Source organism: Photorhabdus sp. RM323S (assembly GCF_042879375.1).
GTDB lineage: Bacteria > Pseudomonadota > Gammaproteobacteria > Enterobacterales > Enterobacteriaceae > Photorhabdus > Photorhabdus tasmaniensis.
On record NZ_JBHFKZ010000009.1, the window covers coordinates 1 to 57,671 of the forward strand.

The 57,671-nt window shown below is 41.3% G+C and carries 46 protein-coding genes, 1 pseudogene and 1 other annotated feature (1 of these 48 running past the window's edge); of the genes and pseudogenes, 22 read left to right on the forward strand and 25 right to left on the reverse strand.

The window, feature by feature from the left end; genetic code table 11:
• Window positions 1-868, forward strand: an 868-nt coding sequence (locus ACGF7G_RS06285; RefSeq protein ID WP_387464235.1) for a carbon-nitrogen hydrolase family protein, incomplete at its 5' end; no start/stop codon positions are given.
• A 624-nt stretch (window positions 869-1,492) separates the two neighbouring features.
• On the forward strand, window positions 1,493-6,490 hold the full coding sequence (locus tag ACGF7G_RS06290) for a putative adhesin (protein WP_387464236.1): 4,998 nt from the start codon (window positions 1,493-1,495) through the stop codon (window positions 6,488-6,490).
• An 82-nt stretch (window positions 6,491-6,572) separates the two neighbouring features.
• Here the strand turns inward: ACGF7G_RS06290 and ACGF7G_RS06295 are convergent, their stop codons facing one another.
• The gene (locus tag ACGF7G_RS06295) at window positions 6,573-6,872 is read right to left on the reverse strand and encodes a hypothetical protein (protein ID WP_387464238.1); all 300 of its coding nucleotides are present in this window, start codon (window positions 6,870-6,872) and stop codon (window positions 6,573-6,575) included.
• A 100-nt stretch (window positions 6,873-6,972) separates the two neighbouring features.
• Here ACGF7G_RS06295 and ACGF7G_RS06300 point away from each other — a divergent pair, with 100 nt between their 5' ends.
• The 4 genes and pseudogenes from ACGF7G_RS06300 to ACGF7G_RS06315 all read left to right on the forward strand — a co-directional run bounded on the left by ACGF7G_RS06300 (window position 6,973) and on the right by ACGF7G_RS06315 (window position 9,474).
• Window positions 6,973-7,185 (forward strand): DNA-binding protein, encoded by a 213-nt coding sequence (locus tag ACGF7G_RS06300; protein WP_387464239.1) that lies wholly within the window; start codon window positions 6,973-6,975, stop codon window positions 7,183-7,185.
• Between the two features lie 30 nt (window positions 7,186-7,215).
• Window positions 7,216-7,383: pseudogene (locus ACGF7G_RS06305) on the forward strand (IS1 family transposase); the annotation flags it as partial.
• Window positions 7,384-7,521: 138 nt separating this feature from the next.
• The gene (ati1, locus tag ACGF7G_RS06310) at window positions 7,522-7,971 is read left to right on the forward strand and encodes an Ati1 family type III secretion system chaperone (RefSeq protein WP_387464241.1); all 450 of its coding nucleotides are present in this window, start codon (window positions 7,522-7,524) and stop codon (window positions 7,969-7,971) included.
• Between the two features lie 42 nt (window positions 7,972-8,013).
• Window positions 8,014-9,474: a VPA0450 family T3SS effector inositol phosphatase gene (locus ACGF7G_RS06315; RefSeq protein ID WP_387464242.1), complete on the forward strand. Its 1,461-nt coding sequence runs from the start codon at window positions 8,014-8,016 to the stop codon at window positions 9,472-9,474.
• 209 nt (window positions 9,475-9,683) lie between these two features.
• Here ACGF7G_RS06315 and ACGF7G_RS06320 read toward each other — a convergent pair whose 3' ends face one another.
• The 6 genes from ACGF7G_RS06320 to ACGF7G_RS06345 all read right to left on the reverse strand — a co-directional run bounded on the left by ACGF7G_RS06320 (window position 9,684) and on the right by ACGF7G_RS06345 (window position 13,724).
• Window positions 9,684-10,163, reverse strand: a complete 480-nt coding sequence (locus ACGF7G_RS06320) for a DUF1348 family protein (RefSeq protein ID WP_387464244.1) — start codon at window positions 10,161-10,163, stop codon at window positions 9,684-9,686.
• A 36-nt stretch (window positions 10,164-10,199) separates the two neighbouring features.
• A complete protein-coding gene (locus ACGF7G_RS06325) occupies window positions 10,200-10,805 on the reverse strand; it encodes a TetR/AcrR family transcriptional regulator (RefSeq protein ID WP_387464245.1) in 606 nt (201 codons plus the stop codon).
• 324 nt (window positions 10,806-11,129) lie between these two features.
• A complete protein-coding gene (yciH, locus tag ACGF7G_RS06330) occupies window positions 11,130-11,456 on the reverse strand; it encodes a stress response translation initiation inhibitor YciH (RefSeq protein WP_152961976.1) in 327 nt (108 codons plus the stop codon).
• On the reverse strand, window positions 11,446-12,192 hold the full coding sequence (pyrF, locus tag ACGF7G_RS06335; RefSeq protein WP_387464248.1) for an orotidine-5'-phosphate decarboxylase: 747 nt from the start codon (window positions 12,190-12,192) through the stop codon (window positions 11,446-11,448). Before pyrF ends, yciH begins: the two co-directional genes overlap by 11 nt.
• A 44-nt stretch (window positions 12,193-12,236) precedes the next feature.
• Window positions 12,237-13,406, reverse strand: coding sequence for a lipopolysaccharide assembly protein LapB (gene lapB, locus ACGF7G_RS06340; RefSeq protein WP_387464250.1), 1,170 nt, complete (start codon window positions 13,404-13,406; stop codon window positions 12,237-12,239).
• 6 nt (window positions 13,407-13,412) lie between these two features.
• On the reverse strand, window positions 13,413-13,724 hold the full coding sequence (locus ACGF7G_RS06345; protein ID WP_133812965.1) for a LapA family protein: 312 nt from the start codon (window positions 13,722-13,724) through the stop codon (window positions 13,413-13,415).
• Between the two features lie 456 nt (window positions 13,725-14,180).
• Between ACGF7G_RS06345 and ribA the strand changes: the two genes are divergently transcribed.
• Entirely contained in the window at window positions 14,181-14,777 is a 597-nt protein-coding gene (ribA, locus tag ACGF7G_RS06350; protein ID WP_387464252.1) for a GTP cyclohydrolase II, read from the forward strand.
• Window positions 14,778-14,842: 65 nt separating this feature from the next.
• Here ribA and acnA read toward each other — a convergent pair whose 3' ends face one another.
• Window positions 14,843-17,518: an aconitate hydratase AcnA gene (acnA, locus tag ACGF7G_RS06355; protein WP_387464253.1), complete on the reverse strand. Its 2,676-nt coding sequence runs from the start codon at window positions 17,516-17,518 to the stop codon at window positions 14,843-14,845.
• Between the two features lie 252 nt (window positions 17,519-17,770).
• On the opposite strand from acnA, the gene ACGF7G_RS06360 reads away from it, so the two are divergent.
• The gene (locus ACGF7G_RS06360; RefSeq protein ID WP_387464255.1) at window positions 17,771-18,598 is read left to right on the forward strand and encodes a hypothetical protein; all 828 of its coding nucleotides are present in this window, start codon (window positions 17,771-17,773) and stop codon (window positions 18,596-18,598) included.
• Window positions 18,599-18,648: 50 nt separating this feature from the next.
• Here the strand turns inward: ACGF7G_RS06360 and cysB are convergent, their stop codons facing one another.
• A complete protein-coding gene (gene cysB, locus ACGF7G_RS06365; protein WP_387464257.1) occupies window positions 18,649-19,623 on the reverse strand; it encodes an HTH-type transcriptional regulator CysB in 975 nt (324 codons plus the stop codon).
• 304 nt (window positions 19,624-19,927) lie between these two features.
• Entirely contained in the window at window positions 19,928-22,528 is a 2,601-nt protein-coding gene (gene topA, locus ACGF7G_RS06370) for a type I DNA topoisomerase (protein WP_387464258.1), read from the reverse strand.
• Between the two features lie 298 nt (window positions 22,529-22,826).
• On the opposite strand from topA, the gene ACGF7G_RS06375 reads away from it, so the two are divergent.
• A complete protein-coding gene (locus ACGF7G_RS06375; protein WP_387464259.1) occupies window positions 22,827-23,045 on the forward strand; it encodes a DUF2498 family protein in 219 nt (72 codons plus the stop codon).
• Window positions 23,046-23,072: 27 nt separating this feature from the next.
• Here ACGF7G_RS06375 and ACGF7G_RS06380 read toward each other — a convergent pair whose 3' ends face one another.
• Window positions 23,073-23,906, reverse strand: coding sequence for an alpha/beta fold hydrolase (locus tag ACGF7G_RS06380; RefSeq protein ID WP_387464261.1), 834 nt, complete (start codon window positions 23,904-23,906; stop codon window positions 23,073-23,075).
• A gap of 432 nt (window positions 23,907-24,338) precedes the next feature.
• Window positions 24,339-25,385 (reverse strand): protease SohB, encoded by a 1,047-nt coding sequence (gene sohB, locus ACGF7G_RS06385; protein ID WP_133812959.1) that lies wholly within the window; start codon window positions 25,383-25,385, stop codon window positions 24,339-24,341.
• Between the two features lie 198 nt (window positions 25,386-25,583).
• On the opposite strand from sohB, the gene ACGF7G_RS06390 reads away from it, so the two are divergent.
• Together ACGF7G_RS06390 and cobO are read left to right on the forward strand one after the other, a co-directional pair.
• Window positions 25,584-26,348 (forward strand): YciK family oxidoreductase, encoded by a 765-nt coding sequence (locus ACGF7G_RS06390; RefSeq protein WP_387464263.1) that lies wholly within the window; start codon window positions 25,584-25,586, stop codon window positions 26,346-26,348.
• Complete coding sequence (cobO, locus tag ACGF7G_RS06395) at window positions 26,348-26,944, forward strand: cob(I)yrinic acid a,c-diamide adenosyltransferase (protein WP_387464265.1); 597 nt, start codon at window positions 26,348-26,350, stop codon at window positions 26,942-26,944. Before ACGF7G_RS06390 ends, cobO begins: the two co-directional genes overlap by 1 nt.
• 69 nt (window positions 26,945-27,013) lie before the next feature.
• Here cobO and rluB read toward each other — a convergent pair whose 3' ends face one another.
• From rluB to ACGF7G_RS06430, 7 genes are all read right to left on the reverse strand, one after another.
• Complete coding sequence (gene rluB, locus ACGF7G_RS06400; RefSeq protein ID WP_387464266.1) at window positions 27,014-27,946, reverse strand: 23S rRNA pseudouridine(2605) synthase RluB; 933 nt, start codon at window positions 27,944-27,946, stop codon at window positions 27,014-27,016.
• 243 nt (window positions 27,947-28,189) lie between these two features.
• Window positions 28,190-28,810 carry an L-threonylcarbamoyladenylate synthase gene (locus tag ACGF7G_RS06405; protein ID WP_133812956.1) on the reverse strand — a complete coding sequence of 207 codons (621 nt, stop codon included), beginning with the start codon at window positions 28,808-28,810 and terminating at the stop codon, window positions 28,190-28,192.
• A 27-nt stretch (window positions 28,811-28,837) separates the two neighbouring features.
• Window positions 28,838-29,698: a PHP domain-containing protein gene (locus tag ACGF7G_RS06410; RefSeq protein ID WP_387464268.1), complete on the reverse strand. Its 861-nt coding sequence runs from the start codon at window positions 29,696-29,698 to the stop codon at window positions 28,838-28,840.
• Window positions 29,699-29,863: 165 nt separating this feature from the next.
• Window positions 29,864-31,753, reverse strand: a complete 1,890-nt coding sequence (locus ACGF7G_RS06415; protein WP_387464270.1) for a glycoside hydrolase family 18 protein — start codon at window positions 31,751-31,753, stop codon at window positions 29,864-29,866.
• A 127-nt stretch (window positions 31,754-31,880) separates the two neighbouring features.
• Window positions 31,881-35,963 (reverse strand): neuraminidase-like domain-containing protein, encoded by a 4,083-nt coding sequence (locus ACGF7G_RS06420; RefSeq protein ID WP_387464271.1) that lies wholly within the window; start codon window positions 35,961-35,963, stop codon window positions 31,881-31,883.
• Window positions 35,956-39,483, reverse strand: a complete 3,528-nt coding sequence (locus tag ACGF7G_RS06425) for a Tc toxin subunit A (RefSeq protein WP_387464273.1) — start codon at window positions 39,481-39,483, stop codon at window positions 35,956-35,958. The genes ACGF7G_RS06420 and ACGF7G_RS06425 overlap by 8 nt, the downstream gene beginning before the upstream one ends.
• Before the next feature lie 100 nt (window positions 39,484-39,583).
• On the reverse strand, window positions 39,584-41,209 hold the full coding sequence (locus tag ACGF7G_RS06430; RefSeq protein WP_387464275.1) for a glycoside hydrolase family 18 protein: 1,626 nt from the start codon (window positions 41,207-41,209) through the stop codon (window positions 39,584-39,586).
• A gap of 623 nt (window positions 41,210-41,832) precedes the next feature.
• Window positions 41,833-41,933: a sequence feature (Trp leader region), on the forward strand.
• A gap of 28 nt (window positions 41,934-41,961) precedes the next feature.
• On the opposite strand from ACGF7G_RS06430, the gene ACGF7G_RS06435 reads away from it, so the two are divergent.
• Genes ACGF7G_RS06435 through trpA form a run of 6 tightly spaced genes read left to right on the forward strand, consistent with a single transcriptional unit; the run spans window position 41,962 to window position 48,538 of the window.
• Entirely contained in the window at window positions 41,962-43,548 is a 1,587-nt protein-coding gene (locus ACGF7G_RS06435) for an anthranilate synthase component 1 (RefSeq protein ID WP_387464277.1), read from the forward strand.
• Window positions 43,548-44,126, forward strand: coding sequence for a gamma-glutamyl-gamma-aminobutyrate hydrolase family protein (locus ACGF7G_RS06440; RefSeq protein ID WP_387464278.1), 579 nt, complete (start codon window positions 43,548-43,550; stop codon window positions 44,124-44,126). The genes ACGF7G_RS06435 and ACGF7G_RS06440 overlap by 1 nt, the downstream gene beginning before the upstream one ends.
• Window positions 44,127-44,141: 15 nt before the next feature.
• A complete protein-coding gene (gene trpD, locus ACGF7G_RS06445; RefSeq protein ID WP_387464280.1) occupies window positions 44,142-45,140 on the forward strand; it encodes an anthranilate phosphoribosyltransferase in 999 nt (332 codons plus the stop codon).
• Between the two features lie 2 nt (window positions 45,141-45,142).
• Window positions 45,143-46,507 carry a bifunctional indole-3-glycerol-phosphate synthase TrpC/phosphoribosylanthranilate isomerase TrpF gene (gene trpCF / locus ACGF7G_RS06450; protein ID WP_387464282.1) on the forward strand — a complete coding sequence of 455 codons (1,365 nt, stop codon included), beginning with the start codon at window positions 45,143-45,145 and terminating at the stop codon, window positions 46,505-46,507.
• Window positions 46,508-46,541: 34 nt separating this feature from the next.
• The gene (trpB, locus tag ACGF7G_RS06455; protein WP_133812947.1) at window positions 46,542-47,732 is read left to right on the forward strand and encodes a tryptophan synthase subunit beta; all 1,191 of its coding nucleotides are present in this window, start codon (window positions 46,542-46,544) and stop codon (window positions 47,730-47,732) included.
• Complete coding sequence (gene trpA / locus ACGF7G_RS06460) at window positions 47,732-48,538, forward strand: tryptophan synthase subunit alpha (protein ID WP_387464284.1); 807 nt, start codon at window positions 47,732-47,734, stop codon at window positions 48,536-48,538. Before trpB ends, trpA begins: the two co-directional genes overlap by 1 nt.
• Window positions 48,539-48,611: 73 nt before the next feature.
• On the opposite strand, the gene ompW is transcribed toward trpA, so the two are convergent.
• Entirely contained in the window at window positions 48,612-49,253 is a 642-nt protein-coding gene (ompW, locus tag ACGF7G_RS06465; RefSeq protein WP_133812945.1) for an outer membrane protein OmpW, read from the reverse strand.
• A 430-nt stretch (window positions 49,254-49,683) separates the two neighbouring features.
• Here ompW and ACGF7G_RS06470 point away from each other — a divergent pair, with 430 nt between their 5' ends.
• Complete coding sequence (locus tag ACGF7G_RS06470; RefSeq protein WP_133812944.1) at window positions 49,684-50,448, forward strand: YciC family protein; 765 nt, start codon at window positions 49,684-49,686, stop codon at window positions 50,446-50,448.
• Between the two features lie 211 nt (window positions 50,449-50,659).
• On the opposite strand, the gene ACGF7G_RS06475 is transcribed toward ACGF7G_RS06470, so the two are convergent.
• Together ACGF7G_RS06475 and ACGF7G_RS06480 are read right to left on the reverse strand one after the other, a co-directional pair.
• On the reverse strand, window positions 50,660-51,202 hold the full coding sequence (locus ACGF7G_RS06475) for an Ail/Lom family outer membrane beta-barrel protein (RefSeq protein WP_387464287.1): 543 nt from the start codon (window positions 51,200-51,202) through the stop codon (window positions 50,660-50,662).
• A 153-nt stretch (window positions 51,203-51,355) separates the two neighbouring features.
• Window positions 51,356-53,068 (reverse strand): SulP family inorganic anion transporter, encoded by a 1,713-nt coding sequence (locus ACGF7G_RS06480; RefSeq protein ID WP_387464289.1) that lies wholly within the window; start codon window positions 53,066-53,068, stop codon window positions 51,356-51,358.
• Between the two features lie 225 nt (window positions 53,069-53,293).
• Between ACGF7G_RS06480 and ACGF7G_RS06485 the strand changes: the two genes are divergently transcribed.
• Both ACGF7G_RS06485 and yciA read left to right on the forward strand, forming a co-directional pair.
• Window positions 53,294-53,830 carry a septation protein A gene (locus ACGF7G_RS06485; RefSeq protein ID WP_132351447.1) on the forward strand — a complete coding sequence of 179 codons (537 nt, stop codon included), beginning with the start codon at window positions 53,294-53,296 and terminating at the stop codon, window positions 53,828-53,830.
• A 77-nt stretch (window positions 53,831-53,907) separates the two neighbouring features.
• Window positions 53,908-54,339: an acyl-CoA thioester hydrolase YciA gene (gene yciA / locus ACGF7G_RS06490; RefSeq protein ID WP_132351449.1), complete on the forward strand. Its 432-nt coding sequence runs from the start codon at window positions 53,908-53,910 to the stop codon at window positions 54,337-54,339.
• A gap of 68 nt (window positions 54,340-54,407) precedes the next feature.
• Here the strand turns inward: yciA and tonB are convergent, their stop codons facing one another.
• Entirely contained in the window at window positions 54,408-55,088 is a 681-nt protein-coding gene (gene tonB, locus ACGF7G_RS06495) for a TonB system transport protein TonB (RefSeq protein ID WP_387464292.1), read from the reverse strand.
• A 102-nt stretch (window positions 55,089-55,190) separates the two neighbouring features.
• A complete protein-coding gene (locus ACGF7G_RS06500; protein WP_387464294.1) occupies window positions 55,191-55,373 on the reverse strand; it encodes a YciY family protein in 183 nt (60 codons plus the stop codon).
• A 249-nt stretch (window positions 55,374-55,622) separates the two neighbouring features.
• Between ACGF7G_RS06500 and cls the strand changes: the two genes are divergently transcribed.
• Both cls and ACGF7G_RS06510 read left to right on the forward strand, forming a co-directional pair.
• The gene (cls, locus tag ACGF7G_RS06505; protein WP_387464295.1) at window positions 55,623-57,083 is read left to right on the forward strand and encodes a cardiolipin synthase; all 1,461 of its coding nucleotides are present in this window, start codon (window positions 55,623-55,625) and stop codon (window positions 57,081-57,083) included.
• Window positions 57,084-57,195: 112 nt separating this feature from the next.
• Window positions 57,196-57,525, forward strand: coding sequence for an HI1450 family dsDNA-mimic protein (locus tag ACGF7G_RS06510; RefSeq protein WP_387464381.1), 330 nt, complete (start codon window positions 57,196-57,198; stop codon window positions 57,523-57,525).
• A 77-nt stretch (window positions 57,526-57,602) separates the two neighbouring features.
• Here ACGF7G_RS06510 and ACGF7G_RS06515 read toward each other — a convergent pair whose 3' ends face one another.
• Window positions 57,603-57,671, reverse strand: the 3' portion of a protein-coding gene (locus ACGF7G_RS06515; protein WP_387464297.1) for an MFS transporter. The gene runs 1,146 nt beyond the window's last position; the window shows 69 of its 1,215 coding nt (coding positions 1,147-1,215); its start codon lies beyond the right edge, outside the window; the stop codon is at window positions 57,603-57,605.

The following is a 57,671-nucleotide window of genomic DNA, read 5'->3' on the forward strand; positions in this document are numbered from 1 at the left end:
CTGGGGTATGCAATTCTTCAAGCAATATCACAACAATTCATTAGTTCTCGATAGTCAGCAATATCAGAGAATTGAGCAGGCCGCCGCCGATAATAATATTATGGTGGTGCTCGGTTTCAGTGAAAAAGATAAAGGCAGTCTTTACATTTCTCAATCTATTATCGACCAGACAGGTAAGACGTTACTGGTACGCAGAAAATTAAAACCCACTCATGTGGAAAGAACGGTTTTTGGTGAAGGTGATGGCAGCGGTTTAAGTATTACTGAGACTACTCTTGGTAAAGTTGGCGCCTTAAACTGCTGGGAACATATTCAACCTTTATCAAAATACGCCATGTTTGCTCAGGATGAACAAATCCATGTTGGTTCATGGCCAAGTTTTTCTGTCTATAAAGGGCGCGTTCATGGCCTGTCAGGTGAAATGAATACCGCCGTCAGTAGTGTATATGCACTGGAAGGCCAATGTTTCTTCATTGGCGCCTGTGCCCTGGTTTCACCAGAAATGATTGATATGCTCTGCAAGACTGAAACACATAAATCCCTGCTTGAAACCGGTGGAGGCTATGCCTGTATTTACGGACCAGACGGCAAACAATTAGCTAAACCACTAGCTCCTAACGAAGAAGGGTTACTGTACGCAGATATCGATCTGAGTGAGATTACCTTAGCAAAATCGGTTGCAGACCCCGCCGGACACTATTCACGACCCGATGTAACCTGTCTTCTCTTAGATAAGACCCGACGTCTGCCTGCTATCATCAAAGAAGCCGAATGGTGTGACAGCGAAGTTTGCACTGAGAAGGAAACGATCAATAAACAGTCAGAAGAAAGATCTGATGACATCAATACAAATACCAAGCAGAAATAAACAAAATAATTTTATAGTTTTATTTTCAGCCGCGCAGTAGTCGTTCAGTTGACCCCGTCCCTGAATACGCGGCTGAAATGCGTCTGATCATGCCACATCAAATATCTTTTTTCTGAATACTGTCTTCTTTAACGCCTGTTTTTTCATTCCTTGTCCCCTACCCCATCTGTATCTGGTATCTGATTCATTACAAAGGATTTGTTAATTCCTCTTATCATCTCAGTCATCAGTTAAATCGCTACAATCAACCTGTAACCTCCTTGTCGTTCACCTGATACGGGAGGTTCACTAAGACACTTATCATAAAAAATAATAAGTAAATACTTATATATAATTAAATAAATTAATAATTTCTACTTACATTAATTAGTATTTTAAATTAATTGACTTTGATTATAATTGACCAACTTGATTAATGTGATTTTAAGATTATGGGTAATATTTAATTATCAATAGTAATCAATATAAATCAGATCAATGTGGTAGTGATTCAGTTAATGCTGATAATCATCCCCATTCATCCTCCCATTAATTTAGTAAATGCAGTGAAAAAATTGTAAAAAAATATAACAACATTGAAGTTCTTATTTTTCATCTATAAATATAATCAACTAGGAGGATTATATGTCACATTCCGATTATGATATTGAAAATACCAATAGCAATGTACCCTATGTAAAAGAAGAAAATAACAGCATTTTATCGCCAATAGCAGAATCTTCGTCCTGGAATCAACGTTATCCTGATCAAGAAGAAACAGAACATACTGTAATCCAGGGAAAATATTGGGAATACCAGAGTAATAGTCATAACGATTGCAAAAATAATAAATGTAATAAGAATAGCGATGAGGTATTTGTCTCTCTGTTGAAGGGTAATCAGAATTACCCAACCTGGATCACATCCGATATTAAATCAACGAGCCTATACATAGTTGAAAATCTATTTTCTTATCGTCAATATTCACCTGAATTCCAAAACTCTTTAAAAGAAAAGTTGAGCATAATTTTTGAAAACTATTCCGAAATAAAATATTCCGACTTACTGCATACAATAAATAACGTCCTTAACCTTATTTTTATAAAAGATTATAAGAAAACAGATAGTGATGCAGCAATAAATACTCTACTGGCAAAGATGGAGATTCTTAACAAACTGGAAAATCTGCATAAAGATGAAACCGCCATAGATAAAAGCAAAATAGATATATGGGACGAATTAGGTATCAATCCCGAAGAACCTCTACTGAAAATATATCGTGAAGCATTTTCTACAGGAGATATCGATGATGAAATCTATTCAGATGCACTGCTAACTTTTATGTCAGATGGCAATATAAAGTTAAGTGATAAAGAAAAGTCAGATTATAACCAACGAATTAAAGATAAAGAAGATCTTTTTAATTCGTATAAACAAGGAATTGAAAAAGTAGCGAAGCTAATTACCTCAACTAATATTAACCCAGGCATACCCATTATTCACACGGAAACAAATCAAAGTATTAATATTGGTGATGATATATTATTAGCCCAATTAGCCAAAGAGGAGATAGCACTAAAAAACCAAAATCGCACCGAATATAGCCAGAAAGACATTTTTGAATTGCAAACACTACAAGCAGCTAAATATCATTTATTAGTTTTATCTTCGTTAGGTGCCCTGCTTTATCAAATTGCGCCTAAAGTAGGAAAAATGACTAAAGGTCATGGTGATTATCGCGATGTTATTTTCTCCCAAGATCAGGCTGAGTTATTATTTAAAAAACATAATATTCAATATGATACTGATCATGTTCTTACCCAGGAATCAAAACATATTGATATGGAAGGCTGTATTATTTTAACAGCGGCAATCATTTATCGAATGAGAAAAGAGAATGCTAATGTGGAACAGGCATTTAATTACTCCACATTAAAAACAATAAAATTATTTGAAAATGACAAGATAAAACTTAACCCTTTCAATAAAAAAAATGTAAAGCCGGCAGGATACTTTTCTTTTATCGATTTCAAAAAGAGAGATAAATTTGATTCACAATACAACTTTAATGAGCAATTTAATGTTTACAAAAACCAATACAGTCATTATGAATCCATTTCACTCAGTAAATTAATATTTTCATCTCCTGCTGCGCAATTAACTGTCGAAGAAATTATTAACCCACCAGAAGAAGCTTTTCTCTATTCAGTCGAACAGGGTATGGGAAATGTCGCCATGATAAAAATGTATCAAGGTAATTGGTTGGTTGTCTCAACAATACAAGGCGGAATAAAAGCAAAAAAATATACCCAACAGCAGGTTGATAGTCATCCCACCTTACGTGCCATGTCTAGACCCAATGCCTTATTTTTAATTGAGCTAAAAATGGAGATAGGCATCGGAATATTAATGCCAAATATGATGGTCACTACTGGGAAAAGGCTTTTTCCGATTGGCTATGAGCGTTCTAACACTCTAATTGGTTTGTCAGAAACAAGCAGATATAAACATTCTTACGATGCATTTTGGAATGATTATTATAGTATAACTTCAGGAATGAATGTAGGAATTAGTTTCACCGGTTCGCCTAAGTTTAATTTTTATAAAGAAGAAAACTTACTTTCTGTTACCGCAACAATAATACAGCAAGGCCTAAATGATATCGCAATAAAAAGCAAACAGGCGCTGGATATTACCTCGGGTTGGCATATAGCAGCAACCATTCTTATTCCTTTCTATAATGTTATCTATAAATCAACAACCGATAGTGAATATAAATTAACGGGAGAAGATATTGGTTCAATTATCTTTGATACAGCAAATGTGCTGTTAGTTGTTGCCACCTTAGGCATGTCACTGACTGAATCAATGGCGGCAAAAGTAACACAAACTACATTACGCCTCAGACAAGCAGGTCTGTCCGGAAGAGCGTTAATTCAAGCTGTCATCAGAACATTGCCAGAGCATGGCATAATCACCTTACGCCAATCTTCCAGTATTATACTCGGCGGATTAATTGATTTAATCGAACCTTTACCTATCAGATCGACTCTGACCTTAACTTACCGAGGAGTCATAAGCGCAGTTGGTGCAATGAGAAATAGTATTAAACTTGAGAAAAGTTTCGCTGATATTTTTGGCAAAAGCGCTAAAGGATTAGGTAAACTTAAAGGTGAATGGAAAGTCAGTCATCTTCCATTCGACGGAATAGTGCCTCATTCAAATGAAGGAATATATAAAGGGATTTATTCAATACGCCCTGCTAATGTAGAAGCAGCCGTAAAACCGAACTACTATATAAAGGAATCTGGCGCTAATTATCAAGTCAAATGGGATGAAGCAAATCATACTTGGCGTGTCGTTAACCCGGCTTACCCCAAACAACTTAGTTACTGGCCTGCGGTTAAATTAAATAAAAATGGGCATTGGGTTACTCATGCCGATGTATCTAATAAATTTCTTATCCTGGAGCAAAGTAAAAAAATAGATCAGGAACTTGAAGCAGCACACAGTAATATTAATCATGATAAGATATTGGATGCATTCATTCATATCAATACTGCATTTAAAAATTGTGAAAGATATGATATCGATAAACTATCAGATATTACTGAAACATTAACACATTTTTTCGAAAAATCGCTAAAACTTGGAGATAAGACCGCTCTACTCAGCACAGAGGTAGCAGATATCCAGCAGGCTTGGATCCGTGAAGTTATTCTACCATTACAAAACAATCCGAGTATTTCAATTGAAAAAATTAATGCTATCAAAACCGAACTTCCTGATTTACTGAAAGAAACATTTTCCTTTGAAAATCAATTACCCAATCAATCAGAGATAAATAAAATTGCCCTTGCCATTGAGGAAATACCATTCACACCAATACCAAAATATACTTCAGGTAATATCTCAAGAACGGCTCAATATACATCGATAGAGAGTAACCGTGTTGATATTCCGCCTATCGGGATCACAATAACAGGTAATGAATTATTTATTAATCAAGTCACTCATGCACTAAACGAAATAGACCAAATACCATCTGGAAATATCGTTATTCAGGAACTTGAAAAACAGGGTTTTAATATACAGCCTCCGACGATGAGTGCCATTGTCCGTGAAAAAAATGGGCAATTTTACGCCAAAAACAGCGCCGGCAGCAGTATCGCCTTTGATCCAGAGAATCACCTGATTGGCATGGAAGAAAAAATTGCCGAGGAACCTTGGCGTTCTCGTGAACCTGCAATTGCCTTATATCATGAGATGCTGCATATCTATTATAATCGTTACCCAACATGGTTTACTTCTATCGATAATAAAATGATTGATAAGAAAGTCAGTGGTGGTTTTTCTGCGCTGGAAGAATCACGTATTGTAGGAACAAAATATTACGTCAATGATGAAAATACGTTATTTGATTTCAGTAATTCTGATTATTTACTGGAGAATAATTCAGCCCTGTTAACGGAAAATAGATTCAGAGCGGAATATGCCATATTTAAAGGTAGAAATGAGTATATTATCCGGCCTTATTCTGGCAAGGGCAATAGTCAAATTCCACTAACAAATATCAAAATAAACATAAATGAATCACACCGAAATGTCATGGGCGTGGGTGATGGAAAACCTGAAAAAATGCCTAATGAGTCGGCAACTGATTACCGAAACAGAGTGAGAGAATGGAGGAAAGCCAATAAGAAACCAGAAACAGAGATTGGAACAGGTGATATTAGAAAAACAAAAGCGGAAGCCAGGATTAAACATTTACATGAAAGCTATCCTCAGTTAGAACCACAAAAAATTGAGTTAGGTGGTGCATTCCAATTATGGACGGTACCGAATGAACCGGCTAATAAATTAGTATTAAGCTCACACGGATACTTTTTCTCTGACAGTGCAGGGACACAAGTACCGGCGGGTAAGACAATTCAATTTCTCGGCCCTCATAGTAAAACATTGCTGGAAGCACCAGAAGATCCACTTAACTCGCCTTTTGATGTCACATTGGGTAATAGTGGTCTGAATATACAACCTTATGCAACAATTAAAGCAGGTAACACAGCAAGTCTGGCTAATGTAAAAATAGGTGATAAAACTTTTACCATAAACGATATTCAAAATATGACTGCTAATGATGTTGAAAACTATCTGCTTGCTACCGGAGTAGAAGCTAATAGATCGAATCATGGCAGGGTAAGAAATTACGGTATCAAGTATTATGAAAAAATGCCTGATGAAGAAGTTAAAGCAGCAATATGGAAAAACAGAGCGGACGACACGACTATCAGTAAATTTGATGCACTGGTAATTAGCCCAGAAGCAGGAAACCGTAAAAAACTGTCTGATATTTTTGCCCTGATGAAATCAGACAAGAGAATGGCAAAGTATGACGAAATTACCTTTGTTGCCTGCCGTGAAGAACTTAACAGAATAAACATGAAATCAGTACATGATACCGGCCTTGGCGGCGGTTATGAACCCAAGTTGGAACCAACAGTTATTTCTTCACGCCGGCGGCGGGAGGCGACATTCACGGCTGATGGCGCAATAATTTATTCTGTTATTACGGTAAATTTGCACCATAATCTCACAACAGCAAAAATCGTCGGTATAGCACCTTTCTCATTTATAGATAATTAAAACGTACCTTTGCATCATCTGAAATACCAAACTAAGGCGGGGAGCCCCTCCCCACCTTGTCCGCGCGCATCAATCAGGAGGATCAAAAAAATGACGGTACGAAAGCCACGGGGAGAGCATCAAGTTCGAAGTCGATTTTTTCAATCAACCCCGTGCGGGTATCCACAGAGAACGGGACCACCTGCTGGCCGTGGTTAGACCACAACCAATGGGTGATATAGATCGGATTAACGCCAACTTCCGTTGGCACCAAAACGCTGCCGCAAGACCGCAACAGCCAGACCAGACGTAAACCATCGAATCGCACCAGAGACTCTACATCGGTAGTGATGTCATCCTGGTAGATTTCCGGCAGCTTATGTTCGGCGGCGAGAGAGATCATTACGGATTTGAGGTAGACCCCATGATCTCCAACCAATATCTGTCAAAAACTAGTTGATATTTCACTGTTTCTGATTAATTGAAATTTCAGTGTTTAGAGGATGGAGAGACAAGACATGGAAGAAAAGTTTAGCAGATATGACCCCACTGAATACTTGACCAGTGAGGCTGAAATCAATGCCTATCTGAATGAAGCTATCGATATCGGGGTACCTATTCTACTTTCTGTAGCCCTTGCTGACATCGCTGAAGCCAGAACCACAGGAAATGAACAAGAGTGTGATGAAATTGATTGGACAGTTAAGTCAAAATAAGCAGCATGTAGATTCTTAAGAGTCCTGCGCGAGATACATCTGATCGGGAAAATCTTCACACAGCGTATCGAGCGTAACAATCTGAGGCTCAGAACGCGCATCAAACGATTGGCTCGTAAAACCATCTGCTTCTCTCGCTCTGTTGAAATCCACGAGAAAGTCATCGGCGCTTTTATCGAAAAGCACCACTTCAACTGATTGGAGGCGTCACCCAATAAAAGTTATTAAAAAAATAAAAAAATCCGCCTGTACTTAATATCATACAGTTCCCTCGTCTTTATAATCCTTCTTACTAAGAAGAATAACCATCAAAAAATAATATATAGAAGGAACACAATGGATATCTATCAGGAAAGTATCAGCTTTTTAGGTAACGGTGCCGATTTCGATGAAAATGGATTATTTCAATGTGAGTTATCATTCGATACTAATGATCATGGTGAGGCGCTTTTCTTAACCATATTTAAGAATGAAACAACCATTAATTTACACATATCTCTGACCAGTCCAGTTGAATTACCAACGCCTCTTCCAGAAGCGATTGCAGTCGCGATCGGTGAACACGCGCTAGAACCTTTTAGAGGTGGTTTTGGTATTGGCTTAATGCCTGATAGCCGTAGATTAACGATTTATAAGATTATTTCTCTATCAAATAAGCCTCAAAGTTATGTGCAAAACATCTTTCAGCAACTGTTAGAAAAAATGGAGCAATGGCACCGTTTTATTGAACAAACGAATAACGCAGAAACGATCCCAGAAAAACTACCTGTCGGGATTTTTATTTAATCCCTGCAGCGAACACCCCTATTTATAATATGAGGTTAATTTATGTCAACAATTCAAATTAATAGTCAGTACAGAGGTAGTTTAGACTTCGCGGATATTCAAAATATCAAAACCAATGCGAAAGAAGGTGATACGGTTAAGTTTGGCTCTGTATTTGGTAAAGAATACAGCGTTACTAAAAACAGTGATGGTGAAGTTAGCCTAAAACAAAAAGAGAATCGCAGCTTTTTTAACCGCTTCTTTAGCAATACAGATTCATCGAAAAACAGTGATTTAAAACTGAATCTGATGAACCAACAGCTGCACAAAAAAGAGAACAGCGGCAACGTTAAGGTCTTAACATTAACCTACAACCAGGCTAACCAAAAGATGCCGGAAGAGACTAAGAACTACTTCCAGAATCTGATCCAAAAAGGTGATTATGATGTGGTCTTGTTTGCTGAACAAGAGTCTAAATTGCTTGCTAACGACCTAGAACTCGATGGCATGAACCTCCTTAGCCAAAACAAAATGAAAGTAATGACCAAAGGTCTTGGTGAAGGTGTTAGTTATACTTCTATGTCTGTTTTTGCTAAAGATGGCGTCGATATTAACGTGAAAAAAGAGTCTGAGTATCGTCACGGTATCATTGGTAACAAAGGCGGGGTGAAAACCGCTTTAGAGATCAATGGCCAAGCTTTAAACGTGATTTCCGCGCACTTGGATTCTAACAAAGAAGTAAAGCGTGAATTCGAAGGAAACAAGTTGATGGAGGGGATCAAACCGAATGAAGAGGTTCTGATCACCGGCGATCTCAATGAACGTGAGAAGCGTGTTGCTGAAGGCTCTGATGTGCTGTACGACCCAATTGCACACGATGATACGCATTTAGCAAAACATGGCTTTAAGTTCAAACCACTCGATAGCCATACCTACATGCAGCTTGATAAGCACACTGGCAATATTAAACAGAAAGAAGGTCGAGATCGCCCTGATTTCGGTGAGCTCGATAATACTGGTTTAACCAACAAAACGGGTAACTTACAGAACCATGAAACCAGTGTGATCACTGATGGATTTGTGAATGTCAGTGACCACAAACCAGTACAGTCTACGTTTGAGGTAAGAAGTTTCTCTCAAAAACTCATAGAAAGCGCGATGACTCAAAATGCTGGTGACTTCAAAAATGACGCGGCATACCTAAAGCCTGGTACTGATCCAGCTAACGCGACGTTTGACGATGTCACATCCGCTAACCAGGCACGTCTAGGTTTAGAAAGCTTAAGTCCCAATGAACAAGAGTTCGTAAAAGAGAACTTTTCGAGTTTTATTATCGGTAAAGATGCACTCTTCAGTCAGTTAACTAGCGGCTTTATGGAAGAGATGGGTCAACTTCACGCATCTGATCTTGCTAAAAACCCATCTCAACTACAAACGCAGCAAATTGCATTGAGTGAAAAGTACGAACTTCTCAGTGATAAAGTGAATGCTGAATTTAATAAACAATTCGTTGCTAACCTCTAATAGCAATCTAACAATTGCTCTCTGTTAGATATTAAAAGCAAAGAGTGGTCAGTTTTTGAAGGGGCGTTTATCCCGAAAAAAGTATGCCAAATTGAAAAATTGGCATACTAATCAGCTCGAACATAACGAAGGCGATTCTACCTTAATCGGGTGATGCCTCCGACCGCGTATAAACCAGCCATATCTACAATTTTCTATTTACTATTAAATTACAATCCTAAATCAGATAATCCAGGATGATCATCAGGGCGACGACCTAAAGGCCAATGAAATTTTCGTTCAGACTCTTTTATCGGCAGATCATTAATACAAGCATAGCGGTTGTACATTAAGCCATCTTGGTTAAATTCCCAGTTCTCATTACCATATGAACGAAACCAGCTACCTGAATCATCGCACCACTCATAAGCATAACGAACCGCTATTCTATTATCAGTAAAAGCCCACAATTCTTTAATAAGCCGATATTCGTGCTCTTTCTCCCATTTTCTGGCCAAGAAATCCTGAGCCTCTTTACGGCTATGCACGAATTCAGCGCGATTACGCCAATGAGTACCCAATGAATAAGCCAATGAAACCTTTGCCGGGTCACGGCTGTTCCATCCATCTTCGGCCAAGCGAATTTTTTGAATAGCCGTTTCCCGGGTAAATGGCGGTACTGGCTGGCGAATTTCTTTTGTATCAGACATATTTTGTCTCCTAATTAATTATAATTAAATTTTCCATTAACTCACATTGTATTTATTCAATAATGCCTTAGCGATATTCATTGCTTCCAAAGCATAATTTCTATCATTCATTATATGGGCAGTTGTAATAGCGCCTTCTATCAGAATCAAAAATTTCCTGGCTAAATCCACCGATGAATCCGGTGATATTTCTTCACAAATAGAAAGAACGTAAGTAAAAACTTTCTCTTTATGCTCCTTAGCAATAATTCTTACCGGATCAACAGGATCAAGCCGTTCACCAGATGTATTGATAAACGCACATCCTCTGAAATCATCACTTTCAAACCATGTTTGTAATACCAGAAAAATATTCAACAATTTTTCTTCTGGCGTCTTATATTCAGCTATTGATGAAGTAAACCACCCCATCCATCGTTCATCCCGCCGGCGAAGAACTTCTTCAACCAACCCATCTTTGGTACCGAAATAACGATAAATTGTCTTACGTGAAGAACCGGTTGTACGCGTTATCAGATCGATACCTGTCGCCGCAATCCCCCTGGTGTAAATTAATTCATCTACAGCATCCAACATGTTTTCCCTGATGTTTGCCGCCTTCTCACCTTCCATGTTTTTCATGGTAGAATGATCGTTCTCCATAGTCAACCTCTTAACTAAAAAAACAGAATAAATTTGTTATCTTTATGATTTAAAAAATAATTTTAATAATAATCACATTTATCATAAAGAGACCCATTTTCACAAAAGAACTATCTTAAATAGTCTACAGTGCATTATGATAGCAAAATCATAGCGTAAAATAATTTACGAAACAGACTGGATGTTTTTAACTTTTCAGAAGGGGGTGTTAATTGTATTTAATCGAAAAATCATCAACCATTAATAGAGAATTAAAAAAAATCCGCATGTAAAAGAATATTGTCCGAACAGATAGGTATTAAAGGGCGAATATCCGCCCTTTTATCAGCCACCAGCCAATTTAACTGTCATACCTTTGGCTTCAAGCAATTGTTTCAATAAATCTCTTTTATCGCCCTGAATTTCTATTTCACCATCTTTTACTGAACCACCGCAGCCACATTTTTTCTTCAATTCAGCCGCCAACTTGACCAGTGTCTGATCATCAGCGTCAATTCCGGTAATAACGCAAACGCCCTTTCCTTTACGACCACTGGTTTGGCGCTGGATACGAACAATACCATCCCCTTTCGGACGCTGAGGTTTAGCGGTTTCTTCCTGAATACGGCCCCCATCGGTGGAATAGACCAGACGCGAATTATTATCTTGCATTAATAACTCCTGCAATAGATTGGTTAATCTGACGCAATGCCGCCGCCGGATCTGCTGCACGGGTAATCGGACGCCCAATAACCATATAATCAACACCAGCCAATACCGCCTGTTCCGGCGTCATGATACGACGCTGATCACCGGCTTCACTGCCTGCCGGACGGATCCCCGGCGTTACCAGTCGGAAATCCTGACCACAAGCGTTTTTCAGTTGCGTAGCTTCATGCGCAGAACAAACCACACCATCCAATCCACATTCCTGCGTGAGTTTTGCCAACCTTTCAGCCTGTTGCGCTGGCGTAATATCAATACCGATACCTTGCAGATCCGATTGTTCCATGCTGGTTAATACCGTGACAGCAATTAACAACGGCGCAGCATGACCATAAGGCAGTAGCGCTTCTTTCGCCGCCGCCATCATTCTGGCACCACCGCTAGCATGAACGTTTACCATCCAAACCCCCATCTCAGCCGCAGCCGCTACCGCTCTGGCGGTGGTATTGGGAATATCATGAAATTTCAAATCCAGGAATACGTCAAAGCCACGCTGGTGCAACGACTTAACAAACTGAGGACCATTGAGGGTAAACATCTCTTTACCCACTTTCAGGCGGCAATCCTGTGGATCAATTTTGTCAGCAAAAGCCAAGGCAGCATCCTGATTGTCATAATCTAAAGCAACAATTACAGGCGAGCTAATCTGTTTACCGAATGATGTTAAGGTATGCGATGTCATTTTTTAACCTTTTTGACCAACAAAGAAATATTACTGTGATATTGTCACTGACCATCCAACCCACGGATAGGTTTAATCGAATCCCATGAACGGCATGATGGGCAGTGCCAATAAAGTGAATGAGAAGTAAAGCCGCATTTATGGCAGCGATAATTAGGTTTAGTACGAATTTGTTCACCCACCATGTCCCGCAACAAAATAATACTTTCTTTCGCCCGGCCTTCTTCCGCTTCTGCCAAATGGTAATCCATCAGGCGATAAAACAAGCGCATCGTCGGATGACGTTCTAATTGATGATTGATATAGATCTGCGCGACTTCATGGCCCTCTTTCTGCTCGATAATATCAGCCAGTAAAAGTTCGGCAGTTGCCCCACTATTCTCTTCGACACAACGTTTGAGGAAATTTTCCCATTCATCAATCTGATTCAGATGCTGGTAACATTCCTGGAGAATAGGTAACACCTCACTGACTAACTCTTTATCTTGCTCAAGTACAGATTTCAAAGAACCCGCCGCTTTAGTGTATTCCTGTTGGACCATAAACAGACGTCCCAACATGATAGAAACCCTGGCGCAATTTTTATCTGCCTGGACAGCTTTATTGAGATAGCCAATAGCTTCATCAAGATCATCACCGCTCATTTCCTGCAAAGCCAGTTCGCAATAAAAATGCGCAATTTTTTCCCGTATATCGTGTTTACCGGATTTAACTAATTTTTCAGCGATATCAATGGCTTTTTTCCAATCACTAGTTGCCTGGTAAAGCGTAAGCAGTGATTGAAAGGCATTTTGCCGAAAATCTTTTTCATTCATCAGCTGAACAAACATATTTTCGGCACGATCGTACAAACCCGCAGACATATAATCGCGGCCTAATTGTTGCGTCGCCAGTAAGCGCTGCTCAAATGTCAAAGAAGCGCTTTCCATGAGAGATTGGTGAATACGGATAGCCCGTTCCACTTCTCCCCTGGAACGGAACAGATTCCCCAAAGTCAGATGCGCTTCAAAAGCGGAACTGTCCTCTTTAAGCATCTCAAGAAACAGATCCACCGCTTTATCTTGCTGGTTCGAAAGGAGAAAGTTAACCCCAGCAACATATTCCCGCGACAAGCGATCAGCATTTTGTTGTTTATCCTGTTGAGCACTTCTGCGCCCCATATACCAGCCATAAGCAGCGGCCACAGGAAGCAACAGAAACAACAGCTCTAACATGGGGATTTATTCCTTGCTAAATACAGGCGATGAATGAGTAACCGGAGGTTCAGCCGGTTGCTCCAGTTGTGCTTCGAGTCGCTTAATCTTGCGTTCAGCTCTTCCCAATGACAAACGAGTACGAAGATAGAATAATCCACAGATAACCCAGCCTAACACGAAACCGCTGGCGAACAAGATAGCCAAAAGTGTAGATACGGAATAATTCCCTTTAGCAATCAGATAGTTAAAAGTAACAATTTGATCGTTATTTGCGCCAAGGGTCACAGAGATGACAAAGATCACCAACACCAGTAATAAAATCAGAAAATATTTCACATTTTTTCCTGTTATCTATTGTTGCTTGGATATTATGCCAAATAACAGACATAACGGCCTATTAAATTAGCATTTCCAGTCTGGGCAAAGGAAGCAATTTATCATGATAAATGCTTCTTTCCGCTTTTTTGCGATATCTTCCGACTAACCAAGTGTAAATAAGAAGCAATTACCTATCTAAACCCACCAACTAAAAGCAGCCACCAATATTATCCCCTGCCAGACTGGTATACATTTTAAAAACCCGTCCACAGCTTAACATATTGATGTTATGCCAATTACTTATATACGATTATTTGAGGATTTTTCACAGATAATTGGCTGTAGATATGGCAGAATAGATGTACGTTATAATCAGAGAAAATTTCTTGTACAGTTTCAGCTGATTTCCCAGACCGGTATTATTTTCTTAAATCTATTCTTGTAACGAGTCTGAATCGACATATGAACAATAAGATGCAATTAAAACAGGTAGCTGAGGCTAAATTACCTACCCCGTGGGGCGATTTTCTAATGATCGGCTTTGAAGAAATCGCCACAGGTCAAGATCATGTCGCATTGGTATATGGCACTATTTCTGATAATGAACCGGTTCTCTCCAGGATCCATTCAGAATGTCTGACGGGTGATGCCTTGTTCAGTCTGCGTTGTGACTGCGGCTTTCAACTTGAAGCGGCTCTGGCTCAAATTGCCAAGGAAGGACGAGGGATATTACTTTACCACCGGCAGGAAGGTCGTAATATCGGCCTGCTAAACAAAATTCGTGCTTATTCGTTACAGGATAAGGGCGCTGACACGGTAGAAGCTAATCATCAGTTGGGTTTTGCCGCCGATGAACGTGATTTCACCTTATGTGCAGACATGTATAAATTGCTGGGCGTTCATGCTATTCGTCTACTGACAAACAATCCTAAAAAAGTAGAAATTATGACCGAAGCAGGTATTAATATTGTGGAGCGGGTTCCGTTAATTACCGGCCGCAATGCTAACAATGCTCATTATCTGGATACCAAGGCCAGAAAAATGGGACATTTTCTACCTGATGAGCTTTAATTTCTACTTATTTTAGCTGGCAAAGACGGCACCGATATTGGTGCCATCTTTATGTGATGTAAAAATTATTTCAACATATGGCGGATGACATAATGCAAAATACCGCCGTGGTAGAAATAATCCAGTTCAGTTCCAGTATCAATACGACACCGAGCCTCAATGACCACCTTACGCCCACCAACATAAGTCATTTTTACCGGTACAATCTGACCAGGCTTGAGGTTATTCATCCCGGCAATATCAATCGTCTCATCACCTTTCAGATTTAGCGTTTTACGGTTTACGCCCTGAGGGAATTCCAGTGGTAATACCCCCATACCAATCAGGTTAGAACGGTGAATACGTTCAAATGATTCCGCAATCACCACCCGAACCCCCAATAACCGGGTTCCTTTCGCTGCCCAATCGCGGCTCGAACCAGAACCATATTCTTTGCCGGCAATGACTGCCAATGGTGTTTTTTCTTCCTGATAACGCATGGCCGCATCATAAATCGCTAATGGTGTTTGTAATGGAATATGGCGGGTATATCCGCCTTCTACACCCGCAATCATCTCATTACGAATACGAATATTGGCGAACGTTCCGCGCATCATCACTTCATGGTTACCACGCCTTGAGCCATAGGAGTTAAAATCTTTAGGATCAACGCCATGCTCTTGAAGATAACGCCCTGCCGGACTATCAGCTTTGATATTCCCCGCCGGGGAAATGTGATCTGTGGTGACAGAATCACCCAGAATCGCCAGGATATTCGCACCATGAATATCCGTGATAGCCTCCGGCTCTGCTGTCATCTCACTAAAGAATGGCGGGTGACGGATGTAAGTAGAATCAGGCTGAAAGTCATAAGTTGCAGAACTGATGACTTTCAGCGACTGCCATGTCTCATCACCATCAAAGACTTCGGCGTACTCTTTGTGGAACATGCCAACTTTAACTTTATCAACCGCTTCAGCAATTTCTTTGCGGTCAGGCCATATGTCTTTCAAATAGACATCATTGCCTTGCTGATCCTGACCAATAGGATCGTTAGTCAGATCCTTTTTCATGCTGCCGGATAAAGCATATGCCACAACCAATGGGGGTGATGCCAGCCAGTTGGTCTTTATCAAAGGATGGATCCGGCCTTCAAAGTTCCGGTTACCAGACAGGACCGCACCGACAGTAAGATCGGCTTGCTTAATCGCAGTTTCAATAGGTTCAGGCAATGGCCCGGAGTTACCAATGCAAGTTGTGCAGCCATAACCCACCAGATTGAAGCCAAGTTTCTCCAGATAGGGCATAAAGCCAGCAAGTTTAAGGTAATCCGTCACCACTTTCGAGCCGGGTGCCAGTGAGGTTTTTACCCATGACTGGCATTTAAGCCCTTTCTCAACCGCTTTTTTCGCCAGTAAACCCGCAGCCATCATCACACTGGGGTTGGATGTGTTGGTACAGGAAGTTATCGCAGCAATAACCACCGCCCCCTCTTCTAACTCATAGCTCTGGTTATCCAGATTAACGGGAGCTGAAGCGACTTTTCCTTGTGCTTTATTCATCTCCAGATCAATGGCTGACTGAAATGCCTGCGGTACCCGCTCTAAAGCAACCCGGTCTTGGGGACGTTTCGGCCCGGCGATACTGACTTCCACCGTAGACATATCCAGTTCCAGACTGTTGGTAAATACCGGCTCATCACCCGGATTTCGCCATAATCCCTGGATCTTACAATAGGTTTCAACCAGAGCAATCTGCTGTTCTGTGCGCCCGGTTAACCGCATATAACTCAGCGTAATCTCATCCACCGGGAAGAAACCACACGTTGCACCATATTCCGGTGACATATTGGCAATGGTTGCCCTGTCTGCCAGCGGCAAGTCAGCTAACCCATCACCATAAAATTCAACAAATTTGCCAACCACACCCTGTTTACGCAGCATCTGTGTCACTGTCAGCACAAGATCTGTCGCAGTAATCCCTTCGCGTAACTTTCCGCTGAGTTTAAAACCCACCACATCAGGGATAAGCATGGAAACAGGTTGTCCTAACATAGCCGCTTCCGCTTCGATACCACCAACTCCCCATCCCAGAACACCAAGGCCATTGATCATTGTGGTGTGAGAATCAGTACCAACCAGGGTATCAGGATAAGCTAACTCTCGCCCGTTATGCGTTTCATGCCAAACCGTTTTACCCAGGTATTCCAGGTTTACCTGATGGCAAATCCCGGTTCCTGGCGGTACGACACGAAAACGGTTAAATGCTTGTTGTCCCCAACGCAGAAACAGGTAACGTTCATAGTTACGTTCCATTTCTAATTGAACATTTTGTTCAAAAGCGTTTTCCGTGCCAAATTTATCCACCATAACGGAATGGTCAATAACCAAATCAACCGGAGACAATGGATTAACCTGCTCAACATCGCCGCCAAGGCGCTGAACGGCGTCCCTCATCGCCGCTAAATCAACGACGGCAGGCACACCCGTAAAATCCTGCATCAATACACGTGCTGGCCGGTAAGCAATTTCCCGATCTGCATGACCGGTATTTTGCCAATCAATAATCGCTTTTAAATCGTCATCAACAACAGAGTTGCCATCAATATTGCGCAGAAGATTTTCCAGAAGAACTTTCATTGATTTGGGCAAGCGGGAAATATCACCTAAATGTTTAGCAACCAGTGGCAAGCTGTAATAATCATACTCTTTACTTGCAGCGGAAAGTGTTGAAACACAAACCTTTTTTAAATCAAACGACATAACTCCTCCTTCTTATTATGCTGGCATCATTCAAAGCCATCTTATAAGCATGGCACAAGTTAAACATAACATATAAGCAAGTAATTGTTTTTTATTACCACACAATTTGTCAATTCAAAGTATCCATCAGAATTTAAGTAATAAATTTTGATGATTTAGTTGGGTAAACAATCGAATGACAATCAGATAGAATTCGTTTTCCAACAGATCAATTGGATTCGAATTATCAATTAAAAGAATAAGGACAAAATTATGGATATAAGAAACTCAATTATAAATCACCAGGAACATATCGAGAAAATCAATGAAGCCAATAAGTTCTTCCACATTGATGGAGCTTATTTTAATATAGAAAATACAAATACATACAAAGAAAAAGATGGTTTAGTTCAATTCATTATAGCAACACAATTATCTGATCAAAAAGATGTTCAGGAAAAAACGAATAGTTTAAGTCAAACATTAATTGCACTTTCCTCCATCGCAACTAATTATGTCAATAAACATGCAGAAAAGCATGGAGAGAAATACAAGACAGATATGGCATTCTGGACTCAAGTGGTCAACAAACTCCCTTTAATGGGGACCAGCAAAGTTGAATCCAAAAGCTACACAGACTCATTAACGGGTCTAAGTATCTCAAAAAGTTTTCTTCATTTTATCATGAATGTTGTTGTATTCGAAAATACAGATATGCTGGCAAACTTCGCTGACTTTCTTACCAAACAAGGAGAAACGATTCGTTTAGGCATACGGAAAAATAAAGGTTTTTATTCTACTGTCACACTGACAGTTGCCATAGATACCTTGGTTGTCGGAGAAAAGACGGTATATATTCCAAAACTGAAACTCTATCGAATTAATTTCGATAGTAATAATTCAAACTTTTTATCAAGTTGTGCTTCTAATGAGAATGTTAATATTGATTTTGAATACTCATCCTTAATATCGGTCTTAGACTACGAAGCGCTCGAACATCCTGATCTTAAGGCCAGTTTTGATAATTTCATTAATAAACACAGAAAAATGTCAATAGAAGATTCTGATGATTTTTTCAGTGGTGAGTTTAATCCAACCTGATAAGTAAAATCCGGGAGATAATGGAAGTCATTATCTCCCTTACTATTTTATTATATGATTGGCAATTTGATCTCTTTGAACATGATTTCGATATCTTCATTTGAGCGCAAAGCAACCGCCTGATCAATAACATCACGCGTCAGGTGAGGTGCGAAACGCCACATAAAATCATACATATAGCTGCGCAAGAAACTACTGCGCCGAAAACCTATCTTAGTTGTGCTGTAGCTGAATTTATCTCGCATATCAATGCAAATAAGGTCTTTATCCTGCACCGGATCAACCGCCATGCTGGCAATAACCCCAACCCCCAAACCCAACCGGACATAAGTTTTAATGACATCAGCATCAGTAGCAGTGAAAACAATTTTAGGTTTTAGGCCCACTTTATCAAATGCAACATCTAATTCAGAACGACCGGTAAAACCAAAGGTATAAGTGACCAGTTGATATTCTGCCAATTCTTCAATTGAAACATTCTCTTTACCCGCCAGCGGATGATCCTGTGTCACCACTAACGTTCTGTTCCAATGGTAGCAAGGCAACATTATCAGATCTTCGTATAAATGCAGCGCTTCAGTGGCAATAGCAAAATCAGCATTACCTTTACTCACCGCTTCCGCAATTTGTGTTGGCGACCCCTGGTGCATATGCAAAGAGACCTGCGGATAACGCTCAATAAATCCTTTAATCACCGGAGGTAATGCATAACGGGCCTGTGTATGGGTAGTGGCGATATATAACGAACCACGATTCGGATAAGTATGTTCACTGGCAACTGACCGGATTGCATCAATTTTAGACAATACTTCACGAGAAATTCGGACAACCTCTTCACCTGCGGGAGTAACATGCGTCAGGTGTTTACCACTGCGGGAAAAAATCTGAATACCTAATTCATCTTCAAGCATTCTGACTTGTTTACTGATCCCTGGCTGAGATGTATACAATCCTTCCGCCGTAGATGAAACATTAAGGTTGTGGTTTACCACCTCCACGATATAACGAAGTTGTTGCAATTTCATATAAGCACCATCCCAAAATAAACGCTGTGAACGATTATGACTTAAAACTTGACCTGATATTGCCGTTTGCTATTTATTATAACTAATAGAAATAATACTGTTATCGCATATAACCACTATAACACGGTTATATATTTATATAACGAATAATTAAAAAATCATAACGAAAGTTATAGCCACATTTTTATGCCGATATTTTAAAATTCTGTTGATAGATGAAAAAAGCCAACCTATAAGGTTGGCTTAATAGAAAAAAATAACTTCATTTTTGAGAAAAAGAGCGTATTGACTCTCTTAAAAATTATTACTGTTTATCTTTCTCAACCCATTTTCCATCAACATAAAACACACTCCACCCCGTTGCCTTGCCATTTTTCTCTGAAGAAGCATATTGCTGTTTAGTTTTGCGACTAAAACGGATAACAGTTTTATGACCTTCAACATCAGCTACAGGCGCATCAGCCAGATAGCGTAGTTTTTCCGGCAGGCGGTCTTTAAAACGAGCCAGCTCTTCTACCAACGGAGCTCTGGTTTCCTTCGATTTAGGAAAAGTATTCGCGGCTAAAAAGACGCCAGCGGCACCATCACGCAATACAAAATACGCATCAGACTTTGCACAAGGCAGTTCAGGTAACGGAACCGGATCTTCTTTTGGTGGAGCGACTTCTCCGCTACGCAAGATCTTACGGGTATTTTTACAAGTTTCACTGGTACAGCCCATGTATTTACCAAAACGCCCCATTTTCAGGTGCATTTCAGCGCCACATTTATCACACTCAATGACAGGGCCATCATATCCCTTAATACGAAACTCGCCCTCTTCCACTTCATAGCCATCACAAGCAGGATTATTACCACAAACATGTAATTTACGCTGGTTATCGATAAGATAACTGTCCATCGCTGTACCACATTTTTTACAACGACGACGAGCACGTAATGCGTTTGTTTCCGCATCATCCCCTTCCAAAATATTGAGAATTTCATTTTCAGGGATAAGGTTGATCGTCTGCTTACAACGCTCTTTAGGTGATAACGCATAACCGGAACAACCCAGGAAAACGCCAGTGGTTGCCGTGCGGATACCCATAGGACGATGGCATGTCGGACACTCAATGGAGGTAATCACCATCGGGTTGGGTCGCATCCCGCCATCTTCCGGGTCTTTATTGGCAACATCAAGCTGTTCACTGAAATCAGTGAAAAACTCATCTAAAACCCCTTTCCATTCAGCTTTATTACTTGCAACTTGATCGAGCTGATCTTCCATTTGCGCGGTAAAATCATAACTCATCAGCCCGTTGAAATTCTCTTCCAGCCGATCAGTGACAATTTCCCCCATTTTCTCTGAATAGAAACGACGGCTCTCCACCCGAACATAACCACGATCCTGAATCGTGGAAATAATGGAAGCGTAGGTAGACGGGCGACCAATACTGCGTTTTTCCAGTTCTTTAACCAAGGATGCCTCGCTGTAACGTGCTGGCGGTTTGGTAAAGTGCTGGCTTGGGAGCAGTTGTTGCAAATCAAGTTCAGTACCAATGTCAACAACAGGCAAAGTGTGGTCTTCATCACCCTTGCGCAATACAGGCATCACTTTCGTCCAGCCATCAAAACGTAATGTACGGCCCTTGGCGCGCAATTCAAAATCACCCGCCTGTACCGTAAGAGTTGTGGAATCGTATTGTGCCGGTGTCATTTGGCAAGCAACAAACTGACGCCAGATAAGCTGATACAGTTTTTGCGCATCCGCATCCATGTCTTTCAGCTGTTCAGCCATGACATCAACACTGGAAGGACGAATAGCTTCATGCGCTTCCTGTGAATTCTCTTTGCTGCTGTAAGTATTCGCGGTTTTTGGCAGGTATTTATCACCAAAATTATCACCGATATAACCACGAACCATATCCAACGCATCCTGACTCAGGTTGGTTGAGTCAGTACGCATATAGGTAATATACCCAGCCTCATACAAACGCTGGGCCATCATCATGGTCTTTTTAACACCAAAACTTAAACGCGTGCTGGCGGCCTGCTGCAATGTGGAGGTGATAAATGGCGCACCCGGTTTACTGGATGTTGGACGATCTTCACGATCAATAACCTTGTAACGGGCTTTTTCCAGTAACGATATGGCGGCCTGAGTTTGCTCACCATTAACCGGCTTAAACGGCTTACCCTGCTTATGAGTCACTTCCATATGCAGTGAAATTTCACCTTTCGCCAGTAAATCAGCATGTAACTGCCAATATTCTACCGGTACAAACGCTTTAATTTCGCGCTCTCTTTCTACAACAAGGCGTACCGCCACAGATTGCACGCGCCCGGCAGAAAGCCCTCTGGCAACCTTTTTCCACAGTAGCGGAGAAACCATATAACCCACAACCCGATCCATAAAACGACGGGCTTGTTGCGCATTTATCCGGTCAATATTCAATTCACCCGGATTATCAAATGCCTGTTTGATGGCATTTTTAGTAATTTCATTAAAAACAACCCGGCTAAAACGATCACTGTCACCACCAATCACCTCCCGCAAGTGCCATGCAATGGCTTCTCCTTCACGGTCAAGATCCGTTGCAAGATAAACATGATCTACTTTTTCAGCCAGTGATTTGAGCTCTGCCACGACCTTCTCTTTGCCTGGCAAAATCTGATAATCAGCTTCCCAGCCGCGGTATGGGTCAACCCCCATACGGCTGACTAATGCGGCTTTCTCATCTTTTTTGACCTTCTTCTTAGACTTATCGGTAGATGAGCTCGAGCTCTTTTTACTGGCTGAACCGCTGGTCGGCAAATCACGGATATGACCTACGCTGGATTTCACCACGTAGTCACTCCCCAAATATTTATTGATTGTTTTGGCCTTTGCCGGGGACTCCACTATTACAAGAGCTTTACCCATAATTATCTTTACCTAGTTATCTTTTCAGATGGCGAAATTCACAGCGTCCATATCACGGTATTTAAAACCTCTTTTTATATTGCGATAGATTCGCAATATATCAACTTATTTTTATTCAGATGATCTGTCCGAAGCCAAAACATGTTGAATTACTTAAGGTATTTTAGATACCGCCCATGAGTTATGCAAATGAATGAAGCAAATCGTAAACAAAATTTTCCATCTGCATGACGAAAAGTTCACACTTTACCTGATAAAAAATGATGCGCAACAAATTATTTTTGATAGGGGTTGAGAAATGCAAAAGGGAACAACACCGATTAAACGTGAACAATTATTGGAAAAAGCCAACCGTGTTATCCGCCAACATGAGGATTTTATTCAGGGTATGCACGTAGGCGATGTAGCACAAAAAGGAAATATATTGGTATTCCGTAGTGAATTTTTTCTGGATGAAGAAAAAACGAATAGGCAGATATACAAAAATCATTTAAAACCATATCTGCCGGGTATATAAAACACTTTGTACTATAAACTTTAAATATTATTTAATCTTCAGGGGAAGATCGGAGAAAAAACCTGCCATCATGACATTAAACCTCTCCGGCGCTTCCCAGAATGGTCCATGCCCAAGATTGGTTAAATTATAAACACGACCAGTCCAGAGATTTTTGTAGGTTATTCCATTGATATAATCAATATTGACAAATAAATCTTCCGCTCCATTGACAATCGCCAGAGGAGTTGGGTTTGTTTCAACCAACAATCGTTGATCCATGACATCTGGTGAAACAGACGCTTCGGACATATATTGCCGGGCTAAACCATCAGTCCGTGCAACTGCGGCTCTAAGAAAGGGTTCACTAAGCGCGTTTTTGCCATACAGCGCCAGAGTATAATCTGTCATTTCCTCTTCAGTCAGCGAAGCCTTACCCGATATTGCCATGAACCGGCTTGGCTTAAATCCAAGGCTGACATTTTCTGCGCCTGGACTAACCGGAGGCGTGCCACAAATCATCAATCCAACAATTCCAGGGAATCGCGAGATCATTTCCAACCCGATATGACCACCCAGCGACCATCCGAAAACAGCCACTTTATTGATGCCTAATTTTTCCAGCACTTCGATAATGCAGAGAGCATAACCCGATATTGAATAAGTCCGGCGAGGATCCACTGCGTTTGATGAAGCACCATGCCCTGGCAAATCAATAGTCAAAATGCGGTATTCATCGCCAAAACATCTCACTTGATGGCGAAAAACGTCTTTACTGCTTGAATTACCATGTATAAAAAGTACAGGTAACCCATTACCGCCAGTATCAGCAACAGAGATGACAGCATGACTGGTATGAATATCGTACTGCGAAATAGCCATAATACTTTATTTCCTTAGGAATATTATTAATAAGTTGCCATTTTTTGGGGATATGTATAGTGCGTTTAAATGCGCCGGCGGTGCAGTGCAAAAGTGACTTATACTTGCTTAGAAATCAGCCAGATAGAACACATAAACGCGAAGCCAGAGTACCAATTATCAGTGTGGAAAATCCTGACTCTCATCACACAGGTGAAGTGGTATGTAAAGCAAATTATGTAACACCTGTAATGTTTTAACAGGGACAAAATATCTGGTTTTTCAGGGGAATAGCATCTTAACGATAAATGGGAAATGAGCGAGACATGGTTCAATCAGCGTATCCGCCGGGCTGTTAACAGACACGATTATCAAGGCGCCCCTGAGCGTTAAGAAAAAACGCCGTTTTTTGGGTACGCCAAGATTTATTCATTCAAAGCCGGGGTATTTTAATCAAAGCAAAGGCTTTTCTCCTCTCTGCCACCAGCGTAATAGCAGTTTATCAACACTTTCCATTGCGCTGCCGGTGAAACGCTCTACCATGCGTTTACGGTGGATATAACTGACACCAATAACTTCACAATGATCTACTTGAGCAATTAGCAGATCATCACTGACACCCATTTCGTCAATCAATCCCTTTTCTTTCGCCTGTGTGCCATACCAGTATTCACCTGTAGCGACGCTTTCCACATCAAGCAATGGACGATGTGTGTGAATAAATTCTTTGAACAATTCGTGAGTCTGATTGAGATCTTCCTGAAATTTTTTCCGGCCCTGCTCTGTATTTTCCCCTAAAAAAGTCAAGGTGCGTTTATATTCACCAGCCGTATGCAGTTCTACATCAATATCATTTTTCTTCAATAATTTATGAATATTTGGGATCTGAGCGACCACCCCAATAGAACCAATAATGGCAAATGGCGCGGCAACAATACGATCAGCAACACAAGCCATCATATAACCACCACTGGCCGCCACTTTATCTACGACGACAGTCAGGCGGACACCTTTCTGACGCAGACGGGCAAGCTGGGAAGCGGCAAGTCCGTAACCATGAACCATTCCACCGGGGCTTTCAAGACGCAGCAAAACTTCATCTTTTGCATCTGCCACTGCCAAAACTGCGCTAATCTCTTCACGTAATGAATCCACTTCATGTGCATCCATACTGCCTTTAAAATCGAGCACATAGAGGCAAGGTTTCTGTAATCCTTTCTGCCCTGTCTTAGCTTCACTCTTCTTCTGCTTGGATTCGAGCTTTTGCTGTTTATTAAACTCTTTGTACCAGATTTTTCTTTCGGCTTCGGTCATGCGGGCCCGCTGCATTTGACGCTGTTTATCCCGGTATGACCCACCGAGATCTATCAGTTTTAGCTCGCCTTTCAGCGAAGATTTCCGCATTCCTACACCAATACCAAATATTGCCAGGCCGATAACAGCTAATACCAGCGTTATCACTTTGGCTAAAAACAACCCGTAAAGAGATAAATACTCCACAAAACCCACCTTTGTCTTCTGATAATTAATAGTTTTCATTCTAACTAAAAATCGATATTAACGCCTGTAATGTTTCACCATCTACTTCCTGAGCAGTCAGCCTTTACAAATTTGACTCAATATATCAATTTCTGTTCTGATAGCCTGAACTGCCTCCAACGGTAACAAATCGCTCTATCAATAACAGGAAATCTGCAAATGTTACATTACCAACCTAAACATGACCTCCTACAGCAACGTATTATTCTGGTTACAGGCGCTGGAGATGGGATTGGCCGTGAAGTGGCGTTGACTTATGCCCGTTATGGAGCGCAAATGATCTTACTTGGCAGAACCACACACAAACTGGAAGCCGTCAAAAAAGAGATAGAACAAGCAGGTGGCACCCCTGTAGCGATTTACACCCTGGATCTACTCACTATCACAGCCGAAGGGTGTAAAACATTTGCTGACGATTTAACGAAACATTATCCGCATCTGGATGGTGTATTGCATAACGCCGGATTGCTGGGTGCCGTCGCACCAATGGCAGAACAACCGGTTCAGTTATGGCACGATGTTATGCAAGTCAACGTCAATGCGACCTTTATGTTAACTCAAGCATTGCTTCCGTTATTATTGAAATCACCCCACGGATCATTAATCTTTACCAGTTCAAGCGTTGGCCGTGAAGGTCGCAGCGGTTGGGGGGCTTATTCCGCCTCTAAATTTGCAACCGAAGGTATGATGCAGGTTTTAGCAGCAGAATATAAACACAGTTCTCTGCGCGTTAATTGCATCAACCCTGGTGGTACACGCACAAATATGCGTGCCAACGCATTCCCTAACGAAAATTCTGCTAAACTTAAAACACCAGCGGATATTATGCCGCTGTATCTTTATCTCATGGGCAGCGACAGTCTGCGTAAAACAGGCATCAGTTTTGATGCACAACCCGGACGCAAAGCAGGACCAGCCGAATAATGACAATCAATGATAACCAGCACCAAAAAAGGCAACAACGCCTGAAAGAAAAAGTGGATTCCCGTATTGAAGCCGCCCAGTTAGAGCGGGGAATTTTCATCGTTTTTACCGGCAATGGTAAAGGCAAAACCACGGCAGCTTTTGGCACAGTGACCCGTGCGGTAGGTCATGGGTTACGTGCCGGTGTTATCCAGTTTATAAAAGGTAAATGGGCAAACGGTGAGAAAAATCTGCTGGAACAACATGGGGTGAATTTCCATGTTATGGCGACAGGTTTTACCTGGGAAACCCAAAGCCGGGAAACAGATACCGTAGCCTGCCATCAGGTATGGCGCCACGCGTTGGAGATGCTGGCTGATCCTGATTTGGATCTGGTCGTACTGGATGAACTGACTTATATGGTAAGTTACGGCTATCTTCCTCTTGAAGATGTGATTACCGCTCTGAAACACCGGCCAGAACACCAATCCGTTATTATTACCGGCCGCGGTTGCCACCGTGAATTATTGGAAATGGCAGATACCGTCACAGAGATGCGCCCGGTAAAACATGCCTTTGATGCCGGCATTAAAGCACAAAAAGGAATCGACTGGTAAAAAAAGGCCCCGTGATGACACGAGGCCCGCAGAACCCATTAAGGCCCATAAGACCCATAAGAATAGAAATTAGCGGCCTTTTGGTGCAGTTGGACGCCCCGCATTCTGGCGGGAGCTACCCGGACGCTTTCCTGCCGATGGCCGTGATGTCCCCTGAGTATGGCGTTTAACTGCACGGCGGATTTGGTTAGCTTTAAGACGGCGTTGATCACGCTCAACCGCCACTTTGGAAACCATCTCTTCATTCAAACCTACTAATTGGCGCAAATAGTTAGTCTGCTCCAGGCCAAGTTCTGTCCAGCCACCGCGTGGTAAACCTTTTGGCAAGCTAATATCACCATAACGCACACGAATAAGACGGCTCACCTGAACACCCACCGCTTCCCAAAGACGACGAACTTCACGATTGCGTCCTTCTGTCAGCGTGACGTTATACCATTGGTTCATCCCCTCACCGCCTTTAAACGCAACAGTACAGAATGATGCCGGACCATCTTCCAGTTGAATCCCTTTGGTCAGTTGTTTCAGTTTGGCCTCATCAGCTTCGCCAAAAACACGAACCGCATATTCGCGCTCAACTTCGCGGCTTGGATGCATCAAACGGTTAGCCAACTCACCATCCGTGGTAAACAGCAATAAACCACAGGTATTCACATCCAGACGCCCAACCGCTATCCAGCGGGAACCCAATAGTTTAGGCAGACGATCAAAAACGGTTGGCCGCCCTTCTGGGTCATGGCGGGTACACAGTTCACCTTCTGGTTTGTAATAAGCCAGAACACGGCAAACCGCTTTTTGCGATTCTTTGATATTTAATATCCGGCCATCAAGGCGGATTTTTGTGGCGGGCTGAACTTCAATACGATCACCTAAAGTAGCAATCTTACCGTCAACACTGACGCGCCCCTGTTGAATATAACCTTCTACTTCGCGGCGGGAACCGTGGCCGGAACGCGCGAGAATTTTCTGTAACTTTTCAGATTTCTGTGTCTTACCGCTCATTGAGCAACCTCTGCTGTCGCCTTCACAGGCGTCGTGTTATATATCAATCAATACGTCATAATAGAAAAATATTATAACAAACTGATTTTAATAAATTTTTAACGAGAGTGTTAGAGTACAAGTCATACATTCCCGTCCGTAGCCGGGCATTCTACACTAACTTTCTTTAAGAACAATGATTCCATAAATATATCCGTAAGCCTCCCCCAAGAAAATTGAGAGGAGGTATTTGTCCTGCCTGGATTATAAAAACGGCGTCACATTCCCGGCACCTGCACGTATTACAACAGGTGTATCTTCAGTCAAATCAATTACCGTTGTCGGTTGCTGCCCTAAATAACCACCATGAATAATCAGATCAACCAGTTTACCCAAATTATCTTTAATTTCTTCCGGATCAGATTCAGCAAAATCATTCCCCGGTAAAATAAGACTGGTGGACATGAGTGGTTCACCCACTTGTTCCAGAAGCGCCAACGCAATTGGATTGGATGGAACACGTAATCCTATTGTTTTCCGCTTATCATTCATCAAACGACGAGGGACTTCTTTCGTCGCACGCAAAATAAATGTGTAGCTGCCTGGTGTATTATTCTTAATCAGACGAAAAGCCGAATTATCAACATAAGCATAGGTCGATATCTCTGATAAATCCCGGCACATTAAGGTGAAATTATGATTACTATCCAACTGGCGGATACGGCATATTCGGGTCATCGAATCTTTATCTTCCAGATGGCAACCAATCGCATAGCCGGAATCAGTTGGGTAAACCACTACCCCACCTTTTTTGAACACATCCACACTTTGCCCTATTAAGCGTGGTTGCGGATTATCAGGATGAATATAAAAAAACTGGCTCATAAATTGCCTCTTAATTTTATGCAGCCCCTACAGTGACCAGTTGCACCATATTGGTACTACATCACCGGGTAACCACAATTTACGCCCTAACTCTATCCATGAACAAGGCTGGTGAAAATCAGAACCTAACGATGCCATCAAATCATACTCCCGTGACAATTGACCGAGATGTTTCCGCTCGTTAGGTGCCTGCCGGCACTGTGCAACCTCCATTGCATCACCACCATGTTGCTTAAACCAGATAATCAAACGTTTCAACCATTTGGCAGATAAATCATATCGCCCCGGATGCGCAATCACTGCCTGTCCGCCGGATTGATGAATAGCATCAATAGCTTGTTCAATTGTACACCATTGCGGTGGAACGTATCCGGTTTTTCCCCTTGCCAGATACTTCTTAAATACTTTCGCAATGGTCGGCTCTTTACCGATTTCTATTAAGTAACGAGCAAAATGGCTCCGCGTCACCTGACCACCACCCGCTAACTGACTTGCTCCTGCCCAAGCATCAGGAATACCTGCCTTTGCCAGCCTGCGACCTATTTCAATTCCACGCGCTTTCCTGAGTTCAGCCTGTTTACCCAGCAATTCAATCATTGCAGCTGCCTGAATATCTATATTCAGACCCACAATGTGAATCTCCATACTTTCCCACAGGGTAGATATCTCAACGCCGGGTATTAATTTCAAGGGCAGATGATAATGGCAGATATGTTCATGGGCCAGAGGAATAGCATCTGTCGTATCATGATCAGTCACTGCCAGCACATTTACCCCCATGGTTACCGCCCGCTCAACCAATTCTGATGGTGAAAGAGAACCATCCGATGCTGTCGTATGGCTATGAAGATCATAAATTGTCACCAACTCAGTGGTTGAATTTGTCATTATTCCTTTTCCTGCCCGAATAGATTAGAACATACGACCGGGTAGCTTAACGGTAAATGGCTGCGTTTTACAGAAAAGAACGGTATTCAGCCCTAAAATACCGGGCTGAATATTATCATTTTAAGAGGTAAGAAATTTCACACTTTTTTCTATAAAGAATGAAAGTTAATCAGAACTTTTCTTCATTTCACCAATAGATTTCAAATAATGAGGCTTACCCGGATTATAGAGCGGTCCCATGTCGATGGTTTCATCATTAGATTTAGCAACATAACCCATCCCTTCTCTGGCTGCATTTGCCAATAAGCCACAATCCTGATCGCCTGACCAGGAAAATATACCACCCAGTTTATTCTTGGCTGCATATTCAGCTTTCTGTTTCACCGTGCGCGGCGTATCTAATGAGATAAAGTGCCCTTCTTTTTCACTAAATAAGAAATCGGCATCAGCATTGGTATCCGTCATTAACACGAAGCTATTTTTCCCGGTAGCAAGAGTATGTTCAGTATCCAAATAATTATTAACAATATCAAAGAATTCAGGTGATCCTTTTTCCATTGTTCCTAATGCATCGCCATCTTTATTATATTCGCGTGTTGCAAGATTTGCCCCTTTGCCTGCACGGCCATAGTTAGCATAACCTAAATGGATTTTCTCCAATGGTATACCAAGTTCCTGATGTAAATAATTGATAGCAACTTCTGCGGATAAATCGGATTCACTTGATGGATCAGGATCTTTCGGCGAATAAAGATTAGTATGATGCCCGATGTAAGGTGCCCATCCGGTACCGAAATAGTCATAACTCATTAAGAAAATATTATCCAAACCATTCTTAACTAATTCTGCAATATTAGAAGTTGCCAGCTTCGATTTTACGCCACTACAAGCAATGGAGATCTCTTTCCTGTCTTCTCGTCCAAATCTGCTATCCAGAGATGCACGTAGTTCTTTAATTAACAAAGCGTAATACTCTCCATCTTTCGGATCAAAAACATTACCATCTTCACCTGGGCTTCCTGGATATTCCCAGTCAATATCGACACAACTGAACATGGGAAAACGCTCAAAAAAATCAACAACGCTGTCAACAAAAACGCGACGTTTTATCTCATCAGCCGCCATCACTGAGAAATAACCGGACATACTCCAGCCACCAATACTAAAAGCCAATTCAAGTTTATGACCCGCTAAACGCGCTATTTTCTGTAACTCGCGTAATCCACCTAATAAGCCCGATGCTTTCTTTTGTTGATAATAAGGCAAAAATGTTCCTGGACTGATATCTGTATTCGCGCTTTCTTTAGGTAATCCCACATTACGAGCAGTTCCTAAATCCCCATAGGGATCAAGAGGAACAATATGGCCTTCAGTAATTTTGACATCACTTTGGTCATTCCAACCCTGCCAAACTTCATTGATTTTGTCTTTTTTAACGCCGGTATCACCACAAATACCCAAGAAGCTAAATATTAACTTATCATAGGCAGTGACATTAATAGTGCTTAAATCAAATCCTCTTCCCCGTTCATCCGCCGTCTCATTATGACCATCCAAGCGTGCATCATATTGGCACCAGTCAGTAACATAAGCAGAAAGTTTAGGTCTGGATTTGTCACTTTCATATTCATTATACATTGGACGACAAACACGAGCCGCAGTGTAGGAAAGATTCTTACCTGAACCATCCGGCTTAAAATTAACATCTGGTCGCTGATAAGTTTCCTCTGTAATCGCATCCTGCTGTAAAACCGGTGAAGGGATCTCTTCGGTTGGATTAACACTCCCGTCAGTAGGATTGCCGTGCTGTTTTATTTCTTCTTCTGTCGCTGGACGGATATATTTCCAGGCATTGTGCGGTGTTCCATCGTTGGAAGCAGGATCGGGAATCTGCCAGCGTTCAACCCAATAAGTATTGGTATAAACACCACCATTGAAAATGACATTATAAACTTGCCCACCTGCCTGATTTTTCCATGCAGTTAACGGTTCACCAATAATATCACTGACATCGGACATGGCTCTTGATGAAGTATAAGTATATTTGTTTACCATTTATAAACTCCAATGAGATTTATATTTAGCCTCCACATGGGTAGAAGAGGCTAATTTAACTATTAAAGATAACAAGTCAGAATTTTAAATTCAGATAACTGACTTATTTAATGCTCAATTCTCGCCATTATGAATCTAAACTTTCCTTGTTTAATAACGCCTTAACAGCCATACCAAATGATGCCGGCCCTTCTTGCGCGGTATATCGAATATGAAGGATAACATCTGTCAGACTGTCTAAATCCTGCGAGGTATTGGTAAATTGGAAATTCCAGCTCGATCCTACGCCTACCCCTTCAAAAGGTAAGAAACGCTCATCATCGAAATTAAGCGTGAACATTCCACTGTCATTAATACCCGTAGATAAAGCGATTTGTTGGTTGGGCTGTATGCTGCGCGCAGTATAAGGGGTTTCCGCTCGAGCCCCTTCCTTCAACATTTTTTCAACGGTTTTGAGATCCGCTTTTGTCGTATAACTGCTCACACCCGACAAACTTAATTTGGCACAAATATCTTCATAAGGCCCAATTAACATCGGCAGCGTGACTGAAACAGATTTAATCCGCCGATTAAATAAGCCCGTATAATCCGGAACAAAATGTTTGGTTTCATCCAAATTAAACGTAATTGGATTATGCGATTTCAAGGTTTGAAGTTTTATATCCCATTCTTCACCTAATAATGATTTAAGCGAAATCGTTTTAATAATTTCCAATCTACGTGAATTTTGCTCAACATAAGTACGTTCCATACGTTGCAGAGCCAATTTCAAATTCTCACCGACCAACAACCCCTGATAGAGATCATTCCAACTCCCACCGTCAACAAAATTCTGCTCGCCTAGCCCAAGTTCATACTGCAAAGAGGCTTGAGCAGACAAACACAACGATGAAACAGCATCATAAGCCTGCAAATAGAGACTGGAGATCTGGCTAATCATCCAGGTATATAAACTTTCATTAGTAAAACGGCTGGAGAAATAGGCCAACAATGCCTGAGATTGTTGCTGTTGAGCTTCAACCTGCGCCAAACGCTTACGGGCGGCACTGACCTGCAACTGTTGAATATTGATTTGTTGGTTAATAGAATTAACTTCCCACTCGGCCTGCTTATATTGCAATTCCCACTCTTGCCGGCGACGGCGATAAGATTCAGAAACACTGAGACTTTCCGCTTTAGTATTGTCAGATTGGTATTTCAGTGTCGCTATCTCAGCAACCGCATTCAAAGCTGCTCCCCAGCGCGAACCACCGACGGCTAATCCATAAATATTGGGGACTAAATCCAGCGCTGCCGCAGCTGTCCTTGATACCTGTGAAGCTAATAGCGCAGAAGATGCCTGAGATTGCAATTCAATAACCTGCTGCTCCGTTGACGAGATATTCTCATCATAAAGACTTTTATAATGCTCATACCGTTCCTGAGCAGATTGTTTACTCACTTGCAGTGCATCAAGGCTGGCCTGGTTAATATTGATATCTTGTTGTTGGAGGTCAACGGCAAAACGGTAGAGATCATTATTCTGCACCATCTGAAATGATTCAAAACTCAGATTGTCTTTACGCTCCAACACGCTTAACAATGTGCTGCCAAATTGTATCAAGGTATCAACACCAGATTTTGCCCGTGCCAACATCGGCTCAAAACGATAATTTGGTACTCTGAAATTCATTCGGCTGGCATTTCTGGCAGTAACCACGCGTTGATAACGTTGATTCATTAATCCTCTGGGAGAAATTTTCGAATCATAAAGATCCATAGAAATTTCTTTTCCATCCAGCGTCAGATTATGCCGTAAATTATAAATCCGGGTTTCTATTCTATCCCACAGTGCCGTTAACTCTTCATTGATAGGTTTCATGAAGAGATCATTATCAAGAGCACGGATGGTTTTATCATGAACCACCGCAGCATAAGGCAAAGGATAACTTATCATCTCCAATTCACGTACAGCACTATTCTTCTTATAGGACGCATCCTCAAGAGTAATCGGCTGCCAGGAACTGGCTAATTGAAGATCAGGGCGGGCACCCAGCAAGGAACTTGCGGTTGCATAACTCAGTCGTGCCAGCGTTCTCGCCGTAGGCTGTAGCTTCCGATATTCCATATCACCTTGATCGATAACATTTTTAACATAAAAGTTAAAAATAGCCTTACGATAATGAATAGGTTCACTGGCAGAAATTGCATCAGGATCAGTCGGCTCTATCAAGCTCCGCAATCGTTTTGGCTCGTCAATGATCGGACGGCTATTCCAATAACGTGGCTTGTCCAGTGTTAATGCTGGTTCATCACTACTCTCAAAAGGGTTAAAAATAAACTTAATCCAGCGACTGGCTTCTTCATAACGCTGTTCTACATTAAACCGCCAGGACACCATAAATGGCATATGGAAGAACAGTTCCCAAAAATAAATACCATTTGCCCCTTTAAGATCGATAGGTTTTGCATCACTGCCAGTAATCGGCTCTTCATGAATATTCTGAGTTTCCCAGCTCAGAACTTTATCCAGTTTTTGACTCGCCTTGCTAATTAATTCCTTTGCAAAAAGCGTATTTAAACGAATCGCTTGATCAGAATACCAACTTTCGGGTTGCTCTTCTTTTGGAAATTGCAAATACTGAGTTTGTTTAGTCTGTTTAATTTGCACCTTATCACGAACCAGTTTACCTACACTCAGTTTAGTCTTAATTCTACCGGCAATATCATTCCCAGTTTCTGCTGGTAGGCTAAAACCGGTGACAACAGTTACATCACCTCTGTCACACCGATTCAATGTCGCACTCAACTTTGGCTCATAATCTTCCGGGGTAAGCACCTTATAATTCAACCAACACCGTTCACCCTTACTGTCCTCCAACCAAATACAATAAAGGATATTTTTACTTCTGCTGAAATCATATTTATACGTTGAACTGGACGTCAAATACATATTCAATGTCCCTTCAACATAAGCAGCGTCCAGCTTAAAATCGTCTATTGTCCCCAGTTGCCCTTCAAATGTTGGGGGTTCGGCGATCGGCCATTTCATATTATTATTCACCGGATAAAGAACCAGTTGTTTATATTCTTCCGGCCCTCCATTCAATTTTTCCCGAAAATAGAACCAGACTAAAGCGGCACCATATGCATCCAAATCAGATAACTTCGAAGTAGATTTAGGTAGATCAGTTGCTTCCATTAACAGATTGTCACAAACGTAAGTGAAAACTTCATCATAATCATACGACGAGCCGTCTTCATTTTTACCATTCAAACGAACAAATGCGACCAACGCTAAACGTTCAGCATCTCCGGTACGATCGAGAACAGCAATCAGCTCTTTCATGGGATAATCAAGTAAATCTTCACGAACTGTCGTACCGGTACTCCAGGTACCATCAAACGCCAAATGGGCCAAATTCAGTTTGGTACGATACTTAATACTATTATCTTTATCTTGCTTTTCTTCCGCAACTTCAAACCAACTAATATACAATCGACTATTCAGAATAATTGGACGAACAATACCGTTACGTGCATTTTCTAAAGGGACATTAATCAGCTTCCACTCACTCCAGGCCGTAGGATATAATTCGTCAGTCTGGCTATTACGCTGCTTCGCATCTAAAGTCCGCCAAAAATAGCGGTAGGGTTGAGTACGTGTCTTCGCAATGAAATAGATCTTATCATCAGCAATATCAATACCATTTTCGTAGCCGGCAATAACCTCTAAATTACTAACCTCTTCAAAGTTATTCAGGTAACCTAATATCGCTTTCTGAGCAACATCATCCGTGAGCTTTCCTTGATTAAGCGCACTCTCAAGCTGGAAAAAGAATTCGGTCTTTGTTAAACGTAATGTGGGATCGACATACACTTCCGGGTAAATAGCAAGTTGCTGATTTGCAGACCAATAGCCATAACGATTAGCAAATTCCTGCCAATTATCCGCATCTTCCTGAGTCATCGATAAACCTGACTCTAAATTCAAGACAATACGGTTAATATATTGTTGTACAGATTGGGTAACATGTGCGACACGAGCTGTTTTTACTTTAGAAGAAACCTGAGTGTCTAATAACAGAAAATCATACAAATCATCAACGTTTTTAATTTTTTCACGCTGGGATTGAAAAGCAGTATCATGGGGAACAATCTGACCAAGATAATAATCAACTAATGCGTCACGCAGGTTTTCCTGTAATTTTGCTTCAATTAAATTAGACATTCTCATCATCTCCTTGCGCTTTTAATGCGGCCATGACAGCTTCACCGATACTTTGGAAAACTTCAAAATCTGAATTAACGACAAGTGCACCAGCATCTAACAAAGGCTCAACGGACAAATTCGTTTTCACAGCAAGTTGCTGCAATCGTCGTACCCAATCTATTTGAGATAGAGTCATTGCACGTTTTTCTTTTAATTTACCTTTCTCACAAGCAAGGAAAATTTCATCAGGATCCCAACCTAAAATTTCAGCCAGTAATTGTGCACATTTATAACTTCCATCACTCTCTTCTTTTTTTGCTAAAGATTCGCTGTTAGCAAATGTAAAATATTCCTGAATCTTGTCTTCACTTTGTTTCGCATTTTCCAGTAAATCCTGATAGCGATTCAGTAGAAAAATTTCATCTAACGATAATGATATTTCCGTTGTTTTATTTATCGTTAGCCCAAACCATACAGGTTCTGTCAGGCGTAATAACAACAGATTGTTACTTATACTCAATGCGTTAATTAACTGAGTATAAACCAACAAACTATAAGTCAAGTCCAAAAACGCCTTTGGAATATCTTCGACTTTTTCTGGCGTGTTATTTAATACCATTTTCAGTACTGAATAAACACTACTGCCCAACCAGCGAAGTTGCAGTGGAACAATATCCCTTGATACACCGTATTCGCCCGCAATGGCACTGGACAATAGGCTCTCTTGTGTAGTCTTAACTTGTAAGATGATCTGCAAGACAATATTAATTTGATTATCTTCTGGCGTTATATTTTTGTTACTGAGAATATCTTCAATCTTTTTCTTCAATGACTCCTCGTCCGTCTGCCCCCATACCAATGGAATATTTTTCACCAATCCATTATTCTTATCAAAAACACCATCGTTATCTGATAGAATATTCCACCAATCTATATCCTTTATTTCTTGCCGATTAAAATCGGATTCTTTTAAACACACATTATCAGTCAAACCATTAGAAATTCCTCTATAAAAAGTCAGCATTCCATTTGTTGGAACGACGGGAAGCTCAGTTTTCCCCAATAACAGGGAAAGCTTGATTGGTGTCAATTTTGTTCTAGCCAACCAGGAAGTTAAAATTTCCATCTGTGAAATAATATTGAGGATATCATCTTCATCTCCCAAGATCGGTATATTTGCTAAATATCCATTTTTTCCTGTCAAAATATCGGCCAGGATCAATCCATCTTCCGCAGAAAAACCAAATAATCGCGGGATAGTTACCAAACGATAAAGTCTGGACACCACATCAAGATTACGAACTAATTTACCAGAAGAGAGATTTAACCCTTTCTCAACCACAGGCGCAATCACTTGAAACGTGGATAAAGGAATGGCTAACCCTGCACACAATTGTTTGACTGTCTTTGCTCCATTCCCCTGATTTTCCGTATAATTAAATTCACTGCCATCCAGAATTAAAGGCTGGTCAAAAAGTTTAGACTGATTAAAAATCTGATCAAAAAATGGAATATTATTACTGATGGAGAATGGCGTAATTTTATATATCCATCCAGCAAACGTTTCTGGTAATACCTTATATTGTATCGCTAAGTGCCGAAATAAACCCAATGCTCTTAATGTATTATCAGTAATAGCCAGATCTGCATTCTTTTGTTCAGCTTTTATTGCTGAAGTAATAAGTAAGTCAAGCTGATGATATGGCAATTCTAACCAACGCTGTAAGCGAATAAAGCGATTCATTCGGTCATAGCGAAAATCAGAAACTGCACTTATCTCGCGCCCATAGCCGGTTCTTATAATCCCTAATGCGTCCAGTTGCCCGACATTGATATAAATACCACCATAATGGTAAGGTGCCGGAAAATTTTCTGACGTTTGTCCACTACCAAAGATGGGGTTAGAAAATACCACATTTGGCGAAACTAACGGCCGGAAATCACCGCTACTAAATAGGTGTTCCAGATCTGTCACTGTCGATCCTGTCTGTTGACCAAAAGATAGAATCTCTTTTAATTTCACACTGTCATCTGCTGAGAGACCATAATTATCCTGGAAAAATTGTTCAGCTTCTGGCAATAACTCAGATTGTGCCGTTCCTTGTTTAGCGATCGCAAAACGGTAAGTCATTGTCAGGAAATTAACGCCTTCAATATTGACCGATGCGTTATTCGTACTCTCTTTCGGCATTGCTGCATAAACTGTCATTTCACCAAAGAAAGGACCATTATCCAGATTGCCAATTGCACTATTATCACTCTCTACATAAGTTAACTTTAATTGCCGGCTAAATGGAGGTGAATTATTAAATGGTTCCATTCTCGCTTTTACACGATTATAGGTCAGAACATTTTCACCACGAAGTTTAACTTTGACAGTCTCTTTGGATTTATTTTCGCAGGTAATGACAATCTCATCATAAACTTTATCAGCACCCTCACTCAACGACGTCGGGCCTGTGATATTTTCACCAGAAAGAATAATATAAGCATGTTTTGAAATATCATGTTCAGGTAATACTTCTGTTGTACTGTTACTGAAGTAACTCTTAATAAGTTGCTCACGTGACAAAAAGTTTTGTGAAAACGGACTTTTCTCTTTCAGTAAAGTCATTTGCTCTTTACTCAATTGAATATAAGCAAGCAAAGTCTGATCACGTTTTTCAGTTAAAATATGCCAGGGGAATTGCTGATCCACTTGCTGAATAATCGAGCCCAACTCAGTCTCTTTTTCGGCCAAGCCTTTATTTATCTGTTGAGAAGGCAGGTTATAAGGTAGTATGAATGGAAAACGGGTCTCTCCTAAAACCTGATTAACCGGCTTATCCGCATGGCCTGTTTGATCGATATATTCTCTGGCACTTTTCGACAAAACATCATTCACAACAGATATTGCTGTGATCTCTTTGTAAAGATTATCACTATCAAGTAATAAGTCAGGAATATCTGCGCGCCTTTGCTCCAACCCCACGGCATTATTAGAACCATCTAACTCTATTTGTTTGACAAACTTATAAAGATCAAGCAGGTAATTTACCGGGCTATCAAGAGCCTCAATAGCACCTGGCTGACAGAAGTTATCCCAAGGTTCAGGAAATAAGCTGCTGTAATCAGGTAATTTTTCTTTCTCATCGGCATTATCCTTGCTATAAGTAAAACTCCTTGCCTGACTATTCGCTTTCCTTAATGTTGAACCATCATAATCTCTAAGTTGCCTTTGCCGATAATTTTGCACCAGTTGATTAGCAGCACTAACGGCTTTATCAAAAATCACCTCTGCATGACCAGATAAAGATTCATTATGGCGTTTAATAAAACGCTGTTTTGATACTTCAATAATGTCAAAAATTGAGTGATAACCCAGCCGCTGGAGCGTATTAACCAATGTGACGGTGGAGTTATCTTTTTCCTGTTCTGAATCTAACCGCATATAACTCATCGGCAATATTGGCGATTTTACTTCTGCCACCGCAGCCAATAATGGAGATACTTTTTTTATATCCTGTTTTTCACCAGGAGAATTTTTATATTTATCCATTGTATTATTCCAACCTAATTAATCGGAAACACCTGAATAGAACAGTTATAGAGACTATAACCATGTTAAATAGTGAAGTTTTTTAAAAAACAAATGCAATTTAATTTAACTTACATGCTTCACACTGTTTCTCTTTCGGTTTATCGTAAGAAGGAAGTTCACCTTCGAAATAGAATGGCTCCATTTCAATAACTTTTTTAATTGCCTTACGCCCTAATCCCTCATGAGCAGCGTTAGTTAACAAACCATTATCTTGGTCACCCGTCCAGATAAATAAACCACCTAGTCCATTTTCTTTAACATAGCGGCCTTTTTCTCTTACTGAACGGGGGGTATCTAATGACATAAATACTTTAAGATTTTCATTATAAATATAATCGGCTTTAGCCACCGGATCATGAAAAACCTTAAACCCATTACGACCTATTTGATTTTCATAATCAACATAGTTATAAATAATATCTGTCCATTCCGTTACGCTGTATTCGAAACTCCCTACCGTGGATGTTCCATCAGTATATTTACCAACCAGTTGTTCATTATTTTTACTCTCTAACTCCGCAGTTCTGGCATTGCGTGTATAACCAGAATAGCCGATATAAATTGACTTTTTATCAACCTTTAAAGAAAGAAGATAATTAACCGCATCATCGACTGAATATTTAGAATATTGGTCATCTTTATTACGATAAAGATTAGTATGATGAGAAAGCTTATTATCGCCTAACGTGAAGAAATCATAAGTCATTAGGTTAATTTCGTTAACACCCGCTGCGATCAACTCTGGAATATGTGCCGCTTTCATTTTTTCTATATCAGCAGAAGCAGCAATACTAATTCCTTTTAAATTACTGATATTTGCATTTTTCAAATCCTGAATAAGTTTGACAAAATGCTCATAGTCGTCTGGAGCGTTTGGATTGCCCGCTCCGGCAGAGCCGGGATATTCCCAATCAAGATCAATGTGAGTTAGCATAGGGAATCGGGTATATAAATCTTTAACGCCCTCAACAAACCGCTGACGAAGTGTTTCATCACGACACACTTCATAAAAAGCGCCACTCATTGACCAACCGCCAACGCTGACAGAAATTTCTAGATCCGGATTTTCGTCTTTGAGTAAGCGCAAACCACCTAATACACCCTGAGCTTTATCTTGCTGATATAAATCTACAGGATTACCAGCCCATGCAGTGAAGCCACAATTAAGATAGGCTGCAACATCAGCCCAGGGATCAATTGGAATGGGTTTGCCTTCGTGATTCTCGAGAATATCTTGCTCGGCTTCTCCCATCTCCCATCCATTTTTACCCGCTGCGGCTATGATAGTTGTTCTTTTCTCTCCAAGATCACCAATAATACCTGCAAAGCTAAAGATAATTCTTTTAAACGGTTTTCCTTTGTCCTTATCACCCTTAAAGCGCATTAAATCGGCACCTCTGCCACCCTTTATTTTAAAAGAATCATCATTTATTGGCGCTAAACGCTCATCATAGATTGACCAATCAGTTAAATAACAGAGGACGCCAAAGTTATCTTTCTCCTCATAAGTATTAAAAACCGTTTTAGCCAGTCTTGTTGGTGTATATGATAATGCGCTATCGGCGGCTTTAGGATCAAAACCATTTAACCGGTAAGTTTTTTGCGCCGCCCCCTCTCCAGAATCCTCATGTGGATCAGTCTCATATACTAATTGACTATCTGTTTTTAATTCATTTTTACTCATATTACACTCCACTAACGGTACAATTATTTTTAAACATCAGAGAGTTAAATCATGACAACCTATGCCAGGAATTAAGTAGCGTTCAATCAGTATTCAGATTAAAGCCGTTTATCAAGAATACCTGTAACATATTGGATACAAAGGACTACATAGCTTAACTGTATAAATTCTCAAATTTTAAATAACACGATATATTAGAGATATGAATACTACTTCTCACAGCAATATTTGTTAAACCTCTTTTTTTCATATACAGATATAAAAATTGATGATCTATTATTGCCATCTGGCTATTGACTCAAGAAAAAACCAGCTAATTATACTTTTTAACCAAGATTTACTACAGATAAACTCTATTTTTATGAAATAAAATTAACAGGTGGATTCATATGATAAGTGTTCTCGTATAATATTAATCTACAAAATTAGTCAATCATACTCTGATAACCGATTGTCCTTACCCAATCAACCGACAAAAATTTAATAAAATTTTTTCATAAAATTCTTGACACACCAACACCGTTCCAGTTTACTAGTACACAAGAAATAACCATATTATCCCGTATACTATCTATATATTTAATGCAAAAGGGGCACTGAAAATGACTGTATTTATGATGTCTATCCGTTGGTGGCACAACTTCCCATAAAGGGCGGTATGGTCACGCACATAAATTAACAGTGCCAAATTACCAAAACCCGCCAGAACGGCGGGTTTTTTTATATGCATAACTCACAATCAGGACGAAAAAATGACGGATAAACAACCAAAACTCACAGTCATTGAGCAGGAAACAACTTATCAGCCCGATCCGGCACGACTGTTCAACCACCTTTGCCGTGGGCAATCAGCAACGTTGTTGCTGGAATCTGCGGAAATTAACAGTAAAAGAAGCCTGAAAAGTCTGCTGATCATTGATAGTGCTTTACGTATCTGCGCGAACGGCAATCAGGTCACTTTTGAGGCTTTGTCAGAAAATGGCCGAAATTTATTGCCGGTTTTGATCAAAAAACTTCCCAGCAATGTCCAATCTGAAATGGCACACGATTCTCTTCAATTGATCTTTCCGCCAATCAATCACAATATGATAGATGAAGACAGTCGCCTGAAAGCCATATCTGTATTTGATGCACTACGCGCCCTTCTTTCTCTGGCAGAAGAGTCATCACCATACGAATTACCATCGCAAAACAATGCAGAAGCAATATTCGTTGGCGGCCTTTTCTCCTACGATCTGGTCGCCGGGTTTGAGCCGTTACCCACAGTAAAAACCGTTCAACGTTGTCCTGATTTCTGTTTTTATTTGGCAGAAACCTTAATGGTGATCGACCACCAAAATAAAAACGCACGCCTGCAAGTCACTCTTTTCAGTGATTCTCCGAAAGAAGAGCAACGTCTTAAACAACGATTGCAAACATTAGCGGAGCTCATCACAGAACCCACTGAACCGGTGCAACAAATCTCTCTGCCGACAATGAAAGTTTCATGCAATCAAGATGACAAAACATATGCAGGAATAGTGACACAATTGCAACAATACATCCGCCAGGGCGATATTTTTCAGGTAGTGCCATCACGGCGCTTCTCTCTGCCATGCCCGGCACCGCTTAAAGCTTATCAAAAACTTAAAGACCACAATCCAAGCCCTTATATGTTCTTCATGCAAGATAAAGACTTCTGTCTGTTCGGTGCCTCCCCTGAAAGCGCACTCAAATATGATGCATCTAATCGTCAAATTGAGATTTACCCTATCGCCGGCACACGTCCCCGTGGGCGCAATGCTGCCGGAGAGTTGGATGCAGATTTGGACAGCCGAACTGAGCTGGAGATGCGTACAGATCACAAAGAATTAGCTGAACACTTGATGCTGGTTGATTTAGCCCGTAATGATTTGGCCCGTATTTGTGAACCCGGCAGCCGCTATGTCGCTGATCTGACAAAAGTTGATCGTTACTCTTTTGTCATGCATCTGGTTTCCCGCGTGGTCGGGACATTACGCCATGACTTGGATATTTTCCATGCTTATCAAGCTTGTATGAATATGGGAACCCTTACTGGAGCACCGAAAGTACGGGCAATGCAACTTATCGCCCATTATGAAAATGAACGGCGTGGCAGCTACGGTGGCGCTGTTGGTTATTTCACCGGCAATGGTGATATGGATAATTGTATCGTTATCCGCTCGGCTTACGTGGAAGATGGCATAGCGACAATTCAGGCTGGCGCTGGCGTAGTACTGGATTCTGTACCTTTGGCAGAAGCTGAAGAGACCTGCAACAAAGCAAGAGCCGTCATTCGTGCAATCGCTGAAGCACATCAGGCAGAGGAGATTTTCTGATGGCAAATATTCTCCTGCTCGATAACGTGGATTCATTTACCTATAACCTCGTCGATCAATTACGCAATAAGGGTCATCAGGTGGTTATTTATCGCAATACTGTTGCAACTGACATCATTATGCAGCAATTCAGGGCGCTGCCTTCTCCGTTACTGATGCTTTCACCGGGGCCGGGTAAACCCTCTGACGCGGGTTGTATGCCTGAATTACTTGAAAAAATAATCGGCAAAATTCCGGTGATCGGCATCTGCCTTGGGCATCAGGCAATTATTGAAGCCTATGGTGGAGAGATTTCTGCCGCTGATCAAATCCTGCACGGCAAAGCCTCTCTGGCAGAACATGATAATCAGGCTATGTTCGCTGATCTGGATAATCCTTTGCCCGTTGCCCGTTATCACTCTCTGGCGGGTCACAGAATTCCATCTGAATTGACGATTTCAGCCCGTTGCGGCGACACCGTTATGGCGGTTCGCCACGACAAACACAAGGTTTGCGGGTTCCAGTTCCATCCAGAATCCATTCTCACAACACATGGCACCAGATTACTTGAACAAACTCTGGCATGGGCACTGAATTAAAAAGGAGGGATGAAAATGCAATCTATTTTCGACAAATTGTTCAGTGCGCAGATACTGACACAACAAGAAAGCCAACAACTGTTCTCCGCCATAATTCAAGGAGAATTAAGTGAGCCGCAACTCGCTGCGGTCCTTATCAGTATGAAATTGCGCGGTGAGCAGCCACAGGAGATCGCCGGTGCCGCACAGGCGTTGCTGGCAAATGCCCTGCCATTTCCGAGGCCGAATTACACTTTCTGCGATATTGTCGGAACAGGGGGAGATGGCACCAACAGTATTAATATTTCAACCGCCAGTGCATTTGTCGCAGCAGCTTGTAATATTAAAGTTGCCAAACATGGTAACCGCAGTGTTTCCAGCCGTTCAGGTTCATCTGATTTGCTGGCGGCATTTGGTATAACGCTTGATGTCAGTGCAGAATGTGCCCGCAACGCCCTGGATGAAATCGGCATCTGTTTTCTGTTTGCGCCGCAGTATCATATTGGGTTCCGCCATGCAATACCTGTACGTCAGCAACTGAAAACCCGGACGCTGTTCAATGTACTCGGTCCTCTGGTTAACCCGGCCCGCCCGCCATTGGCATTAATTGGCGTTTACAGCCCCGAGCTGGTTGAACCCATTGCCCGTACCTTGCAAGTCCTGGGCTATCAACGGGCAGCAGTTGTTCACAGTGGTGGAATGGATGAAGTCGCCCTACATGCACCAACCATCGTGGCAGAACTTAATAATGGAGAAATCTCCCATTATCAATTAAATGCTGAAGATTTTGGTTTACAAAGCCATCCAATATCGGCATTAAAAGGGGGGGCACCGGAGGAAAACCGTGAAATACTCAGCTTATTGTTACAAGGTCGAGGTAAGAAAGCCCATGCTGATGCCGTTGCCGCTAATGTTGCCCTGCTGATGAAAATTCATGGACAGGAAAATTTACGTCATAACACTCAACAAGCTCTTGAAACCATTCACAGTGGTCAAGCTTATAAACGAGTCACCGCACTCGCCGCAAGGAGTTAACGATGCAAACTACCGTTTTACAAAAAATTGTTAATGACAAAGCCGAATATCTGATTAAGCGCAAGCAACAGCAACCGCTGGAAAGCTTTATTGATTCCATTGTTCCCAGCCAGCGTAGTTTCTATCAGGCGCTGAACAGTGAACAGACTATTTTTATTCTGGAGTGTAAAAAGGCATCCCCTTCAAAAGGACTCATTCGTCAGGATTTTGATCCAACTCTGATAGCAAAAACTTATCAGCCCTACGCTGCCGCAATTTCAGTATTAACAGATGAAAAATATTTTCAGGGTAGCTATGACTTTCTCCGTCTGGTGAGTGATGCCGTTCATCAGCCAGTATTGTGCAAAGATTTTATTATCGATCCTTATCAGATTTATCTTGCTCGTTATTATCAGGCAGATGCGATATTACTGATGCTTTCCGTCCTTGATGATCAGCAATATATTATGCTGTCTGAACTCGCGCACAGTTTGAATATGGGAGTACTGACTGAAATAAGTTCAGAAGAAGAACGGATCAGGGCTGTCACACTGAAAGCCAAAATTATTGGTATTAATAACCGTGATCTAAGAGATCTTTCTATAGATTTAAACCGTACCAGACAACTTGCGCCACAGTTACCGGAAGGAACGATTGTTATCAGCGAATCAGGCATCCACCAGCATCAACAAATTCGTGAACTCAGCCAGTATGCTAATGGCTTTCTGATTGGCAGCGCTTTGATGTCGCAATCCAATCTGGATCTGGCATTACGTCAACTGATTTTGGGGGAAAATAAAGTCTGTGGATTAACCCGCCCACAAGATGCCAAAGTAGCATTACAAGCAGGGGCTGTTTATGGTGGTTTGATATTTGTTGAGCATTCGCTGCGTAGAATTAATATCGAACAGGCTCAACAAATCATCAATGCGGCGGCTCTCAAATATGTCGGCGTATTTCAAAATCAATCCTCTGCATTCATCAATCATATCGCCCGCACTCTGTCTCTTGCTGCGGTGCAATTACATGGCGCAGAAGGCGACATTTATATTGAAGAACTACGGAAATTATTGCCTGAAAACTGCCAAATTTGGAAAGCAATTGATATGTCGAAAGATTCATTTCACGCTAAAACCAGAAATATTGATCGGTATCTGCTTGATAACGGCAAAGGTGGAACCGGCAAAAGTTTCGACTGGCAATTACTTGAAAAACAATCACTCGACAATGTGATGTTGGCAGGTGGATTAAATGAAGAAAATTGCCAACAGGCAGCAAAATATGGCTGTTGCGGGCTTGATTTTAACTCTGGTGTTGAAAGCGCACCGGGTATCAAAAGCAGCCATAAATTAAGTAAAGTGTTTCAGCGTCTACGTAGCTACCAATAAATAACGATCCTTTGATTAATGGACAAACAGAATAATGAGTAAACTTAACCCTTATTTTGGTGATTTCGGTGGACAATTTGTGCCACAGATCCTTATTCCAGCCCTTGAACAATTAGAAACAGCATTTATTGATGCTCAACAAGATGCTGAATTCCAGCAAGAATTTCAAGATTTGCTGAAAAACTATGCAGGCAGACCAACGGCATTAACTTTATGTCGTAATTTGACTAAAGGTACTAAAACCCGCCTTTATCTGAAACGAGAAGATCTATTACACGGCGGCGCTCATAAAACCAATCAGGTACTTGGTCAGGCATTACTGGCGAAACGAATGGGCAAAACTGAAATTATTGCAGAAACCGGTGCCGGCCAGCATGGTGTAGCAACAGCCCTCACCTGCGCACTTTTAAATATGAAATGCCGCATTTATATGGGTGCTAAAGATGTGGAACGCCAATCCCCTAATGTCTTCCGTATGCGTCTGATGGGAGCCGAAGTTATTCCGGTCCACAGCGGCTCTGCAACCCTAAAAGATGCTTGCAATGAAGCCCTGCGCGACTGGTCTGGCAGCTATGATAAGGCTCACTATCTGTTAGGTACCGCCGCCGGCCCACATCCCTATCCAACCATGGTTCGGGAATTCCAGCGTATGATTGGTGAAGAAGCCAAAGCCCAGATTCTGGCAAAAGAAGGACGTCTGCCTGATGCTGTGCTAGCCTGCGTTGGCGGGGGTTCCAATGCCATTGGCATGTTTGCCGAGTTTATTCCTGAAACATCAGTACGCCTGATTGGTATTGAACCTGCAGGACACGGTATCGAAACAGGCAAACATGGTGCCCCGTTGAAACATGGCGAATTAGGTATCTATTTTGGCATGAAATCTCCCATGATGCAGACAGATGAAGGCCAGATTGAAGAATCTTATTCTATTTCAGCCGGCCTGGATTTCCCTTCTGTTGGTCCTCAACATGCCTATCTGAACAGTATCGGCCGGGCTGATTATTTTTCCATCACAGATGATGAAGCATTAGCGGCGTTCAAAATGCTTTCCCGTGAGGAAGGCATTATTCCGGCGCTCGAATCCTCTCATGCACTGGCATATGCTTTAAAAATGATCCAGCAAGCGCCGGATAAAGAGCAATTACTGATCGTCAATCTATCCGGTCGCGGTGATAAAGACATATTTACTGTCCATGATATTTTAACATCTAGGGGGGAAATTTGATGGAACGTTACGAGCAACTATTTAAACAATTGGAAAACCGTAAACAAGGTGCTTTTATCCCCTTTGTCACACTGGGCGATCCAAACCCGGAATTATCGTTGGAAATTATTGACGCACTGATTGCAGGTGGTGCAGATGCCCTTGAGTTAGGGATTCCTTTTTCTGATCCGCTGGCTGACGGCCCGACAATTCAGAATGCCAATCTGCGTGCTTTCTCCTCAAATGTTACCCCCACTCTTTGTTTTGAATTATTGGCAAAAATTCGGACAAAATATCCGGATATACCCATGGGTCTATTGATGTATGCCAACCTGATTTTTCATAATGGCATAGACGAGTTTTATCGCCGCTGCAAAGATGCAGATGTCGATTCTGTATTAGTTGCAGATGTTCCTGTATCAGAATCCCGACCATTCCGTACCGCAGCAATGAAACAGGGTATTGCTCCTATCTTTATTTGCCCGCCGAATGCAGAAGATGAATTATTACGTGAAATCGCCTCTTACGGCCGGGGATATACCTATTTATTATCCCGGGCAGGCGTTACCGGCACAGAACGACGTGCTGAACATCCTTTAAATCATTTGATCAATAAGTTGCGGGAATATCATGCTGCACCGCCATTACAGGGATTTGGTATTTCAGAACCTGCACAGATAAAAGAAACGTTAGCAAATGGTGCTGCTGGTGCAATTTCCGGATCCGCCGTAATCAAAATTATTGAAGCAAATCTTTCTCAACCAGACATAATGCTGAAAAAACTCACTGAATTTGTATCAATAATGAAATCTGCCACTCAACTTTAATACAAAAAATGGGGCAAAATCTGCCCCATGCTTTTCATATCAAACAGCTCATATAAAACAAACGCAGTTCTTATCAGAAGTGATAACCGACACCAAACATAAATACCCACGGATCAAGCCGGGTATCAACTTTATGGCTCTGATCGCCTGCTTTGAATTTCACATCAGTTTCAATGTTCACCCACCACACAGACGCGTTTAGCATCCAGTTTTGATCTAACTCATAATCCAAGCCAACATGACCGGCCACACCCCAGGAATCTTTCAGATCCAGACTGTGTAAATTATTACCTTTAACCGCATCATTGCCATTGAATTTTTCATTAAAGAAAGTGGTATAGTTCAAACCAACACCAATATAAGGGCGGAAATGACTTTCTTTAGAGCCAAAATAGTATTGCGCCATTAATGTCGGTGGCAGACTCTTTATTTTGGCAATATTACCTGCGCCCGGTAAACTTACCTGATGCTGGAAAGGTGTCCCAGCGAGTAATTCAATACCAATATTATCGGTAATCATATAACCGAAGGTTAAACCCATCTGGGTATTATTATCCGCACTCAGAGAACCTACCCCTAATACATTATCAGAGCCGGTATTAGGCCTTACTGTTGCAGTACCCGTGCGGAAAAGAAAATCACCCGCTTCATGAGCAAAAGCGAACGATGGTGCTAAAGTTGCCGCTGCTAATACAAACGCAGAAAGTTTTTTCATTATTCATCCCATTCCTGTGATTTAAAAGTCAATAAAAATATAGCCATATATTTAAAATTATGATCCAATATAGATCACATCTTTTAAATAATTTAAGAGAAATCGTATATTTGCGACATTATTATTTCAAATTGTAATTATTTTAAATTGACACAAATCAATATTTATCATTAATTATTTTAATGTTTTTTATATTTATATGCTAATTCCAATATTTCATCTAATTATATTTCCATGATGTTTTAACAAGGTTAAATTTATGTTTATTTTTATATTGAAAATATAATATGAAGTACTTTTCCCTTTCATAAACAATCACAGTCAATCACTAATTTATCCGCATAATCTCCTTTCAGCTATCCACATCTGCCCATAACAGAGTACAATTAACCGCTGTGTATTATTGTTTAACCTGATAGGAGCTGTCTTCATGCCAATCACGGCGAATACCCTGTACCGTGACAGTTTTAACTTTTTCAAGAATCAACTGTTAAGTACTCTGACTCTGGCCGTTCTGGCGGCTCTGGTGACTACCCTTTTGGGGCACCTGTTTATCCCTGATAGCGAACAGATGAAACTGCTGACAGAAGCAGAATTCACTTTTGCAACTTCGGGTAAAACCGGTATTCAGGATATGGTGTCCCAAATGACCCCAGAGCAACAGTCAATGATCATGCGAGCGGGAATAGGAACTATTTTCTCCAGTATGATTGGCAATGTGTTACTGGTTGGTGGTGTATTGACGTTGGTCACGGCAGTTTCAGCGGGAAATCGTATTTCTTCATTACAGGCAATTGGTTTATCAGCAAGCCAATTACCAAAACTGTTCCTGCTACTGCTTATCTGCACCTTGTTGATCCAACTTGGTTTGATGCTGATGCTGGTACCAGGTATTATTTTGTCTATCGCACTGGCTTTATCACCCGTGATTATGACCGCTGAACGGTGCGGTATTTTCGCCTCTATGAAAATAAGCTGGAAACTGGCATTTGCCAATATTCGCCTGCTGGTTCCGCCAATTCTGCTATGGCTGACCGCAAAGCTCTTGCTGGTGTTTATTATTGATCGTCTGACATTCATTCATAATGAGATGGCGGGAATTATGCTTGGCGTGTTTAATAACCTGATCTCAGCTATTCTGCTAATTTATCTGTTCAGGTTATATATGCTGGTTGCCTCTTCACAACAAAAATGAATATAAAATAGCTGTTCAAACAAACCCCATAGCGATAAAAGCTATGGGGCTGACAGAGAATATAGCCTGAGCCAGTTTATATCCGGGTACACTTGTGTATGAGCGCGTCATTATTATTTAGGTAAGATCCAAAAAAATTCCCTGCCATATATAACAGGGAATTTCTGTAAAAAGAGATTGCTAAATTAAGTACAAATTAGCTAATTTCGATTTAGAAGCGGTAACCGACACCAACTACCCAAGTGCCTATCTTAAGCTCATCCAATTTTGAATATTCATAAGATGTATCGATAGTCCAATTTGGCATAGGGTTAAACTGTAATCCCAATCCGTAGCTGACAGATGTTTTACTCTTGCTGCCACTCATTGAACCAACATAATCTGAGAGCTTAACCTTTCCATGTGCAGCACCAACCATACCGTACACGCTAACATATTCATTAAAACGATATGTAGGACCCGCCATCAGGGAAAAATAGTCCATATCAGATTCAGCTACTTTTTTACCACCCCGGTAATAATCGTAACCTAAATATGTATATGTGAGTGAACTAATAACACCAAAATTATTATCCAGCTCATAGCGATATTTCAGGTTGAAGCCCTTTGGATTATCATCAATCTTTTGACCATCCATCTTTGCATGACTCTGAGCATAGCCACCAGAAATTGTACTTTCACCGCTCGCATTTGCTGCAAATGCGAATACAGATAAACCAACAGCCACCACTGAGGCTACCAGTGTTCTTTTCATTGAAAATCCCTAATATTGTATAAAATATAGAAAAAAATAATTACGGAGAGGTATTATTTATCAGTAACCAATAGAAAACAACGAAATTCCATTCATTGTTAATTTCCCGTTTAATAAAGCAAAACACTAAGCATTACCGTCGTATTTCTCTTATTATCTTTTGATGTAATTAGAGTACCATTCGGGCTTACTTTGAATCATTCGTACAGCAAAATAGAGATCGGGCACCACAACTAGATCGTCATCACTGCTTCTCAATTTATTTTGTTTTATCCAGCGGGTAAGTTCTGTCCGTCGGCCAGCGAGCACCAGTGTGACACCCTTTACTTTCAATTCAGTAATCAGTTCATCAATAGCCGCAAAAACACTCACATCGTCATAGGTAAAACTCACAGCCGCATCAACAACTAACCAACTCGGACGCTTTTCCGCCCTGTCTACATGCTGCAACACCCGTTTTTTAAAATAACTGACATTGAAATAAGTTAATGGTGAGTTAAACCGGTATATCATCACACCGTCTACCGGTTTAATCTCATTGCCTTGGTTAATGGAATGAATCATCCCTTGTTCATTAACGCCCAAAAGCTGATCTGTCGGGCGGAAGACAATGCGCAAAAACTGTAATAAGCCAAGCAGAACAGCAAAACCTACACCGTTAATCAAACCAACCACCAACACTGAAATCAGGGTAAACAGTGATAAAGTGAATGCCTGACGATTTCGTTTCCGCAGTGACCCGATCCCCCGTAAATTCAACAATGATGATGCCGAATAAATCAACACTATACCAAGAGATGACAATGGAATATGCGCCAGGAAACTCGTCATGAACAGCAAAATCAGCAAGATAACCACCGCGGCAATCACAGAAACCAATTGAGTTTTCCCACCAATAGCATCATTAACCGCAGTTCGGCTGCTGGCAGCACTGACAGCAAACCCTTGTGATAAAGCAGAAGCAATGTTCGCAATACCCAAGGCCCTAAGCTCAGAATCCGCATCAATCTGATAACCGTTTTTGCTGGCAAAACTACGAGCCGTCATCATAAAACTGACAAAACTGATAACAGCAAGGTTCAGGGATGGGATAACCAGATCACGCATAATTCCAGGCTGGAAATCAGGCACTGGTACCACAGGTAATCCCCCGCCGCTGACACTGCCAACAATCTGAATACCCTGTTTTTCAAGCCCAAATTGCCAGCTTACATAAGTCGTTAATACCATTGCCAACAAAGGCCCCGGCCAGGCTGGGCGCAAGAAACGTACAGTCAGCAAAATCAACACTGTCGCAACCGACATTGCCAACGTTGGTAAATGTGTACTCATTAGTTTGGCGGGTAATGCGATCACCCGTTCAATCAACCCAACGGGTACGCCAGCAAAGCCAAAGACTTTAGCCAACTGATCTACAATGATTGTCAATGCAACACCGTTCATTAATCCTTTAAGGATCGGCCTTGAAAGAAAATCAGCAAATGCACCTAATCGAAAATGACTTGCGAGAACACACCATATCCCTGTCATTAACGTCATCACGATCGTAAGCTGCCAACGTACATCTTCATTACCAAAAGCCAAGGGCGCAACTGCCGCCGCAATAACGGCACAGGTTGCGGCATCCGGCCCGACAATCAACTGTCTTGAAGTGCCAAATAACGCATAAGTGAACATTGGCAAGATACAGGCATAGAGACCGATAATTGCACTTATTCCCATTAATTCAGCGTAAGCAATAGCCACCGGCAGAGCGACGGCGGCCACAGAAAGCCCAGCCCTTAAATCATGACTAAACCACTCTTTGCGATAATGAGCAAAATTGTCCAACCCTGGCATCCAACGCTGTAGTTTTTTCCACTGCATTTGGTTTATGCTCTCTTATTTTTCAACGGGTTTTGGCTATAATGCTGTGTTATATGTTTACTGACAACAGGAAGTTAATTACGCCGCTCTTTATGGTAAAATTGTGCGAAACAGATCGATAAAAATCTTTATTTATCGATAAAAAAAGCCATACTGTTGCCGCTTAGTATATTCAATCACCAAAATCGGATAGAGTCAGCTGCCGGAATTACAATAGGTTCAAATATGAAACAACTTTTAGACTTTCTACCTTTAGTCGTATTTTTTGTTGTATACAAAATGTATGACATTTTCTATGCTTCCGGGGCACTGATTGCCGCCACCGGTTTAGCTGTAGCGATAACTTATTTCATCTACCGGAAAGTAGAGAAATCTTCTCTGATCACTTTTATCATGGTTGCAGTTTTCGGCACGCTGACCTTAGCTTTCCACAGTGATCTCTTTATTAAGTGGAAAGTCACCGTAATCTATGCCTTATTCGCATTAGCCTTGCTCGTCAGCCAATGGTTCATGAAAAAACCACTTATTCAGAAAATGCTGGGAAAAGAGCTGGTTTTACCGGATTTTGTCTGGAATAAACTCAATATGGCATGGGCGCTGTTTTTTATTGCCTGTGCGCTAGCCAATATTTATGTCGCGTTTTGGTTACCACAAGATGTCTGGGTTAACTTTAAAGTATTTGGTCTGACTGCCCTAACCTTGGTTTTCACCGTGCTCAGTGTAGTATATATTTATCGTTACCTGCCTCGCGAACAGAAGTAACCCTATTCAAATGGATACCTGTCTGCTATTGTTTGTAGGCAGGTATTATTTTTTCATCAAATAAAGTAAAGTTTTCAATGACACAACAACAATTACCTAATGGAGAATTAGTCCTCCGCACACTGGCTATGCCCGCTGATACCAACGCCAATGGAGATATTTTTGGCGGATGGCTGATGTCACAAATGGATATTGGTGGCGCAATTCTGGCAAAAGAAATTGCGGAAGGCCGTGTTGTCACTGTCAGAGTAAATGGTATTACTTTCCTTAAACCTGTCGCTGTTGGTGATGTCGTCTGCTGCTATGCGCATTGCCTCAAAACGGGTAACAGTTCGATTACTATTAACATCGAAGTCTGGGTGAAGAAAGTCGCATCTGAGCCTGTAGGTCAACGCTATCGTGCAACCGAAGCGGTATTCACTTATGTTGCTGTTAATGAGGATAATACCCCTCGCCAGTTACCCGAAGGCAAAACCCAATTCCAATTGACCAACAGCACTGACGAATAAGCCTAATTATTAATGCAAAAAAGGAGCGTCTGGATCATGCTCCTTTTTTATTTGCATTTTCCCGCCAATCAGGATTGGGATACACCGGTCATTTTGAATTTTACTGTTGTGATATAGCCAACAGCGGGTATTTTTTCATAGCGCCATTTTCTCATTGCTTTTTTTACTTCCCTGTCAAAAACGTTAGGCGGATCGGCACTAATCACTTCGATATTTTTTACCCGGCCGTCTTCATCAATATCATATTTAACTCTAACATTACCCTCAATCCCCAATGCTGCTGCTCTGGATGGATAAATGGGTAACGCTTTACTTAATACTTTTGGCCCATTCTGTGATTTAGTTACCGTATGAGTTGCCAGGTTATTCTGATTATTATCAGTACGGTTAGCCAATGGCTTTTCCAGTGGTTCAGTTGTCTTCTCAACTGGCTCCGATTGCTTTTTAACAACCTTTTTCTTCACTTCCGGTTTAGGTTTCAGCTTCTTCACCTCTGGCTTTGGGATCACCGGCTCTGGAACAGGTTCAGGCTCCTCTGGCTCTGACTCGGGTTCAGGTGCTGCGGGTTGTGAAACCGGGGTTTCTTCAGCAGCTAACTGAATCATAGCGACAGACATAAGTGCAGCGTCAGGCTGTTTTTCCGGTATCACAGAACAAAAAAGTGTGGCGGCAACAGAAACATGCAAACAAACTGATAATAATATTGGCCAATGTATCCAACGCATAAGGGAGTTCTTGATTAGCAGCATAATAGTCAATCCTCGAATAACCGCTAGTTTAAATGCAAATAGCAATCATATTCAATAAAGATTGTAGGTGAGCGTGAATATAAGGCCAAAAATACTACTTTTTTAATGCATCCATTCACTATGTTGAACAAACAATAAAGCTCGCCGCTGTTTATAAACATCTAATTTACGTAGTGAATAAATACGTAAATTACGTCTTGATTGCCCTTCCAGCCAACGGCGGCGGCGGTTGGAATTCTGACGCAATCTCCGCCACCGCCCTACTTCATTCCGACTATTTCTCATACAATTATACCTGTAAAAAATATCACGCTCATTATAGGCCTTTAAAAAAGATCTCCAAGGCGTATCTGAATAGTACTTTTTATGTCATATCGTGCGAAATAACCAATATCAAGTATGATGCTTGCAGTATACTTGCCGATTTCTTGGTAAATTCATTGGGTTAATTAGATCGTTTATATCCCGTGTTTTGGGGAAACCGTGTTAAACGCCACCAAAGATGTCTGAACAAAACAGGATTGATTGCCGAACATGACAACCTTTTATTCCGTCCTAAGTTGGCTTGCTATTTTCTTCTATTGGCTAATCGTTGCCAGTATCACCTTGCGTATTTTAATAAAACGCCGGCCTGTCACTTCCGCTATGGCCTGGCTGCTGGTTATTTATATCCTGCCCTTAGTTGGCATTATCGCTTACCTGTCATTTGGTGAGCTGCATTTGGGAAAACGCAGAGTTGAACAGGCAAAAGCCATGTGGCCGTCAACAGCGGTATGGCTTGAAGAGCTGCGCAAATCTCGTCATATCTTCGCCACGGAAAATAGCGAAGTCGCGACACCGTTATTCCAGCTTTGCGAACGGCGGCAAGGGCTTGAAGGCGTTAAGGGTAACAAGATCCAACTGCTGACAACCTATGACAACTCACTAAAAACCATCATCGAAGATATTGAGAATGCCAAGCACAGCATTGAGATGATGTTCTATATCTGGCAATCCGGTGGCTTGGTTGAACAAGTGACTGATGCCCTTATGGCCGCAGCACACCGAGGAGTCAGATGCCGTGTTATGGTGGATTCAGCTGGCAGCTGGTTATATTGCCGAAGCCAATACCCGGATATCATGCGTCAGGCGGGAATTGAATTTGTTGAAGCTTTACAAGTCAATATCTTCCGTTTATTTCTGCGTCGGATGGATCTGCGCCAGCATCGTAAAATTATCTTAATAGACGACTATATTTCTTACACCGGCAGTATGAATATGGTAGACCCACGCTTCTTTAAGCAAAATGCTGGCGTTGGACAATGGATCGACATCATGGTGCGAATGGAAGGGCCGGTTACCACAACGATGGGGGTTATTTACGCTTGTGACTGGGAAATGGAAACAGGTCAACGCATCTTTCCCCCCTCACCAGACAACAATATCATGCCATTTGAACAAGCCAGCGGGCATACAACTCAAATTATTGCCTCTGGTCCAGGATTCCCTGAAGAGTTAATTCAACAATCTTTAATGACGGCTATTTTCTCTGCCCGTAAGCAATTGATATTAACTACCCCTTATTTTGTTCCCAGTGATGACCTGATGAATGCTATCTGCACTGCGGCCTTAAGAGGGGTGGAAGTTATTATCATTGTTCCTCGCAAAAATAATTTTTTCCTGGTGCGCTGGGCAAGTCGTGCTTTCTTTTCTGAACTATTGAATGCGGGAGTTAAAATTTATCAATTTGAAGAGGGTTTATTGCATACCAAAAGCGTCTTGGTTGATGGTCAACTCAGTATGGTCGGTTCAGTTAATCTCGATATGCGCAGCCTGTGGCTGAATTTTGAAATTACCGTGGTTATTGATGATGAAAATTTTGGTCATGATCTGACTCTGGTGCAATACGATTACATCGCCCATTCTACATTGCTGGAAATCAATAAGTGGGAACAACGCCCTTTGTGGCATCGGATAATTGAACGTATTTGTTACTTTTTCAGCCCACTACTGTGACCAATACCCTCGTCTTGACAAGATGGGGGTACCAATCAACGCTTCATCATGTTTTAATTCTCCCATCACTGCTGACAGATGAATTGATATGGACAACAAACCTTCACAAACAATGGATTTAGATCTCAATAACCGAATGACAGAAGATGAAACCCTTGAGAAAGCGTATGACATCTTTCTTGAGCTGGCTTCATCCAATCTTGGCCCTGCAGATATTCTGCTATTTAGCTTACAATTTGAAATACGGGGCGGCGCAGAATTGCAGGATCCTTCCGAAGAGTGGCTTGAACACATAGATTTCGATCTAAACCCTGATTTTTTCGCAGAAGTGATTATCGGGCTGGCTGAATCTGAGGATGCTGAGATTAATGATATTTTTGCCCGCATTCTGATTTGCCGGGAAAAATCTCACCAGATTTGCCATATTTTGTGGAAAGAGTAGTTACAGCGACTCACGTTTGAAATCCCCCGAACCATTTGTCCGTGACCGACGCGATGAACTATAGAGTACAAACAATCTTAAGATACATCAATTTCATCTTTTACTTTTGTACTCCTCAGCGCTTCGTATAAGAAATAGATACTAAT

Bases quoted from the DNA above. Each gene is read 5' to 3' on its own strand.
- topA (WP_387464258.1), bottom strand. From the start codon at position 22,528: ATGGGTAAAGCTCTTGTAATAGTGGAGTCCCCGGCAAAGGCCAAAACA.
- ACGF7G_RS06405 (WP_133812956.1), bottom strand. From the start codon at position 28,810: ATGAGCCAGTTTTTTTATATTCATCCTGATAATCCGCAACCACGCTTA.
- tonB (WP_387464292.1), bottom strand. From the start codon at position 55,088: ATGCTGCTAATCAAGAACTCCCTTATGCGTTGGATACATTGGCCAATA.
- acnA (WP_387464253.1), bottom strand. From the start codon at position 17,518: ATGTCGTTTGATTTAAAAAAGGTTTGTGTTTCAACACTTTCCGCTGCA.
- ACGF7G_RS06380 (WP_387464261.1), bottom strand. From the start codon at position 23,906: ATGGCTATTTCGCAGTACGATATTCATACCAGTCATGCTGTCATCTCT.
- cobO (WP_387464265.1), top strand. From the start codon at position 26,348: ATGACAATCAATGATAACCAGCACCAAAAAAGGCAACAACGCCTGAAA.
- ACGF7G_RS06295 (WP_387464238.1), bottom strand. From the start codon at position 6,872: ATGATCTCTCTCGCCGCCGAACATAAGCTGCCGGAAATCTACCAGGAT.
- ACGF7G_RS06290 (WP_387464236.1), top strand. From the start codon at position 1,493: ATGTCACATTCCGATTATGATATTGAAAATACCAATAGCAATGTACCC.
- ACGF7G_RS06425 (WP_387464273.1), bottom strand. From the start codon at position 39,483: ATGGATAAATATAAAAATTCTCCTGGTGAAAAACAGGATATAAAAAAA.
- ACGF7G_RS06435 (WP_387464277.1), top strand. From the start codon at position 41,962: ATGACGGATAAACAACCAAAACTCACAGTCATTGAGCAGGAAACAACT.
- yciA (WP_132351449.1), top strand. From the start codon at position 53,908: ATGACACAACAACAATTACCTAATGGAGAATTAGTCCTCCGCACACTG.
- ACGF7G_RS06430 (WP_387464275.1), bottom strand. From the start codon at position 41,209: ATGAGTAAAAATGAATTAAAAACAGATAGTCAATTAGTATATGAGACT.
- ACGF7G_RS06500 (WP_387464294.1), bottom strand. From the start codon at position 55,373: ATGAGAAATAGTCGGAATGAAGTAGGGCGGTGGCGGAGATTGCGTCAG.
- ACGF7G_RS06315 (WP_387464242.1), top strand. From the start codon at position 8,014: ATGTCAACAATTCAAATTAATAGTCAGTACAGAGGTAGTTTAGACTTC.
- trpB (WP_133812947.1), top strand. From the start codon at position 46,542: ATGAGTAAACTTAACCCTTATTTTGGTGATTTCGGTGGACAATTTGTG.
- ati1 (WP_387464241.1), top strand. From the start codon at position 7,522: ATGGATATCTATCAGGAAAGTATCAGCTTTTTAGGTAACGGTGCCGAT.
- ACGF7G_RS06410 (WP_387464268.1), bottom strand. From the start codon at position 29,698: ATGACAAATTCAACCACTGAGTTGGTGACAATTTATGATCTTCATAGC.
- ACGF7G_RS06300 (WP_387464239.1), top strand. From the start codon at position 6,973: ATGGAGAGACAAGACATGGAAGAAAAGTTTAGCAGATATGACCCCACT.
- ACGF7G_RS06470 (WP_133812944.1), top strand. From the start codon at position 49,684: ATGCCAATCACGGCGAATACCCTGTACCGTGACAGTTTTAACTTTTTC.
- ACGF7G_RS06510 (WP_387464381.1), top strand. From the start codon at position 57,196: ATGGATTTAGATCTCAATAACCGAATGACAGAAGATGAAACCCTTGAG.
- yciH (WP_152961976.1), bottom strand. From the start codon at position 11,456: ATGCAAGATAATAATTCGCGTCTGGTCTATTCCACCGATGGGGGCCGT.
- ACGF7G_RS06375 (WP_387464259.1), top strand. From the start codon at position 22,827: ATGCAAAAGGGAACAACACCGATTAAACGTGAACAATTATTGGAAAAA.
- cysB (WP_387464257.1), bottom strand. From the start codon at position 19,623: ATGAAATTGCAACAACTTCGTTATATCGTGGAGGTGGTAAACCACAAC.
- ACGF7G_RS06320 (WP_387464244.1), bottom strand. From the start codon at position 10,163: ATGTCTGATACAAAAGAAATTCGCCAGCCAGTACCGCCATTTACCCGG.
- ACGF7G_RS06325 (WP_387464245.1), bottom strand. From the start codon at position 10,805: ATGGAGAACGATCATTCTACCATGAAAAACATGGAAGGTGAGAAGGCG.
- ACGF7G_RS06360 (WP_387464255.1), top strand. From the start codon at position 17,771: ATGGATATAAGAAACTCAATTATAAATCACCAGGAACATATCGAGAAA.
- ACGF7G_RS06440 (WP_387464278.1), top strand. From the start codon at position 43,548: ATGGCAAATATTCTCCTGCTCGATAACGTGGATTCATTTACCTATAAC.
- ACGF7G_RS06480 (WP_387464289.1), bottom strand. From the start codon at position 53,068: ATGCAGTGGAAAAAACTACAGCGTTGGATGCCAGGGTTGGACAATTTT.
- trpCF (WP_387464282.1), top strand. From the start codon at position 45,143: ATGCAAACTACCGTTTTACAAAAAATTGTTAATGACAAAGCCGAATAT.
- ACGF7G_RS06415 (WP_387464270.1), bottom strand. From the start codon at position 31,753: ATGGTAAACAAATATACTTATACTTCATCAAGAGCCATGTCCGATGTC.
- ACGF7G_RS06475 (WP_387464287.1), bottom strand. From the start codon at position 51,202: ATGAAAAGAACACTGGTAGCCTCAGTGGTGGCTGTTGGTTTATCTGTA.
- rluB (WP_387464266.1), bottom strand. From the start codon at position 27,946: ATGAGCGGTAAGACACAGAAATCTGAAAAGTTACAGAAAATTCTCGCG.
- ACGF7G_RS06390 (WP_387464263.1), top strand. From the start codon at position 25,584: ATGTTACATTACCAACCTAAACATGACCTCCTACAGCAACGTATTATT.
- pyrF (WP_387464248.1), bottom strand. From the start codon at position 12,192: ATGACATCGCATACCTTAACATCATTCGGTAAACAGATTAGCTCGCCT.
- lapB (WP_387464250.1), bottom strand. From the start codon at position 13,406: ATGTTAGAGCTGTTGTTTCTGTTGCTTCCTGTGGCCGCTGCTTATGGC.
- trpD (WP_387464280.1), top strand. From the start codon at position 44,142: ATGCAATCTATTTTCGACAAATTGTTCAGTGCGCAGATACTGACACAA.
- ACGF7G_RS06485 (WP_132351447.1), top strand. From the start codon at position 53,294: ATGAAACAACTTTTAGACTTTCTACCTTTAGTCGTATTTTTTGTTGTA.
- ompW (WP_133812945.1), bottom strand. From the start codon at position 49,253: ATGAAAAAACTTTCTGCGTTTGTATTAGCAGCGGCAACTTTAGCACCA.
- trpA (WP_387464284.1), top strand. From the start codon at position 47,732: ATGGAACGTTACGAGCAACTATTTAAACAATTGGAAAACCGTAAACAA.
- ribA (WP_387464252.1), top strand. From the start codon at position 14,181: ATGCAATTAAAACAGGTAGCTGAGGCTAAATTACCTACCCCGTGGGGC.
- ACGF7G_RS06420 (WP_387464271.1), bottom strand. From the start codon at position 35,963: ATGTCTAATTTAATTGAAGCAAAATTACAGGAAAACCTGCGTGACGCA.
- cls (WP_387464295.1), top strand. From the start codon at position 55,623: ATGACAACCTTTTATTCCGTCCTAAGTTGGCTTGCTATTTTCTTCTAT.